Source organism: Jeotgalibacillus aurantiacus (genome assembly GCF_020595125.1).
Taxonomy (GTDB): Bacteria; Bacillota; Bacilli; order Bacillales; family Jeotgalibacillaceae; genus Jeotgalibacillus; species Jeotgalibacillus aurantiacus.
This window is the reverse complement of record NZ_JACNMS010000006.1, coordinates 1-57,671: the sequence shown is the minus strand read 5'-3', so window position 1 is coordinate 57,671 and position 57,671 is coordinate 1. Positions and strand designations below refer to the sequence as shown.

61 protein-coding genes, 2 tRNA genes, 2 rRNA genes and 3 pseudogenes (1 of these 68 running past the window's edge) are annotated in these 57,671 nt (G+C 42.6%); 25 read left to right on the top strand and 43 right to left on the bottom strand.

Annotation, left to right across the window (positions count from 1 at the left end):
- Window positions 1-101, top strand: the final stretch of a protein-coding gene (locus tag H7968_RS15700) for a VOC family protein (RefSeq protein ID WP_227397027.1). 307 nt of this gene lie to the left of the window's left edge; the window shows 101 of its 408 coding nt (coding positions 308-408); the start codon falls outside the window, past its left edge; it ends in the stop codon at window positions 99-101.
- 285 nt (window positions 102-386) lie between these two features.
- Window positions 387-872: a hypothetical protein gene (locus H7968_RS15695; RefSeq protein WP_227397026.1), complete on the top strand. Its 486-nt coding sequence runs from the start codon at window positions 387-389 to the stop codon at window positions 870-872.
- A gap of 64 nt (window positions 873-936) precedes the next feature.
- Here the strand turns inward: H7968_RS15695 and H7968_RS15690 are convergent, their stop codons facing one another.
- Window positions 937-1,923, bottom strand: a complete 987-nt coding sequence (locus H7968_RS15690) for an aldo/keto reductase (protein WP_227397025.1) — start codon at window positions 1,921-1,923, stop codon at window positions 937-939.
- 167 nt (window positions 1,924-2,090) lie between these two features.
- The gene (locus tag H7968_RS15685) at window positions 2,091-2,999 is read right to left on the bottom strand and encodes a PPK2 family polyphosphate kinase (RefSeq protein ID WP_227397024.1); all 909 of its coding nucleotides are present in this window, start codon (window positions 2,997-2,999) and stop codon (window positions 2,091-2,093) included.
- 237 nt (window positions 3,000-3,236) lie between these two features.
- On the opposite strand from H7968_RS15685, the gene H7968_RS15680 reads away from it, so the two are divergent.
- The 7 genes from H7968_RS15680 to H7968_RS15650 all read left to right on the top strand — a co-directional run bounded on the left by H7968_RS15680 (window position 3,237) and on the right by H7968_RS15650 (window position 9,001).
- Window positions 3,237-4,022, top strand: a complete 786-nt coding sequence (locus H7968_RS15680; RefSeq protein WP_227397106.1) for an ABC transporter ATP-binding protein — start codon at window positions 3,237-3,239, stop codon at window positions 4,020-4,022.
- Window positions 4,006-4,764 (top strand): ABC transporter permease, encoded by a 759-nt coding sequence (locus tag H7968_RS15675; RefSeq protein WP_227397023.1) that lies wholly within the window; start codon window positions 4,006-4,008, stop codon window positions 4,762-4,764. The genes H7968_RS15680 and H7968_RS15675 overlap by 17 nt, the downstream gene beginning before the upstream one ends.
- A 20-nt stretch (window positions 4,765-4,784) precedes the next feature.
- Window positions 4,785-5,792, top strand: a complete 1,008-nt coding sequence (locus H7968_RS15670) for an ABC transporter substrate-binding protein (protein ID WP_227397022.1) — start codon at window positions 4,785-4,787, stop codon at window positions 5,790-5,792.
- Window positions 5,792-6,370 carry an SCO family protein gene (locus H7968_RS15665; RefSeq protein WP_227397021.1) on the top strand — a complete coding sequence of 193 codons (579 nt, stop codon included), beginning with the start codon at window positions 5,792-5,794 and terminating at the stop codon, window positions 6,368-6,370. The genes H7968_RS15670 and H7968_RS15665 overlap by 1 nt, the downstream gene beginning before the upstream one ends.
- Window positions 6,371-6,571: 201 nt before the next feature.
- Window positions 6,572-6,973: a hypothetical protein gene (locus H7968_RS15660; RefSeq protein WP_227397020.1), complete on the top strand. Its 402-nt coding sequence runs from the start codon at window positions 6,572-6,574 to the stop codon at window positions 6,971-6,973.
- A gap of 234 nt (window positions 6,974-7,207) precedes the next feature.
- A complete protein-coding gene (arr, locus tag H7968_RS15655; RefSeq protein ID WP_227397019.1) occupies window positions 7,208-7,624 on the top strand; it encodes an NAD(+)--rifampin ADP-ribosyltransferase in 417 nt (138 codons plus the stop codon).
- Window positions 7,625-7,786: 162 nt separating this feature from the next.
- Window positions 7,787-9,001 (top strand): CapA family protein, encoded by a 1,215-nt coding sequence (locus H7968_RS15650; protein WP_227397018.1) that lies wholly within the window; start codon window positions 7,787-7,789, stop codon window positions 8,999-9,001.
- A gap of 104 nt (window positions 9,002-9,105) precedes the next feature.
- On the opposite strand, the gene H7968_RS15645 is transcribed toward H7968_RS15650, so the two are convergent.
- A complete protein-coding gene (locus tag H7968_RS15645; protein WP_227397017.1) occupies window positions 9,106-9,765 on the bottom strand; it encodes a FusB/FusC family EF-G-binding protein in 660 nt (219 codons plus the stop codon).
- A 242-nt stretch (window positions 9,766-10,007) separates the two neighbouring features.
- The gene (locus tag H7968_RS15640) at window positions 10,008-10,721 is read right to left on the bottom strand and encodes a hypothetical protein (protein WP_227397016.1); all 714 of its coding nucleotides are present in this window, start codon (window positions 10,719-10,721) and stop codon (window positions 10,008-10,010) included.
- A gap of 118 nt (window positions 10,722-10,839) precedes the next feature.
- Between H7968_RS15640 and H7968_RS15635 the strand changes: the two genes are divergently transcribed.
- From H7968_RS15635 to H7968_RS18195, 3 genes and pseudogenes are all read left to right on the top strand, one after another.
- Complete coding sequence (locus tag H7968_RS15635; protein WP_227397015.1) at window positions 10,840-11,868, top strand: serine hydrolase domain-containing protein; 1,029 nt, start codon at window positions 10,840-10,842, stop codon at window positions 11,866-11,868.
- A 246-nt stretch (window positions 11,869-12,114) separates the two neighbouring features.
- Entirely contained in the window at window positions 12,115-12,561 is a 447-nt protein-coding gene (locus H7968_RS15630) for a YndM family protein (RefSeq protein WP_227397014.1), read from the top strand.
- Between the two features lie 9 nt (window positions 12,562-12,570).
- A pseudogene (locus tag H7968_RS18195) lies at window positions 12,571-12,770 on the top strand (manganese catalase family protein); the annotation flags it as partial.
- Between the two features lie 94 nt (window positions 12,771-12,864).
- On the opposite strand, the gene H7968_RS15620 reads toward H7968_RS18195, so the two are convergent.
- From H7968_RS15620 to H7968_RS15610, 3 genes are read right to left on the bottom strand one after another with little or no spacing between them, the layout of a single operon-like run.
- Window positions 12,865-13,629, bottom strand: a complete 765-nt coding sequence (locus tag H7968_RS15620; RefSeq protein ID WP_227397013.1) for an AAA family ATPase — start codon at window positions 13,627-13,629, stop codon at window positions 12,865-12,867.
- A 51-nt stretch (window positions 13,630-13,680) separates the two neighbouring features.
- Complete coding sequence (locus H7968_RS15615; RefSeq protein ID WP_227397012.1) at window positions 13,681-14,148, bottom strand: hypothetical protein; 468 nt, start codon at window positions 14,146-14,148, stop codon at window positions 13,681-13,683.
- A 26-nt stretch (window positions 14,149-14,174) separates the two neighbouring features.
- Entirely contained in the window at window positions 14,175-14,705 is a 531-nt protein-coding gene (locus H7968_RS15610; protein ID WP_227397011.1) for a DUF1572 family protein, read from the bottom strand.
- Between the two features lie 285 nt (window positions 14,706-14,990).
- On the opposite strand from H7968_RS15610, the pseudogene H7968_RS15605 reads away from it, so the two are divergent.
- From H7968_RS15605 to H7968_RS15590, 4 genes and pseudogenes are all read left to right on the top strand, one after another.
- Window positions 14,991-15,328: pseudogene (locus H7968_RS15605) on the top strand (YciI family protein).
- Window positions 15,329-15,481: 153 nt separating this feature from the next.
- Window positions 15,482-15,769, top strand: a complete 288-nt coding sequence (locus tag H7968_RS15600) for a hypothetical protein (RefSeq protein ID WP_227397010.1) — start codon at window positions 15,482-15,484, stop codon at window positions 15,767-15,769.
- Window positions 15,770-15,917: 148 nt separating this feature from the next.
- Entirely contained in the window at window positions 15,918-16,622 is a 705-nt protein-coding gene (locus tag H7968_RS15595; protein ID WP_227397009.1) for a DUF5694 domain-containing protein, read from the top strand.
- A 165-nt stretch (window positions 16,623-16,787) separates the two neighbouring features.
- Window positions 16,788-17,627 carry a PHP domain-containing protein gene (locus H7968_RS15590; protein WP_227397008.1) on the top strand — a complete coding sequence of 280 codons (840 nt, stop codon included), beginning with the start codon at window positions 16,788-16,790 and terminating at the stop codon, window positions 17,625-17,627.
- A 198-nt stretch (window positions 17,628-17,825) separates the two neighbouring features.
- On the opposite strand, the gene H7968_RS15585 is transcribed toward H7968_RS15590, so the two are convergent.
- The 10 genes from H7968_RS15585 to H7968_RS15540 all read right to left on the bottom strand — a co-directional run bounded on the left by H7968_RS15585 (window position 17,826) and on the right by H7968_RS15540 (window position 29,002).
- Window positions 17,826-19,604, bottom strand: coding sequence for an acyl-CoA dehydrogenase family protein (locus H7968_RS15585; protein ID WP_227397007.1), 1,779 nt, complete (start codon window positions 19,602-19,604; stop codon window positions 17,826-17,828).
- A 27-nt stretch (window positions 19,605-19,631) separates the two neighbouring features.
- Entirely contained in the window at window positions 19,632-20,690 is a 1,059-nt protein-coding gene (locus H7968_RS15580; protein WP_227397006.1) for a phosphotransferase family protein, read from the bottom strand.
- On the bottom strand, window positions 20,687-21,100 hold the full coding sequence (locus H7968_RS15575; RefSeq protein WP_227397005.1) for an acyl-CoA thioesterase: 414 nt from the start codon (window positions 21,098-21,100) through the stop codon (window positions 20,687-20,689). Before H7968_RS15575 ends, H7968_RS15580 begins: the two co-directional genes overlap by 4 nt.
- 13 nt (window positions 21,101-21,113) lie before the next feature.
- Window positions 21,114-21,995: a 3-hydroxyacyl-CoA dehydrogenase family protein gene (locus tag H7968_RS15570; RefSeq protein WP_227397004.1), complete on the bottom strand. Its 882-nt coding sequence runs from the start codon at window positions 21,993-21,995 to the stop codon at window positions 21,114-21,116.
- A gap of 66 nt (window positions 21,996-22,061) precedes the next feature.
- On the bottom strand, window positions 22,062-22,625 hold the full coding sequence (locus tag H7968_RS15565) for a TetR/AcrR family transcriptional regulator (RefSeq protein WP_134376362.1): 564 nt from the start codon (window positions 22,623-22,625) through the stop codon (window positions 22,062-22,064).
- A gap of 56 nt (window positions 22,626-22,681) precedes the next feature.
- A complete protein-coding gene (locus H7968_RS15560) occupies window positions 22,682-23,455 on the bottom strand; it encodes an SDR family oxidoreductase (protein WP_227397003.1) in 774 nt (257 codons plus the stop codon).
- Window positions 23,452-24,681: an acyl-CoA dehydrogenase gene (locus tag H7968_RS15555; RefSeq protein ID WP_227397002.1), complete on the bottom strand. Its 1,230-nt coding sequence runs from the start codon at window positions 24,679-24,681 to the stop codon at window positions 23,452-23,454. The genes H7968_RS15560 and H7968_RS15555 overlap by 4 nt, the downstream gene beginning before the upstream one ends.
- Window positions 24,682-25,754: 1,073 nt before the next feature.
- Entirely contained in the window at window positions 25,755-26,984 is a 1,230-nt protein-coding gene (locus H7968_RS15550; protein ID WP_227397001.1) for a DUF418 domain-containing protein, read from the bottom strand.
- Window positions 26,985-27,028: 44 nt separating this feature from the next.
- The gene (locus tag H7968_RS15545; RefSeq protein WP_227397000.1) at window positions 27,029-27,664 is read right to left on the bottom strand and encodes a stage II sporulation protein M; all 636 of its coding nucleotides are present in this window, start codon (window positions 27,662-27,664) and stop codon (window positions 27,029-27,031) included.
- A gap of 270 nt (window positions 27,665-27,934) precedes the next feature.
- Window positions 27,935-29,002, bottom strand: coding sequence for a PQQ-dependent sugar dehydrogenase (locus H7968_RS15540; protein ID WP_406566422.1), 1,068 nt, complete (start codon window positions 29,000-29,002; stop codon window positions 27,935-27,937).
- 166 nt (window positions 29,003-29,168) lie between these two features.
- Between H7968_RS15540 and H7968_RS15535 the strand changes: the two genes are divergently transcribed.
- Window positions 29,169-29,933 (top strand): SDR family NAD(P)-dependent oxidoreductase, encoded by a 765-nt coding sequence (locus H7968_RS15535; protein ID WP_227396999.1) that lies wholly within the window; start codon window positions 29,169-29,171, stop codon window positions 29,931-29,933.
- 71 nt (window positions 29,934-30,004) lie between these two features.
- Here H7968_RS15535 and H7968_RS15530 read toward each other — a convergent pair whose 3' ends face one another.
- The 11 genes and pseudogenes from H7968_RS15530 to H7968_RS15485 form a co-directional block, all read right to left on the bottom strand.
- Window positions 30,005-30,547: a DUF6143 family protein gene (locus tag H7968_RS15530; protein ID WP_227396998.1), complete on the bottom strand. Its 543-nt coding sequence runs from the start codon at window positions 30,545-30,547 to the stop codon at window positions 30,005-30,007.
- 269 nt (window positions 30,548-30,816) lie between these two features.
- Complete coding sequence (locus H7968_RS18115; protein WP_319799509.1) at window positions 30,817-31,029, bottom strand: hypothetical protein; 213 nt, start codon at window positions 31,027-31,029, stop codon at window positions 30,817-30,819.
- Window positions 31,030-31,728, bottom strand: a complete 699-nt coding sequence (locus H7968_RS15525; RefSeq protein WP_319799508.1) for a terminase small subunit — start codon at window positions 31,726-31,728, stop codon at window positions 31,030-31,032. It abuts the gene before it with no gap.
- Window positions 31,729-31,762: 34 nt separating this feature from the next.
- Window positions 31,763-32,401: a hypothetical protein gene (locus tag H7968_RS15520; protein ID WP_227396997.1), complete on the bottom strand. Its 639-nt coding sequence runs from the start codon at window positions 32,399-32,401 to the stop codon at window positions 31,763-31,765.
- A gap of 312 nt (window positions 32,402-32,713) precedes the next feature.
- On the bottom strand, window positions 32,714-32,890 hold the full coding sequence (locus tag H7968_RS15515) for a hypothetical protein (RefSeq protein ID WP_227396996.1): 177 nt from the start codon (window positions 32,888-32,890) through the stop codon (window positions 32,714-32,716).
- A gap of 169 nt (window positions 32,891-33,059) precedes the next feature.
- A complete protein-coding gene (locus H7968_RS15510) occupies window positions 33,060-33,527 on the bottom strand; it encodes a sigma-70 family RNA polymerase sigma factor (protein WP_227396995.1) in 468 nt (155 codons plus the stop codon).
- 23 nt (window positions 33,528-33,550) lie between these two features.
- Window positions 33,551-33,724: a hypothetical protein gene (locus H7968_RS15505; protein ID WP_227396994.1), complete on the bottom strand. Its 174-nt coding sequence runs from the start codon at window positions 33,722-33,724 to the stop codon at window positions 33,551-33,553.
- Window positions 33,725-33,820: 96 nt separating this feature from the next.
- Complete coding sequence (locus H7968_RS15500) at window positions 33,821-34,534, bottom strand: hypothetical protein (protein ID WP_227396993.1); 714 nt, start codon at window positions 34,532-34,534, stop codon at window positions 33,821-33,823.
- Window positions 34,535-34,729, bottom strand: a complete 195-nt coding sequence (locus tag H7968_RS15495) for an XtrA/YqaO family protein (RefSeq protein WP_227396992.1) — start codon at window positions 34,727-34,729, stop codon at window positions 34,535-34,537.
- A 78-nt stretch (window positions 34,730-34,807) separates the two neighbouring features.
- Window positions 34,808-36,171, bottom strand: a pseudogene (locus tag H7968_RS15490) (DNA cytosine methyltransferase).
- A 631-nt stretch (window positions 36,172-36,802) separates the two neighbouring features.
- Window positions 36,803-36,934: a DUF6143 family protein gene (locus H7968_RS15485; RefSeq protein ID WP_227396991.1), complete on the bottom strand. Its 132-nt coding sequence runs from the start codon at window positions 36,932-36,934 to the stop codon at window positions 36,803-36,805.
- A gap of 489 nt (window positions 36,935-37,423) precedes the next feature.
- Between H7968_RS15485 and H7968_RS15480 the strand changes: the two genes are divergently transcribed.
- Genes H7968_RS15480 through H7968_RS15460 form a run of 5 tightly spaced genes read left to right on the top strand, consistent with a single transcriptional unit; the run spans window position 37,424 to window position 42,782 of the window.
- A complete protein-coding gene (locus H7968_RS15480) occupies window positions 37,424-38,494 on the top strand; it encodes a DUF4236 domain-containing protein (protein WP_227396990.1) in 1,071 nt (356 codons plus the stop codon).
- Window positions 38,494-39,219 carry an excalibur calcium-binding domain-containing protein gene (locus H7968_RS15475; RefSeq protein ID WP_227396989.1) on the top strand — a complete coding sequence of 242 codons (726 nt, stop codon included), beginning with the start codon at window positions 38,494-38,496 and terminating at the stop codon, window positions 39,217-39,219. The genes H7968_RS15480 and H7968_RS15475 overlap by 1 nt, the downstream gene beginning before the upstream one ends.
- Window positions 39,220-39,246: 27 nt before the next feature.
- A complete protein-coding gene (locus H7968_RS15470; RefSeq protein ID WP_227396988.1) occupies window positions 39,247-40,119 on the top strand; it encodes a hypothetical protein in 873 nt (290 codons plus the stop codon).
- Between the two features lie 53 nt (window positions 40,120-40,172).
- Window positions 40,173-41,885, top strand: coding sequence for an AAA family ATPase (locus H7968_RS15465; RefSeq protein ID WP_227396987.1), 1,713 nt, complete (start codon window positions 40,173-40,175; stop codon window positions 41,883-41,885).
- Between the two features lie 39 nt (window positions 41,886-41,924).
- On the top strand, window positions 41,925-42,782 hold the full coding sequence (locus H7968_RS15460; RefSeq protein ID WP_227396986.1) for a DNA adenine methylase: 858 nt from the start codon (window positions 41,925-41,927) through the stop codon (window positions 42,780-42,782).
- A gap of 130 nt (window positions 42,783-42,912) precedes the next feature.
- On the opposite strand, the gene H7968_RS15455 is transcribed toward H7968_RS15460, so the two are convergent.
- The 3 genes from H7968_RS15455 to groES all read right to left on the bottom strand — a co-directional run bounded on the left by H7968_RS15455 (window position 42,913) and on the right by groES (window position 45,551).
- A complete protein-coding gene (locus H7968_RS15455; RefSeq protein ID WP_227396985.1) occupies window positions 42,913-43,380 on the bottom strand; it encodes a hypothetical protein in 468 nt (155 codons plus the stop codon).
- 172 nt (window positions 43,381-43,552) lie between these two features.
- Window positions 43,553-45,175, bottom strand: a complete 1,623-nt coding sequence (groL, locus tag H7968_RS15450) for a chaperonin GroEL (RefSeq protein ID WP_227396984.1) — start codon at window positions 45,173-45,175, stop codon at window positions 43,553-43,555.
- Between the two features lie 91 nt (window positions 45,176-45,266).
- Entirely contained in the window at window positions 45,267-45,551 is a 285-nt protein-coding gene (gene groES, locus H7968_RS15445) for a co-chaperone GroES (RefSeq protein ID WP_134376379.1), read from the bottom strand.
- 678 nt (window positions 45,552-46,229) lie between these two features.
- Here groES and H7968_RS15440 point away from each other — a divergent pair.
- Together H7968_RS15440 and H7968_RS15435 are read left to right on the top strand one after the other, a co-directional pair.
- On the top strand, window positions 46,230-46,979 hold the full coding sequence (locus H7968_RS15440; RefSeq protein ID WP_227396983.1) for a CPBP family intramembrane glutamic endopeptidase: 750 nt from the start codon (window positions 46,230-46,232) through the stop codon (window positions 46,977-46,979).
- Window positions 46,980-47,183, top strand: coding sequence for a YdiK family protein (locus H7968_RS15435; RefSeq protein ID WP_227396982.1), 204 nt, complete (start codon window positions 46,980-46,982; stop codon window positions 47,181-47,183).
- Window positions 47,184-47,984: 801 nt separating this feature from the next.
- On the opposite strand, the gene tatC is transcribed toward H7968_RS15435, so the two are convergent.
- The 3 genes from tatC to H7968_RS15420 are packed head-to-tail and all read right to left on the bottom strand — an operon-like array spanning window position 47,985 to window position 49,725.
- Window positions 47,985-48,791, bottom strand: a complete 807-nt coding sequence (gene tatC, locus H7968_RS15430; protein ID WP_227396981.1) for a twin-arginine translocase subunit TatC — start codon at window positions 48,789-48,791, stop codon at window positions 47,985-47,987.
- 21 nt (window positions 48,792-48,812) lie between these two features.
- Window positions 48,813-48,992, bottom strand: coding sequence for a twin-arginine translocase TatA/TatE family subunit (locus tag H7968_RS15425; RefSeq protein WP_134376385.1), 180 nt, complete (start codon window positions 48,990-48,992; stop codon window positions 48,813-48,815).
- Window positions 48,993-49,047: 55 nt separating this feature from the next.
- Window positions 49,048-49,725: a redox-sensing transcriptional repressor Rex gene (locus H7968_RS15420; RefSeq protein WP_134376386.1), complete on the bottom strand. Its 678-nt coding sequence runs from the start codon at window positions 49,723-49,725 to the stop codon at window positions 49,048-49,050.
- Between the two features lie 240 nt (window positions 49,726-49,965).
- Here H7968_RS15420 and H7968_RS15415 point away from each other — a divergent pair, with 240 nt between their 5' ends.
- Window positions 49,966-51,909 (top strand): ABC-F family ATP-binding cassette domain-containing protein, encoded by a 1,944-nt coding sequence (locus H7968_RS15415; protein WP_227396980.1) that lies wholly within the window; start codon window positions 49,966-49,968, stop codon window positions 51,907-51,909.
- A gap of 1,094 nt (window positions 51,910-53,003) precedes the next feature.
- On the opposite strand, the gene H7968_RS15410 is transcribed toward H7968_RS15415, so the two are convergent.
- The 9 genes from H7968_RS15410 to H7968_RS15370 all read right to left on the bottom strand — a co-directional run.
- The gene (locus H7968_RS15410; protein WP_227396979.1) at window positions 53,004-54,296 is read right to left on the bottom strand and encodes an MFS transporter; all 1,293 of its coding nucleotides are present in this window, start codon (window positions 54,294-54,296) and stop codon (window positions 53,004-53,006) included.
- 78 nt (window positions 54,297-54,374) lie between these two features.
- On the bottom strand, window positions 54,375-55,388 hold the full coding sequence (gene tsaD, locus H7968_RS15405) for a tRNA (adenosine(37)-N6)-threonylcarbamoyltransferase complex transferase subunit TsaD (protein WP_227396978.1): 1,014 nt from the start codon (window positions 55,386-55,388) through the stop codon (window positions 54,375-54,377).
- Window positions 55,378-55,833 (bottom strand): ribosomal protein S18-alanine N-acetyltransferase, encoded by a 456-nt coding sequence (rimI, locus tag H7968_RS15400; RefSeq protein ID WP_264476770.1) that lies wholly within the window; start codon window positions 55,831-55,833, stop codon window positions 55,378-55,380. The genes tsaD and rimI overlap by 11 nt, the downstream gene beginning before the upstream one ends.
- Window positions 55,826-56,524 carry a tRNA (adenosine(37)-N6)-threonylcarbamoyltransferase complex dimerization subunit type 1 TsaB gene (tsaB, locus tag H7968_RS15395; RefSeq protein WP_227396977.1) on the bottom strand — a complete coding sequence of 233 codons (699 nt, stop codon included), beginning with the start codon at window positions 56,522-56,524 and terminating at the stop codon, window positions 55,826-55,828. The genes rimI and tsaB overlap by 8 nt, the downstream gene beginning before the upstream one ends.
- Window positions 56,521-56,976, bottom strand: coding sequence for a tRNA (adenosine(37)-N6)-threonylcarbamoyltransferase complex ATPase subunit type 1 TsaE (gene tsaE, locus H7968_RS15390; protein WP_227397104.1), 456 nt, complete (start codon window positions 56,974-56,976; stop codon window positions 56,521-56,523). Before tsaE ends, tsaB begins: the two co-directional genes overlap by 4 nt.
- Before the next feature lie 163 nt (window positions 56,977-57,139).
- Window positions 57,140-57,215 (bottom strand) — tRNA-Asp (locus tag H7968_RS15385).
- Between the two features lie 8 nt (window positions 57,216-57,223).
- Window positions 57,224-57,297 (bottom strand) — tRNA-Met (locus tag H7968_RS15380).
- Between the two features lie 18 nt (window positions 57,298-57,315).
- Window positions 57,316-57,431: ribosomal RNA gene (gene rrf / locus H7968_RS15375) — 5S ribosomal RNA — on the bottom strand.
- Between the two features lie 76 nt (window positions 57,432-57,507).
- Window positions 57,508-57,671 (bottom strand): 23S ribosomal RNA (locus H7968_RS15370); the annotation flags it as partial.

Below are 57,671 nucleotides of genomic sequence, written 5' to 3'. Positions count from 1 at the left end.
AGGTCGAACCGGAGAACCCTTATTGGAAGGAAAAAGGTGTCACGATAGAAGATCCGGATAAGTGGAGGATTGTTTTGATGAATACGGAGGGGCTTAAATAACAGAAGACTCACTTGAGAAATATTTGATTAACTTCCCTCATTTCTCAAACAGCTGGAACACTTATGCCATCATATTTTCACGACGTCACCATAACCTGTCCAGAATAATGTTTTCCTACTACAATAAATTAAATTCCAATAGATAGGACTTGTGATAAAATTAGGATGAATCATTCTGCGAATCCATTGTCTTTTCAACTGATGGTCAAAATTTAGAAGCGGAATGACGCATTTATACGCGCGAATATGACGAGGATTGATCAAACATGGAGGTGTTAGCAGCCTGTGGTGAAAATGCATCCGAAATCAAGAAACATTCAGCAAAAATACAGAAAAACAATTGAACATAAAAAAGAAATGAAAAAGCATACGATCGAGGTCGTTGCGGTTATTTTTGTAGTCAGCATTTTATATATTTCGCTTAATCAAACGAATTTTCTTGAAAATAGAAGTTCGTCTATTATGTCTGCTTCAGAGAATTTCTGGTTTGTACCCACCTACGAAATTGATGAGGCCCTAAAGAGTGTCTACGACGAATATGAGGGAATGACCGTTAACTATCATCCTGAATTAACAACATTCATTTTTAAAATTTCATACGAGCCTACTCTAATCCCGGAAGACCGTCTGGTTGAAATAACTAATGTTGCTAATGAATTACTTATAAAACTAAGTTCCTTCCCAACAGACAAACCTTATATTATCGCAATAGCAGGAGAAAATGACGAACAATTGGCAAGCAAAATGTTTGGCAGCAATGAAGACAGTTAAGAAAGCAGACCCCAAACTCTACATACAGAAAAAGCCTCGAAAATGATTCCGAGGCTTTTTCTTTTTATCGCTTTGGCAATGGTGCACGCTTTGAAATCAGCTCTTTTTCTACGAGTTCATTCCAAAACGCTTCTGGAATGTTGGCGTTCATGGCTGCCAGATCTTCTTTGATGCGGTCCGGTCTGGTTGAGCCTGTGACGATGGCCTTGACAGCTGGATGCGCTGAGGAAAACTGAAGGGCTGCATCTTTCAGGCTCACATTGTGACGCAATGCCACTTCGTTAAATTGATTGACTTTTTCTTTGATCTCAGGCGTGATCTTCTGATAATCAAAATAGTCACCACCAAGTAAAGCTCCTGAATTAAAAGCCGAGCCGATGACAAGTCCGGCACCTTTTTGCTGCGTCAATGGCATCATACGTTCCAGTGCTCGTTCATGCTGAAGCAGCGTATATTGTGTCGCAGATAAACTCAGATCTGGATGTGCTTCCTCCAGCTCAAGTGCCACTTCAATCGAGATCGTTGTATTGACACCAAGTCCCCAGGCAGAAATCACGCCTTCATCTCGCAGGCGATCCAGCACTTTAAAGGCACCTTTCCGAGCCTCATCAAACTTCGTCACCCATTCATCTCCAAGAAAATCCGGTGAAATATCATGCACAAACACCATATCAAGGCGGTCTGTTTTCAAACGCTTCAGACTGTCCTCAATCGAGCGTAACGTCCCATCCTCTGTATAGTCTGTTTGAATTTTATTTTTACGTCCATACTCAAACAGGCCTTCCTTCTCCTCCTCTTCATCCAGCACGATCCGGCCAACCTTTGAACTCAGAAGATACTCGTCACGCTTATAAGATGATAAAATCTCACCCAATCTCAACTCTGCCAGACCCGCTCCGTAAAGAGGAGCAGTATCAAAATAACGGATCCCCTCATCCCAAGCCGTCTGAATCGTCTCCATCGCTTCCTTCTCCGGCACCTCCCGGAACATATTGCCGAGCGGAGCAGTTCCGAGACCTAATTTGTGCTTAATATCCAAATGATTCTTCATCACTAAACACCTCATTCATTGGATTTTCAATATGGTTCGTGTCTACCCGGACCACCCTGCCACTAAACGAATACGCAGTGTTGGGGGTCTGTCCCTGATGTCTAAAGTAGTAGAAGGGTCTGACCCCAATTCTACGCTGCACAAAAAACGCAGACCGGAGTCTACGCTTATTCGTTCTCTAATTCTTTAATCGCTTTATCCAGCTTCTCTTCATCTTCGTCAGAGAGCTCCGGAAATTGCGGATCAATCTTTTTAAGGCAGTCGATCATGACTTCAGTGATGATATAACGCGAGTACCATTCATCGTCTGCCGGCAGGATGTACCATGGGGCCTGTTCGGTTGATGTATGACTTAACATGTCTTCGAAAGCCTCATGATATTCATCCCAATGCTTTCGTTCTTTGATATCGTTAAATGAAAACTCCCAGTTTTTCTTCGGATTTTTCAGGCGCTCGAGCAGTCTGTCCTTCTGTTCTTCCTTTGACATGTAAAAGAAAAACTTTACGACGTAAAAACCATTTTCCTGCAAGTGTTTTTCAAATTCATTAATCTGACGATAGCGCATTGGCCATACGTCTTTTAAATCCATATCCTCAGGCACGCTGCCTTCTTTTAGCCTGTCCGGATGAACCCTTGGCGCAATGACTTCCTCATAATGAGAACGGTTCAGAATTCCGATCTGTCCCCTCGCCGGAAGCCCGTCCCGGATTCGCCATAAATAATCGTGATTCAGCTCTGTCTCGGATGGCTTTTGAAAAGAAGCTGTTTTCAGTCCCTGTGCAGTCAGATTTGAGAAAATATAGCTGATCGCTTCGTCTTTCCCGGCGGCATCCATCGCCTGCAGCACAACCACAATCCCCTTTTTCTCTTCTGCATGAAGCTTCCAGTGTAATTCCTTTAATTTATCAATACTCTGTGGAATCAGCTCATCCAGCAGCTCCGACTCTTCAATCCCGTGTTCCTCATGCGTCGCATAATCCTGCAGCTTAATTTTTTTATCGCTCTCCACCAAATACTTCTTCACATCCATCGTCCATCCCACACCTTCATCATAATGACTAATTATCTTCCTCACTACCCAAGATCATGACAAATCAAACGAGTGTGGTCTTGGGTCTATCACACATTTTAAAATCCTGCCATAAGATATTAAAAATCCTCACTACCTTTACTCACCTTTCCTTTTTTCACTTTATTTAGTCAACGCGTCAGTGAATTGAAAAATAGGTGTTGACTTTCCATTTTCATTCGCTATACTTTTCATATAATTCCGATTAAATACATAGGATTAAAGAGGTTAGTGGGTGATGTATTGTTTTTATCAATAAAAAATGTAAATAAGTCTTTTACGAACAATGGACACTCGGAGCTTGTGCTTTCAAATATTCAGCTGGATGTAAAAGAGGGAGAATTTGTTTCAATTCTTGGTCCTTCCGGCTGTGGTAAGTCTACGCTTTTATCGATTGTGGCTGGTTTGGCATCGGCTACAGAAGGATCCATTGAGCTGAATGGCAAAGCGATTAAAGGTCCCGGCAAGGAACGGGGCATGGTGTTTCAGCAGGCTGCGTTGTTTCCTTGGCTGACGGTGGAGGAAAATGTGATGTTCCCCCTCCTGCCGGATATGTCCAAAAAGGAGGCGCAGCAAAAAGCACTCCAGTATTTAAAAATGGTGCAGTTGAGTGCCTACACGAAGCATTCACCACATGAAATTTCAGGAGGGATGCAGCAGCGTGTGGCCATCGCGAGAGCCCTTGCGATGGACCCGGCACTGCTTCTGATGGATGAACCGTTCGGGGCACTGGATGAACAGACGCGCTCACGACTTCACGAGATTGTGGAAAACATCTTCCTTGAAACGAAGAAAACCATTCTTTTTGTGACCCACAGTATTGCTGAGGCGTTGAAGCTTTCAGACCGGATCGTTGTTATGGGAACACAGCCCGGCACGATACTGGATGTCATTGAACTGGACTTTCCAAGACCACGTTCCCAGTCAAAAGAAGAACTCATTCCATATGAAGAAAAAATTCAGGCGTTATTGAAATCTGAAATTGATAAGGTAACGGAAAAGGAGCAGAATCATGCAGCCAGCCGTTAAACGAATTATTTTTTATGTGTTACTTTTCGCAATATGGCAGGGAGCCGTTTACGTCTTCCAGGTTTCCCCTTCACTCCTCCCTGCACCAACTGATGTTTTTGCTTCACTTTATGAAGGCTTTAGTAATCGCACATTATTATATGATCTTTTAGCGAGTTTCCAGCGGCTGTTCATTGGCCTTGCGATTGCACTTGTTCTTGGACTGTTACTCGGCGTTCTTTTAGCGAAATCAAAAACGGCCGATGAAACGCTCGGTTCCCTCATCCTCGCGCTGCAGTCAGTTCCAAGTATCGTATGGCTTCCACTTGCGATCATGTGGTTCGGTTTAAATGAAATGGCCGTTATTTTTATTGTCGTACTTGGCGCAACGATTGTGATGACGATCAATGTCCGCACCGGCATCATCAATGTCCCACCGCTTTATATAAAAGCAGCACGGACGATGAATTACAAAGGTTTCCGGCTTTTCGCAAAAGTCACGATCCCCGCGTCCGTTCCATATGCTGTGACAGGGATCCGTCTTGCCTGGGCTTTTGCCTGGCGCGCACTCATGGCGGGTGAATTACTCAGCACCGGTCCCGGACTCGGCTATTCATTAAGATTCGCATCAGATTTTGGGGATATGAGCCGCGTGATTGCGATCATGCTCATCATTATGCTGATCGGTATTTTGGTCGACCTGATGTTTTTCCAGCGGGTTGAAAAGAAAGTCCTTAAAAAATGGGGACTGGCAACAGACTAACTTTTTGGAGGCGAACGCATATGAAAAAACGATTCAGTTTACTATTTTTAGCATCATTTACTGCGCTGGTTCTGGCAGCATGCGGCTCAGACAGCTCGTCAGGCGGAAGCAAGGATGAAGTTGTGATCGGCTACTTCCCCAATATTGACCACGTACCAGCCATGGTCGCAAAAGAAAAGCAGTATTTCGAGGAGTCTATTGGTGAAGATAAGAAAGTGACTTACAAAACATTCCCAGACGGCGGTGCTTTTATGACTGCACTTAAAACAGGCGATATTGACGCAGGTTTTGTAGGTCCTGGTCCAGTGATGAACAATTACGCAAATGGGGCCGATGTTAAAATTCTTGCAGGTGCATCCTCCGGCGGTACGGTCGTTGTGGCAAGTGAACAAAGCGGAATCGAAAGCATCGAGGATCTTGGCAATCATACATTTATCACGCCTGGAATCGGCTGTACACATGACGTTCAAATGGAAACATTCCTGAAGGAGCAAGGCATCACATCAGCCCGTATTGGCGGAACGCTGAAGCACGTAACAGGAAATCCTGCACAGTATCAGGCCATGTTTGAATCAGGCAAGGTTGACCTGGCAGCTGTTCCTGAACCATGGGCATCCACGCTTGTCGCAAATGGCGCGAAAGTCATTGTTGATACGGATGAAATTGCCTACGGGACAACATTACCGAATACGGTGCTTGTGACCAGCGGAAAGCTGCTCGAAGAGGAAAACGAACTTGTTAAGCAAATAGTTGAAGCTCATGAAAAGAGTATTCAGTTTATCAACGAAAATCCTGAGGAAGCCCAGACGATCGCCATTGACTCCATTGAAGAAATCACGAACCAGCGTATGGATGAATCCATCATTGCCAGCGCATGGGAGCGTGTGACGTATACAACGGAAGTTAATGCAGATGTCATTCAGGCATTCGCTGATTCCTCTCACGACCTGCAATTCCTGAAGGAAAAACCTGAATTTGATGAGCTTGTAGTATCTCAGGAAACACTGCTTGGAAGTGCACAGGAGTAATGAAAAAATGGATGACAGCATGCCTTGCCGTGCTTATTCTCCAAGGGTGTTCATCCAGGGTTGACCTGGATGAACACTTTTCTTTAAACGGAGAAGTAAGCGACCTGCAGGGAGTGAATCAGGATGGAGAAGACTTTCACACCAATGATATGGAAGGCGAAATCTGGCTCGCAGCCTTTATCTTCACGAACTGCGACACAGTGTGTATGCCAATGACCTATAACATGGCAGAGCTGCAGTCACAGCTGGATGAAAACGATCTCGACTACCAATTCGTCTCCTTTTCAATCGACCCGGAACACGACACGCCCGACGTACTGAAGGAATACGGCTCGCAGCAGGATGCCGACTTTTCCAACTGGGATTTTGTCACAGGCTATGAGCAGGAAGATATCGAACTGTTTGCTAACCGGGGTTTTATCGCACCTGCTGCAAAGCTCGAAGGCTCTGATCAATTTGTACACAGCACCTCCCTTTACCTGATGATCGGCGACCGGATTCTTGAAAAATATGAGATGTCTATGGATGTGCCTTACGAGGAAATTGTGGAGGCTGTGGAGCTGGTGCAGGGATATTAAGATGTTTGCCCGGACAGAGTTAAGGAAACTTTGTCCGGGCTTTTTTATGCAGGTTGAAGCTTTTAAAACGATTAATTAACCATCAATATTTTATATATTGAATGTAGACTTCATTGCCAGCATTCAGCTATTCCAGATACAATGACAATAAGTTCAAATTCGTTTTCAGGACAAAAATTCTCTGAATGAAAAGGAGCTTGCATGAACATCTACCTGTACTGGCTCATTCAATTATCTTGGGGATTACTGATTAATTTAGTAGGGCTCCTGATCGCAGCCGTATTAATCTGCCGGGGCATAAAACCAAAGCGGTTTCATCATGCTGTTTATTTCGAATTCGGGGAAAAATGGGGCGGCGTGAACTTTGGCGGCTTTTTCTTCGTTCAAAAAAATGCACCTCACCGACTTAAATCACACGAATACGGCCACAGCTTTCAAAACCTGTTCCTCGGACCCATCATGCCATTCGCCGTCAACATCCCATCAGCAGTCCGTTATCATTACAGAAAATATCAGCTGAGCAAAGGACACAAACTGAAACCGTACGATGATTTCTGGTGTGAAGGCTGGGCGACGAGGCTCGGGCAGAAGCATTGCGGTTAGTGTAGAGAAGGAGTCTGTCCCTGAGGTCTTCTGGGACAGACTCCTTCTCTACTAGATCAATCACAAAAAGCGCCAATCTCTCAGATCAGCGCTTTTTTGGATAACTTATGTATAAAAGTACTTCCTTCTACTTCTATTATAATCTCTATCCTGCATAAATAATAGACTACTCTTTTCTACATTACTCCCCTATACTGTTCATACAATTCCAAATTCTCAGAGGAGTGTTAATGTATGCAGGATAAAAAAGCGGTACTGGATCAGGGTCCATTCTTCCATGGTACGAAGGCAAAATTAAAAATTGGTGATTTGCTCGAGCCACATCATTTATCCAATTATCAGAACAAAAAATCCAATCATATTTACTTCACTGCGACGCTTGAAGCAGCGAAATGGGGAGCAGAACTCGCAAAAGGCGATTTGCAGGAACGGATTTATATCGTCGAGCCTGCAGGGAATTTCGAAAATGACCCAAATCTCACTGATAAAAGGTTTCCGGGGAATCCAACACGTTCCTACAGATCACAATCCCCTTTAAAAATCATCGCAGAATTAGGCGTCTGGGAAAGGCATTCTGATGAACAAATTAATCAGATGCTCGCATCGTTAAAGAAATTACGAGAGGAAGGGAAAGACGTCATGCTGGATTAGGGAGAAAAGGGACAGTTTATTTTCCGATCTTTTATCCCCTGGTCATCTGTCACTATTTTTCCAAAAACAAACCAATTCTTTCTACCATTTCATTATTTTTTCATGTTAAGATAATAGAATCATGATAAAAGTACTCTATTAATTAACAGGGAGTTTTGCTTTTTGTATCGTCGAATGCTGTTTATTTTAAGTCTGTTTTTGTTGCTAAGTGCCTGTGCCGCAGGAACCATTTATTATAATGCTGCTGCCCCTGACAGCCTGAAAAACAATAAAAATGATAGTGTCGATCATGCTGATAAGGTAGAGGGATCAGCAGAAAATACAAGTTCGACTGAATCTGCTCATTTTACTGCAGTGGGCGATTTACTGGTCGAGCGCCCTATTTTATATGATGCCATGCAAAAGGATGGCTCTTTCCATTTTGATCCCCTTCTATCCAATGTCAAGCATTTGATTGAGGCAGGAGACTTCGCATACGCTAATCAGGAAACACCGATCACAGGTTCTGAATACGGCCTTGGTGATGGGAATTTTGTATTTAATAATCCGTATGAGCTCGGCCATTATTATTATGAAACCGGGTTTAATATGCTTCAACTGACAAATAACCACACGCTCGATATGGGATATAGCGGACTCGAGCGGAATATCGCCTTTTGGGAAGAGCACTATCCAGATGTTCTACTCAGTGGTGCCCATCTATCTTCTGAGGAACGTCAGACGATCCCGATCATTGAAAAAGAAGGCATATCCATTGCCCTTGTTTCGAGCACTTACAGCTCCAATCTTCCAGTTGAACATCCATACTCAGTCAATATATTTACAGATAATGAAGAGCAGCTTTTAAATGATGTAGCCCGTGCTGATAAGATGGCCGACCTCGTTGTCGTGGGAATGCACTGGGGCCAGGAGTATCAGCAGCCTGTAGAAGCACAGGAAGAACTCGCACACAGCCTTGTCCAAAATGGAGCAGATATCATTCTCGGTCATCATCCGCATGTGCTTCAGCCTATCGAATGGATTGAAGGACCTGATCAACAGCGTGCACTTGTTGCCTATTCACTCGGGAATTTCATCTCCGGTCCTTTTGACGATCGTGTACCCCACCTTGACTGCGAACGTCTAACAGGCACCATGATCGGATTTGATCTGACTAAAGAAAACGAACAGGTTGAAATTGATTCTGTCTATGCTGTCCCTACATTCACTTCCTTTTCAGAAGACTATACAGACTATCAAGTTCTTCCATTAAGCGATTTTGACCATGATGATTTCAGATGGTGCAACCTGGACACCCATAAAAAGAATGTGATCGAAACACTTTCTGAAAAAATGAGTGATATTGAGATCAGAATGGGTGAAATGGAGAACAAATAAGCTGACTCATGACGGTTTCAGAATACACAAAAACCACTGCTAATTGAACAGTGGTTTTTTGCTTTTAGAAGTTCTTGATGATAGACAGTTGAAAAATCTCAGTATTATTGATAAAGGTGGTCGAGAAAAGTCTCAAGTTTAGTCAGGTCAGTCAAATGTTCATTGCATAACTGACTATCCTTGCAAATATAATTCCCTCTGCTCACATACGTCTCTTTCCCGCTTTTCACCTTTGTCACAAACAAGGCGACTTCTCCAAGCTGGTTACATATACTGCAGATTCCTTTATTGTTGCTATTGTTAAAGTGGCCTGAGATACCCTTTAACTTTCCCTGATACTCAACGATTAAATGCTGCTTATGGGCGCGAGTATCGAACCATCCTAAATAAGAATGCCTTTGGAAATCAAACTCATCCAGATCAGGCACCTGCAGCTTCTTCGCTTTTGGGAACAGTTTCTCGACTGTTTTCTTCGTCACTTGTCGAAACGGAATCACATAATCACGCTTCAACTCACTCAGAAAAGCCCTGGCCTCTGCCTCATCATTCAAGTCAACGATCCGGTTCAACAGCTTTTCCTGCTCTTCTGTCAGATCAGGAACCATCTCTTTTACTTTCGCCATCGCATGAAGCTTTACTCCAGCCCGGGTATCCTGATGATTCACAGTGCGTTGAGTATGAACAATGAAATAGACTTGCCGTGCAATAAAATTATATTGGTCATTTCGAATAAACATATTTTCAGTTTTTTTAATTGTATCCATTTTCTATTCGCTCCTTATCTTTTAATTCATGATAGATAAGTGCAAAACCTGAATAGAAAGATACATTGATTGGCGATTAACAACCTTAACCCCACGCAAAGTATCGCCCCTTATTCAGGCTTTGCATGAGCTGGTACCAACGCTGACGCATGATTTTTCATCACAACTATCACCTGATATCACCTCCAACTACAGCGTATACACAATCGTAAATTATCGCAAGACCTAAAAAGGAAGATCTCTTACAGATTCTCTTTTACCTGCTGATCCCCATCATCATCCACCCTCGTATCCTCATCTGTCTCCATGCACTCCAGCCAGTCATCAGCTTTCAGTTTGTCAACAAACGCACGGCTGCCACCGATTATGGTGAAGTCCAAATCAACGTCACTGTAAAAACACCAGCTGCGATCCTCAGGCCAGATATAACTCGGGGTAAACTTAACCTCATCCATCATGAGAAACTGCTTTACCTCTTCAATCCGACCACGATATAACTTGCTGTAGTAATCCGACGTCTTTAATACATGATAGTAAAAGTAGCAGTCGATCTCTCCCGAATGAAGCTTGATTACATTAATCACACGATTGAGTGACTTATAATCCAGTAGACCTGGGTCTCCTCCCATTAAATAACGTGGTTGCCCGCCAAGCTCCTTTGCAATCGATGGCAGTCCCAGTTCCTTTGTTTCCTTTAATCCGTATTTCACCGCAAGCTCCCGAAGCCTGATCCGTTCCCCCGGCTGCAGGTAACCATCATCAAACCCTGCTTCCATCCAGGTGATCGTGTCATTTGGCGCATTGAGTTCCCGGTGAATCGGATGGATGATTTTACAGTAAGCCTCAAAAACAGGTGGAATCAAATTGTTAAAACGACAGCCATTCCAAACTTCAGGCAGAGGAATTTTTTGACCCTCTATCCAGCTAAACTCTTTCATGTCAGCTAATTTCTCCATTACATCCTCCTTTGAATGCGTAGAATTGGGGTCTGTCCCTCGAGTCTACGCTGGACTTTGGACGATTCCAGATTTACTAATTACTGTTATAATGATTATACAATTCAGGGGGTATCGAATGAATCTATCAGAGGCATTTATTTTAAATAAAATGAAGCAATTTAATATAACCGGAGCGGGTATTGCTGTCATTAAAGATGGAAAACTTGCAGATACACATTGTTTTGGCTTGCTGGAAGCAGGAACGACTGAACTGGTAGATCGGCACTCTATTTTCAATGCATGTTCAATCAGTAAATTTGTAACAGCCATTGTTGTGATGAAGTTCGTTTCTCAGGGAGATCTTGATTTAGATGAGGATATTAATAATAAGCTTGTTTCATGGACTTTGCCTGTAAATGAATATAAGACGACGCACAAGGTGACACTGCGTCATTTACTAAGCCACCACTCCGGAATTCTGGACCCTGAGGGCAGTTTTGATGCGCTTCATTCCCAAAATGACGGGCCGAATATGGTGGACATACTGGAAGGCAAAACTCCTTACTGTCGGGAATCAATTACTGTAAAAAAGAAGCCGGGAAGTGAATTTCATTATTCTGATGCGGGTTATTGTGTGGTCCAGCAGCTGATAGAAGATATTGCGGGGGAACCTTTTGAAAAGGCTGTGAATGATCTTATATTTGAACCATTACATATGGACAACAGTACTTTCAGTCAATCGTTGCCTAACGGTAAAAACTTTACTGCCGGACACGACAAAGAGGGTAATGTCATTCCCGGAAAATATCCTATCTATCCATATGCCGCAGCATCTGGACTTTGGACAACGCCATCTGATTTAGTAAGGCTTGTCATTGAGTTAATGGATGCTTTGAATCATAACAGCAAAATCGGTCTAACCTCTGACGCCGCTAAACCCCTGCTAAGTCCTCAAGGAACAGCAGCCTGGGCAGGACTTGGATTATTTTTAGATAGCACAGACCATGAAACCGAAATTTCCTCCCTCGGCTGGGGTATCGGCTATCAAAGCATGCTCGTTGCTCAACCCTATCTAAAAAAAGGAATCATCATCATGACAAACACAGATACAGGACTTCATCAGATGAAAGGATTTATCGGGGAGATATACAGGGCATGGGTGTAGAGATCGAGTCAGTTTTTCTTTACCTATAATCGATCAAAGAGATACGCAAAAAAAAGATATGCAATCCAATAAACACTCATGATCATCTACCTGTCAAACCCTTTACCTGAATAGGCTGAGTCACCTTAATCATATTTTCTCCGAAAACGGCATGACTAAACATTAAGTATCCAATTCAAATTTCGTTAATCATTTGGTTAAAACCAGATCAAATGGAGAACCTAATACTGAATGGAGGTGTTGATCATGACACATTTAAAATTATTCGCCTTAAAGTTTGTTGCGACTCTTATCGTCTTAGGTATCATCTTAAGCGCAGGGTTTGATGTATCATTTCAAAGCGTATTTTATATTACCCTTGTCTTAACTGTAGTTGCCTATCTGGTCGGCGATTTATTAATTTTGTCTAAAACGAATAACTCTGTAGCAACTTTTGCAGATTTCATTCTTGCCTTTGCAGTTATTTATTTTATGACAGATGCTCTGACCGTTGGTGATGATGTTTTAATGGCCACCGCAATATCAACAGTCTCACTGGTTATCTTTGAATACTTTTTCCACCAATCAGTCGCCAGAAGTTTAGATCATGAAAAAAAGACGAATAGCGCAGTCAATGAAAGAACGCATGTAACAAATCAATTTCAGACAGAGACTTCTTCAGAATTGTATCCTTCTGACACGGACAAAAAATAAAGAAACACCATGTCCTTTATAAACAGCTATCAGAAGTTTTGTCATGTAAAAGAACTTTAATACAATGCCAAAACGTCAAACCTGATGCTGCTTATGCTAAGAAACGCCAGTAGATACTCGGTGGTAAGTACTGTGAGATGTCTGCCATGATGCAATATCTGTTTCAAGGTTGGAATTGTCGTACAGAAGAGAATCCAGAGTCCTTACTCTGGATTTTTTACTTATAACGCATTTTAATAAGATCAAATGCACTTACTCGAAGACACGGTAGACTTTAGGGACAGAACCTTCCTCTACACTCCCCTACTCCTCCCGAAACAAATGATGCAAAATCCGATCTTTGTCTTCAAAGAACTGTTTGGTGATGGAGTAGTGCTGTGTTTCTTCTAATGCAGGTTCTGTGATTCCTTCCGGAGTGAGCTGAATGATTTTGGCTTGTGGATATGACATGATAATCGGGGAATGGGTGGATATGATGAATTGTGATCCCTGGTGAACCAGTTCATTGATTCTGGACAGCATCGACATCTGCCTTAATGGCGACAGGGCTGCTTCCGGCTCATCCATGATGTATAGACCCTTCCCTTGAAATCGCTCGATAAAAGCTGCGAAAAAGGATTCTCCATGAGACTGCTTATGCAGTGACTTCCCTCCATAAGAATCAATAATCCTCGGACCAAATGACTGCTCCCGATCTAAATGTTCAATATTCGTGGCAACATTGTAAAACGTTTCAGCCCGAAAGAAAAAATGATCCTTCGCCCGGTTCACTCCTTTTTTCAAACGAAGATATTCATCCAAATTCGAGTGGGAATCATAGTTCGAAAAATTAAAGTTCAGCGTACCTCCCTCAGGATTAAATCCAAAAGCAATCGCAATCCCCTCAAGCAGCGTCGACTTCCCCATCCCGTTTTCACCAACAATATACGTCACGTTCGGGTGAAACAGTAACTCATCCAAATTCCGAATCACCGGCAAATTTAGCGGAAACTCATCAAAAGAAGGAATCTCATCACGCTTTAAGTAAACGGATCTTATGTATTGAGAATCATAACTTAACTTTGGCAAAAAGATCCCTCCCAGAATAATAGGTTAAGGCATTGTATTCTTTTACTTACCTCAAGCCCCATCCTCAAAATCATTATTCTCTTCAACGTATTCTCTGGCATCCTTCACTTCTTCAAATGCCTCAAGTAATCGTTCGTGAATGTCCAGTGCTTCTTCCTGTGTTTGTGCCTGCAAGAAGGACTGGTTAATCACCTGAAGATCGATGTTCACTTCTGAATAAGTTTGATCAAAATTTTCAATTGACTTAAACATATAGGTAGCTACGTTTGACACATTTAAATACTCAGTTCCTACTACATTGTATCTTGCCAATGCCTCTTCGAAATTTTCAGCTTCCAAAACCCGCTCCTGCTCGGCAATATCTGCTTCAATCCCTTCGACTACAAACATCATCGTGTTTGATAAGTTATAAATGTCAATCTCACGCTCTTGATGCTGGTTATACTTCTCAACGCCAAGTACGATGAGCAGCAACACAATGATCATACTTGAAATAATTAATTTTCCTTTTGATTTCATAAGATTTTAAGACCTGGTTTCCCGGCCTAATCCCCCTTCACTTTTTTAATAAATGCTTCTAATCCGTTTTTCGGTATACTCAATATCGTCCAAGCGTCATCCTTGATCTGCTTTCCTAAAAACAATATCTGGCCCACATGATAACTGATATGAGACAGCTCCGTCTGGATTGCCTGTAAAACCGTGATGGGCTGCCCTCTTAAAGTGACGGTTTTCTCCAGGTCATCCGCTTCAAGACACTCGATTGTTTCAAAAAGCAAACGCCAGCCGCTTTCCCACCTTTCTATCAAGATACCGGCCCGATCACCTTCAATCACAAACTCCATATCCCGATTTCTACATTCCTTTTCACCATCACTCGTCAGAAAATCGAGCCAGCGCGAATGCATATTACCACTTAAATGCTTCATTAAAATAGCAATACTATTCAATTCCTCACCCGGTTTCCAGAACCATTCCTCTTCAGATAATTGGTCAATACCCTGATCTGCACGGGTTTTCAGATGTTTATACTGCACCAATATGTACTTAAGATATTTCTCTTCTAAATGACTCATGGACGTCCTCCGATTTTATCATATTGGAAATTAAAATAGACCTTGTGATTCAAATTACTGCATTTAGTTTTGTATCCTCACACAATTACGATTCTAAACTTACGTATTCAATTTTCATTCGAGACATCATCATGATGACAAAGTTCACAATAGAGAATCCTTAATGTTGTTTGTTCTCTATAGATTTCACTTATGATAAACTAATATTAACATATATTTCTAAATGGAAATTGCGATCTTCTGTCATATATCATGGCTGAAAAAACGGTTTTGAAGGAGGACAACATGCTTTTCATGTTAATCGTCAAAGCTTCAAAAAATTCCGAGGCCGGTCACCTTCCAAGTCAGGAGCTGATGGATGCCATGGATCAATTTAATCAGGAACTCGTCTATGCTGGCGTACGCGTTATGGCGAAAGGCCTTCACCCAAGCTCGAATGGTATGCGCCTATCTTATCCGGTTCCAGATGAAAAACCAGTTGTGACTCACGGACCTTTTGCAGATACTGAAAATGTAGTGGCGGGGTTTATCTTAATTGATGTTCAATCGAATGGGCAATGAAAATGCCGGATCCTCAAGGATTTGGTGAAGGGCAGATTGAGCTGCGGCAGGTTTTTGAATGATTGATACTTGCTTGCCTAAAGTATTTTTTGAATCTGTTTTTTATAAAATGACAGGTTATTAGAAAACCAATTTTTAAGATATATCAATACATTTACTTGTTTATGAAACCTCATAAACATTTGTCTGCATACTTTGTAAAGGGGTTGATTGCTTTGAAAAAAATAAAGATCACATATGTTCTAAACACGATTTTCAGCGGCTTAATCGCTATACTAATCTCTACTTTTTTTGCAGGAGGTACGATAGCAGAGAACTACACGGATGAGACTTGGGTGGCCCCTGAATTTTTTGTGATTTTACCTCTTTGGGCTTTAGGATTTTTACTGGGGTTATTTATTTTTAGAAGCAAGAAGCCTAAGGTATTTTTGTTATTCTCCATTTTTATTACGTGGTTTTCTATTCCGTTTGGCGTTCAGTTGGGGTTTAATCTAGCTTTATAGGATACCCGTGTTTTGAATAGAAAGGAAACCCCTGGTCTGTTAATAGAAAGTTGTCTGTAAGATAAGATACCAATATCCAATGATTGGTGTTGGAGAGGGTTGGGAGTTAGTCTATGAGGAACGGGTAGTTATTTAAGGAGGTATTTAATTGAAACCGGAAAAAGCAAAAGTTCTTATACTTGGAAGTTTTCATATGTCTGAATTTGAGGGGCTAAACTCAGACATAAGACAAAGGGAAATAGAGGAATTAGTATCTAAACTAGAGAAGTTCAAACCGACGAAGATTGCAGTTGAAATGGTCCCAGAAGGCAGTAAAAAATGTAATGAAAAATATAAAAATTATAAACTGGGTACGTATGAACTACAAATGAATGAAATATATCAAGTAGGCTTTCGGTTAGGTTTACAGCTGGGCCACGAGCAGATTTATCCGATTGATTGGATGGGTAAATCAGATATGGATTATGGAGAAGTTGAGAGTTGGGCAAAGGACAATCAGCCAGAACTTTTAAGTGAAATATACCAAGGCTTTGAATACCCTGAATTATTAGAGGGAAAAAGTATAATAGACTTTTACAAAGAGTTAAACGCTCCTACTCTACTTAACAAGTTGCATAAAATATATGTAAATATAGCACGCATTGGCGATGTTAATCATTACGTCGGTATGAACTGGTTAAGTTGGTGGTATAAAAGGAATTTAATCATGTTTGGTAACTTAACTCGTCTTATTGATTCTAATGAAGAGCGTATTCTATTTATAGTAGGTAATTCGCATTCTGCTATTGTTACAAAGTTTATTGAAGAAAGTGAAGTATGTGAGGTCGTCCAACCACTAAGTTACCTACAATAAAAAATTCTTTTCACTGGACAAACATTTCATCATTGGAAGTTAAAATTCTTTGATATATAAATATACTACTATTAAATACATAGCTTTTATGTCAAATACAACTGAATTTATTTCTACATTCGAATGATTCAAAACATACGTCTCCACGTTTGAGGTGAAATTTTAATGTATGCAGATTTACATATTCACTCACACTATTCCGATAGTACCCGTTCCCCTGAAGAAATTGTCAAGAAAGCAAAAGAGCTTGGCATTGACTTATTATGTGTAAGCGACCACAACACAACTGCAGCTTATAACGAGCTTATACCTTTGTGTAAAGCGAACCAAATCAAATTAATTCGAGGAGCTGAAATCTCTACTTCGTTTGAAGATAAAGAATTCCATATTCTCGCTTATGACTTCAATTTTGAAAATAAAGAGCTCATTGATATTTGTAAACAATGTGAGACGGTTTATGCTGACATCGATGTAGAATTGATAAAAAAGATGAGTGTTGACTATAAGGAAATAAGTATAGAGGAATTCAATTCTTACAATCGAAATCTAAAAAACGGTGGATGGAAAGGTATTGACTACCTAAAGACCAAAAACTTAGTTAAGGATGTTCCTAGTTTTTTCAAGCTCATAAGTGATAATAATATTAAAGCCAAAAATTCATTTCCATCAATTGAATATGTAATAAATGTGATACATAAGGCACATGGTAAAGCAGTTGTTGCCCATATTGGTGAGACAATGAAAAATAATCTTTTTGAAATAGAACCTCGTTTAAATACACTTAAAAGCATGGGTGCAGATGGCTTTGAATGTTATTACACAACGCATTCAGAAGAAACAACAAATGCCCTTATAGACTTTTGTCAAAAGAATAATATGTTAATAACCATTGGTAATGATGACCACGGCGGATTTAACAATAGGTCAAATATTATGTATGAAATGGGTGCAGTTAAAGTTGATTTTAGTAAGTTGAATTTGAAAGGTATTGAGATTTTGGGTTAACAACTATAATTATTATTTATGTACTCACAAAACATAGGTCCCCGTGTTTCCCAATCTTCTCATTCGCAAGTAAATGATCTTTTCAACTCAGCTCAAAACCCCCGCTTTTCATCCAGGCAGGGGTTTTAATCATTCCATATTCAAAATACGTGTACCGCTAAACCAAGATCCCCAAATTCTTTTCGCCAATCGAATGATTCAAAATATACGTCCCCACGCCTCACTCTCCACCAACCGATCCGCAATCCCCCGGTTCACTTCAACCTGCCCGCCAAGAGAATTAAAGCCGCTGCAAGCACGAATGGTCAACGTCAGCATCTCTTCACGCTTTTCACCATCACAAACATTGCAGACGAGCACACGCGAAATCCTCTCAGCATCCCATATTGCACTTTCTAAATACGATCTCGTCAAATCCATTTTCATCGTTTCTTTTTCTTCTCCGTTTTTCAATACGGCTTTTTGCGTTCTGAGCACTGCTGATTCTGCAGCAAATAGTGTTATCGCAAGGTCCGCCAGATTCATCAGCACTTCCTGCTCATTTACTAAGGTTTCACCGTACTTTTCATATACTAGTCCCGCATTAACTAAGAACAGATTTCGGATCGTTTCAACTGCCGCCCGCTCCTGTGCCAGGCTGCCTTCAACACGTGAAGGGTTACGAAGCGCTCTGAAAGCCGCCTGCACCTTACTTGCCAGGTCCACTTCCCCCTTCATTACTTTCCGGAAAAGATGAGTCGGGATGAGCAGGCGGTTGATTTCGTTTGTACCTTCGAAAATCCGGTTGATTCTTGAATCACGGTACATCTGTTCAATGCCGTATTCTTTAATGAATCCGGCACCGCCGTGCAGCTGCAGCGCTTCATCGACGACATAATCGAGCGTTTCTGAGCCAAACACTTTACAAACTGCACACTCCACCGCATATTCTCCCATCTGCTGGCCGATCAGTTTGCGGTCGGATGACGTTGCCAGATTACCGAGCGCGTCCTCGATCAGGCTGGCTGTCCGGTATTGCAGTGATTCTGCTGCGTAAATGCGGGCAGCCATCCACGCTAACTTTTGCTTTGTGGCAGGGAATTCAGCAATCGCCCGTTTAAACTGCTTGCGCTCTTTTACAAAGGAGATCGTTTTCTTTAAAGCGGTTTTTGATACCCCTGCCCCTGCAGATCCGAGATTGAAACGACCGAGGTTCAGCACGTTCAGTGCAATCACGTGTCCTCTGCCGACTTCCCCTAACAGGTTTTCAACCGGCACAAAGCAATCTTCCAAAATCACGGACCGGGTAGATGAGCCCTTTATCCCCATTTTCTGTTCCTCTGGCCCAAGTGATAAGCCCTTAAAATCTTTCTCCACAATAAACGCAGTAAAGTGCTGGCCATCCACTTTTGCATACACGATAAAGGTGTCTGAAAACACCGCGTTCGTAATATAAATTTTCGTTCCATTTAATACATAATGGGTACCTTCGTCATTCAGCACAGCAGTCGTTTGAGCAGACAGTGCATCTGAGCCTGCATTCGGTTCTGTTAAGCAATACGCGCCGATCCATTCTCCTGAAGCGAGCTTTGGCAAATACTTTTTCTTTTGCTCATCTGTCCCAAAATACGTAATAGGCAGCGTTGCGATACACGTATTGTTGGAATGCGCGACACCATAACCTCCTGCAGAACCAATCATTTCACCAACGATTCCCTTGCTGATTTTATCAAGCCCCAGCCCGCCATACTGCTCGGGAATGCTGTGAGCGAGGAGACCGAGATCCCCCGCTTTTCGCATTAGCTCCGGCACAAGTTCAAATTCCTGCTGCTCAATCCGCTCCACATAAGGCGCCACTTCTTTTTCGATAAACTGTTTGGCTGTCGCACCGATCATTCGATGCTCATCAGTAAAATCCTCCGGCGTAAAGATCTCTTCAGGATCAAGCGCTGCATACAAAAAGCTCGCTCCCCTATGTAACACAGTTCGTTTTTCCATTTCAAAAACCTCCCCTGAATGGTCAGATTAGTCTTCGATCACACTTGCTGCATGGACGAGTAACGTTTTAACAAACTGATCAAAATGAGCAAAACGCGCATCGTTTGTCTGTCCTTTTCGATAGCGGAAATAAATCTGCTGGCAAATGACCGCAAGCTTGAAGTACGCAAACGTCAAGTAAAAGTCCATATCTGATACGTCACGACCGCTTTTCGTCGCATACGCTTCAATAAATTCCTGCCGACTCATGAATCCTTCCGTAATCGTCACTGAAGGTTTTCCTAATCCGAACTTTAACAATTTCGGATCATCGTGCTGAATCCAGTAGCTCATCGCCGCTCCAAGGTCAGCCAGAGGATCTCCAACCGTTGACATCTCCCAGTCAAACAGTCCGATCATTTCCTTCAGATCCCCGCTGAACATCGCATTGTTCAATTTATAATCATAGTGAATCACCGTTGGCGGCTGGCTTTTTGGCATATTCGCCGTCATCCACACCTTCAGCCTCTCCGCTTCAGGTATGTCATCTGTTTTCGCACGCCCATACCTCCCGATCCAGCCGTGCACCTGTCTTTCCATAAAGCCGTCGGGGTTACTGATCTCAACAAGACCCGTTTTCTTATAATCAATCGCGTGCAGCTCCACCAGCCAGTCGACCATCGTCTGTGAAAGCCCGCGACAAATCTCCGGGGTCACGGCCAACCCTTCCGGAAATGACGTATCGAGCACGATACCGCGTTTACGCTCCATGATAAAAAACGGACTGCCCACAACGGATTCGTCGTCCGAAAAAAGAATCGGCTCAGGTGCAGGTGAAAAATGCGAATGTAGCGCTGATAAAATCTTAAACTCCCGGTTCATATCATGCGCTTTCGGTGCAACCGGTCCTAACGGCGGCCGTCTGAGCACCGCCTCCCAATCCCCAATCTCAAGCTGATACGTTAAATTCGAATGTCCTGCCCAAAACTGTTCGACCGTCAGATGTCCATCCGGTAAATCAGTCAGGTTACGCCTTAAAAAAGTTTCGAGGGTGCGAAGGTCGAGCCCTTCTCCTTCTTTTACCGCGATCGTATCCGCCTGCTTCATACCCGCTCACCCTCAGCGATCAAATGCTGCTCAAGCTCACGCCTCATATCATCCGGGATCGCCGCACTTCTCTGATTGGCAAAGTCAAAATACACAACGACTGCTGTTCCTTCAGCAATTAACGTCCGCGTCTGTGCGCACGTAACACGGTGTTCAAGCTGAAAGCTTTTTGTGCCAATGCGGGAAATATAGCTTTCGACTTTGAGCTTCTGGTCAAAATATCCCTGACTCTTAAACTCACATTTCGTTGAGGCAATAATAAAGCGCCAGTCCTCCACGTTCATGCTGTAGCCTAGTGAGGCGATAAACTGTACCCTGGCTTCTTCGAAATAAATAAAATAACTCGTATTGTTTACATGACCCAATGCATCTGTCTCACAAAACCGAACCGTCACTTCATTTACATACATGCCACTCAACCCCTTATCCTTTAGTCACTGTTGCTTTCGAATAGTCATACCAGCCCTTGCCTGTCTTACGGCCGAGCTCCCCTTTGTCCACTTTTTCAAGCACGCTCTGAAACGGCTTGTCCTCAGGGTCACCAGTTTCCTGATAGCGCTGCTCCATCACAAACTTTGCGACATCAAGCCCTGATAAATCCATCAGCTCGAACGGACCAATCGGGTGATTTAAGGCTTTTTTACAAATGAGATCGATGTCTTTAAAATCCGCGATCCCCTGTTCATACAGCGACATCGCTTCTTTTTGCAGTGCGCCAAGAAGACGGTTAGCAACAAATCCTGAAATCTCTTTTGTTAAAAGTATGGCGGTCCTGTTAATGACACGGCATACCTCCATCGCAAGGGCAGCCGTTTCATCACTCGTCGCCTCACTTTTCACAACCTCCACACAGTCCATCACAAGTGGCGGGAAAAAGAAATGCATGTTAACGACTTTATCCGGACGCTTTGTCACATCTGCAATCAGGCTGTTGACGATGGTTGAGCTGTTCGTTGCAAATACGGTATGAGCCGGCGCACATGCTTCAAGATGCCTGAATACTTCTCTTTTCACATCGAGCTTTTCTGTCACGGCTTCAATCACCAGGTCTGCCTGCTGCACCGCTTCTTCAAGATCATTTGAAAAACGCAAAAGGTGAAACGCTTTCATTTTATCGTTCTCTGGAATCTTCCCTTTTGTCACCCAGCGATCCATAATGGTGTGAAGCTTGAATTCCGCCTCCTGTAATGCCTGCTCATTAATATCCTGAATCACTGTTTCGTATCCCCCGAGTGCACACAGCATGCCAATCTGATGCCCCATACTGCCTGAACCAATCACCGTCACCTGTTTCACTTCGTTCATTCCTTTTCCTCCTTCGTACTAACCGGTTGGTATGTTGATTGTCGTAAAAAAGGAGAGATGCCTCTCCTACAGCTCCATTCCTTTCAGCAGCATATCCGTAAAAATACGGGCCACTTCTTCCTCAGACAGATCACCTTCAGGATTAAACCACTGATAGCTCCAGTTCGCCATGCCAAGCACCCCAAATGTCGCAATCGGCGGATTTAAGTCCGGACGGAATTCCCCCTGATCAATGCCCTGCTGTAAAAGTGTCTCAATCGTTACGCGGAACTGATCCCGCTTTGGAATAATCTGAGCAAGCCGCTCTTCATTCAGGTTCCGCATTTCCCTGAAAAAAACCTTCGCACTGGCCCCTTGCGTCTTAATATTACTGATCAGCATATGCACCATGTCATACAGCTTCGTTTTACAATTTTTCGATTCATCCTTCATAATACGCTCCTGCTGCGCCAGCAGATCATCAATATAGCGCAGCTGAATATCCATCAGCAGCTCTTCTTTACTCGAAAAATAATAATAAAACGTCCCCTTCGTCACACCATTGGCTTCCACAATATCCTGAATCGACGTTTCACTAAAACCCTTCTTCTCAAATAATCGTATGCTTTGTTCCGTAATTTTTTCCTTCACTGTCTTCACGCCTCTGTTTTTAAAAGTATGGCTAAAATTATACCATATCGCCCTTCCTACATCGCATGCGTGCCGCCATCGACAATCAGCACATCCCCTGTTACATAAGCAGATGCTTTCGAAGCAAGAAACAGCGCAGCACCTTTTAAATCATGATCCGAACCAAAGCGCTTCAAAGGCGTCACCTCTAAAATCGGGTCCTTCCCCTGATCAATAATCGCCTTTGACATTTTCGTCGGGAAAAAGCCCGGTGCGATCGCATTGACATTAATATTATGCTGTCCCCATTTAACCGCCATGTCCTTCGTCATCGTAATAACAGCACCTTTACTTGTGTTGTAGCCGATCGTATCCATCACCCTCGGATCCGTCCCGCCAAGTCCCGCGACTGAAGCAATGTTAATAATCTTCCCGGACTTCTGCTCGATCATTTTTCTCCCTGCCGCCTGGCTCATTAAAAACGTTCCCGTCACATTGACATCCATCACCTTCTGCCACGCTTCAAGCGGCATCTCTTCTGCACGGGCGCCCCACGTTGCCCCGCTGTTATTCACCAAAATATCAATCGAACCAAACGTCTGAACCGTTTCCTCAATGACACGCTCCACATCAGCCGGATTCGAAATATCGCATTGCAGCGCAAGCGTCCGTACCCCGAGCTGCGCCAGGCGATCCGCTACTTCCTGGCAAGCTTCAAGCTTTCTTGAACAAATCACCACATTCGCTCCGGCCTCCGCAAACCCTTCAGCGATCTGCTCCCCAAGTCCGCGTCCACCACCTGTCACAAGCGCTGTCTTTCCTGTCAGATCAAATAATTCAAGCACCTTCATTTGTCATTCCTCCCATTCCCCTCATATTTTTGCAGCTCAAGTCTGCCAATCTGCGCGCGGTGCACCTCATCCGGCCCATCCGCGAGCCGAAGCGTCCTAGCACTCGCCCAATGTGCAGCCAGCGGAAAATCCTCTGATACCCCCCCTGCACCGAACGCCTGGATCGCCCGGTCAATGACTTTCAGCGCCATCGAAGGTGCAACGACCTTTATCATCGCAATTTCTGCTTTCGCCACTTTGTTTCCGACTGTATCCATCATATAGGCAGCCTTCAGCGTCAGAAGTCTCGCCTGCTCAATCTCAATCCGCGAATCCGCAATCCATTCCCGGATCACACCCTGACTGGCAAGCGGTTTGCCAAATGCCTGACGATCCAGCACGCGTTCACACAATTCCTCAAGTGCTCGCTCCGCTGCCCCGATCAGCCTCATACAGTGATGAATTCTGCCAGGACCAAGCCGCCCCTGGGCAATCGCAAACCCTTTTCCCTCACCTAAAATCATATTGCCTGCAGGTACCCGGACATGATCAAAGGTGATTTCTCCGTGACCATGCGGTGCATGATCATATCCAAACACCGGAAGCATCCGCTCAATCGTCACACCCGGCGTATCAAGCGGCACGAGAATCATCGACTGCTGTTCATACCGGCCTGCCTCCGGATCCGTCTTCCCCATTACAATGCCAATCTTACACCGTGGATCCCCGGCACCGGATGACCACCATTTACGCCCGTTAATCACATACTCATCGCCATCCCGCTCAATCCGCGCTTCAATATTTGTCGCATCAGAAGACGCCACATCAGGCTCCGTCATCGAAAAACACGAGCGGATCTCCCCGGCAAGGAGCGGCTTCAGCCACTTCTCCTTCTGCTCATCAGTCCCGTACCGCACCAAAACCTCCATATTCCCCGTATCCGGCGCATTACAATTAAACACCTCAGGCCCAATCATCGACCGCCCCATAATCTCACAAAGCGGCGCATACTCCACATTACTGAGCCCTGCCCCGTACTCACTCTCCGGCAAAAACAAATTCCACAACCCTTCAGCCTTTGCCTTCTCCTTCAATTCCTCCATGATCGGCGGCACGGTATCCCAACGGCTATTCCCCTCACTCACCTGCCGCTCATACACCGCTTCGTTCGGATACACATGCTCCTCCATAAATGCGGTGAGCCTCTTCTCAAGATCTACCACCTTAGCAGAATACGAAAAATCCATACGTCCATCCCCTTATCCATTTACTAACTGACCGGTCGGTATGTATGGTTTTAGTATAACGGATTTCAAGTGATAATCAACTGGATTATTGTTTTATTAACCATGCACTCGCTACATACTTAGCTGTGAACTTATACAGACACTTAAAAATTGAAAATAAATTTGCAATATTAAAATCAAAACAGCTATTGACATACAATTCTTTATCTTGTAAATTTTACTTGTGCACATTATTAAAGAATATTCTTAACCTTTATACTTTGAATAGTAAAAAACGTAGACAAAATGACACTTCCAAATGAAAATCTACATGAACAATGAGATCGCGGAGACTATCAAAATAAAAAATTAGCAGAGACTGAACTAACTAAAAAAGAAAATGCGATAATAAGAAGAAGAATAAAAATTTAACTGAGTGTCTATACCAATAATCGAAATTAAAATAGTTCAATTTATAAATTGGTGTAAGGCCTTATACCTCCATTAACTAGTGAGGAGGTAATTATCATGCATAAACATAATAATTGCGACAAGAATATAAGAGAAAATATTTCGCTTATATTTCAAGCAATGACTTTCGTCGTTGTTTTAATAAGCGCTCTGAAAGTTATTTTGTAAACTTTTTTTACAATACTTTTCGAGCAAAAAATCCTGTTACTCTTCTAGAGTGTAACAGGATTTTTTATTAAAACTAGATTCTGTTTGTAGAGTGCAATCAAAATCAATAAATTAATGTGAAGTCTAATTTTTTCGAACTGCATTTAATTTATTCTTTTTTAGCTACCTTAACCTTCTGATTAAACCTGTTAGTACATATACTTTAGCTTTCATGATTCTCGATGTTGCTTTTAGTTGAGTATCATCATTAATGGCTAGTGATAGGTTGATGTACCAAGTAGCTTACCTAACACAAGAACTTAAAGTCGCACCTCGACCTTTAGAGCTCTTCATCCCTGTTTCTCCTTCGCATTGACTGCCTCTAAGTCTTGAGATCGTCAGCAGATTCAAGGCTTGAAACCCTGATCATCCCAAAAAATCTCATACTCCTCAGAATAAGACTCTTTAAAACTCTATCAAGCCGCCTTCGAAACCTTCTCCACTCTCGAATACGTCCATTTTCTCCACACATATTCCATCGGCCCCTGGTTGTATCGCTTCAACAGCAGATGACTCAGCACAACCTGCAGGCTGTAGATGGCGATCGCAATGAGCACGCCCTGTGTTTTCGATACCTGACCAAATAATCCAAAGCCGTATCCGTTGAAGATGATCACTGCAATCACTGACTGCATTAAATAGTTGGTCAATGCCATCCGGCCGACTGACGCAAACGGCATGAGCATTTTTTCAACGGAAGCTTTTCTCGTCAATAAGACAATGACGGATACGTAAAACAGCATCATAAAAGGTCCGCCAATAGAGTTTAACCCTTCAGCAACAGATACCGTCAAGTAAGGCTCCCAGCCAAACGCATTGTAGCCAATTGCCACTGACAGCCCGACTAATGGTACCCCAATCGAAAGTCCAATCCACATGACTTTTTTCCAGCGATGCAGATTGTTTTCAATATCCGTGAACATGCCTGTCTTTCCGAAATAAAGTCCGATTAAAAAAAGCGGCAAAATCGTTGGTACGATTAATAACACCTGAAGCAAAATCGGTATGACTTCATTAGTAAACCGGAAAGCCAGAATTTCCCCAAAGCTTCCCTCTGCCATAACGGATGCAGCCAGAACAGACGTCGCATTCAGATTTTCCAGCGTGTCCATCTCCTGGCTGATCATAAATTGAATACTTACACTGCTTAAAAGCATCAGTCCCATCACTAGAAGTGGCCCAACGACAAGCAGCGAGATCACCCACACTTTAATGACTTTTGTTGAACGCTCAACAAAAAGCGGCAGCAAAAAGCCTGTAATCGCATATGTATGTAAAATATCTCCCGACCAGATAAAAATGAGATGTACGAGTCCGATCAGCAGCAAAAATACAAGTCGGCGTCTAAATAATTGCTTCGCCGGCAATCCGCGTTTCATCAGTCGGCTGTAAAAAATATAAAAGCCTAAACCAAATAACATTGAAAACATCGGGTAAAACTTCCCGTCCACAAAAAACGCCGTCAGCAGCGTCAGAGCCGCGTTCAGTCCGCCATCCGGCAGGCTGCTTCCTTCAATCATACTGCTGATCTCCGTAAAAGCAGGCGTCTTAAACGCAATCATATTCGCGATCAAAATGCCAAACAGCGCAAAGCCCCGGATGATATCCAGCGCATGGATCCGCTCTTTCATCGAAACCGAACTCATAGTGCCATCCTCCTAATTTTTTCATTTATATTAATTCATACTGGTTACAAATAAATATCCACAAGAACAGAAGTAATAAATGCTTCAACCAGAGCAGCAAGGAAAAATAAAGGAATAATAATTATGATATAACTCGTGATACTCTGCCCTAACATTTTAGTGATTTTCTCAGATTTTCTTTTTTTCAAAAATACCTTTTTTACAATATTTTTATTAATGTACGTACCAATTGCTACACTATAAAGAATAGGAATGATTTCAATGACTGCGTGAGGAATAAATGCGATCAGCATAGTTTGTAAAACATTATATTTCATAATAATCCCGTAACCGGCTATTATTCCAACAGATGCAAAAGAAAGCACCCCATAAACAAATGGAAGTCCATAGAGGGGAATAAACCCGCATAAGATTATCATCCCACCAACAAACAAATTATTTAATAAAATCGAGAAAAACGTTTGTACATTTGTCATTTCTTTATTGTTTTCATCCAACATTTGTTCAGCGATGGTATTCGTTTGCTGCACAATAAAATCTTCAAAGTAAATTGCTGAAAAAAAGAAAGCCAAGGCAGTTATTATTCCTAAAACGAATACTGTCAACATACTCCTTTGATACGATTCTTTATATAATTGATGTTCCATGATAAGTTTTTCTCCTATTTTACCTAAACTCATTACTCTCCCCCATAATCATCAATTTGAGCTTCTTAGTTTATCCATTTTAAAATAGAGGCTTTAATCTCAAGATTCCTGCTTAAACTGATACGTTTTTACTAAGTAATAAGTTTCATTTAATGGAAATAAGATCGTTTTAATTACAAGTAACATGTTTATTAGACAAAAAAATAGCACTATTAGTTTAAGTGCTATCACCAAAATATGAGTATTCAATTAGATATACTTTTCGCTTGAAGAAAGAATTCTAAAATTTCAGAGCGGATCATTTTAATCAGATGTTGAAAGCGAAACTCTATACAATTTATCATCATTCTCTCCAGTATTCCCTCTGCCATCCGTGTTATTGCTGACAAAGTAAAGTGTATCCTCATCGATAATCAAATCCCGGATCCGGCCTAAACCTGAAACAAACGTGCGCTGTTCATTCGTTGCAGGATCAAATTCCAACACGGCCGTTCCTCTCAAAGACGCAACATAGATTTTCCCGTCGTAATACGCCATCCCGGACGGTGCCCAGGTGGAATCATCTCCGGACGTAAATAGCGGTGACACCATATCATCCCGCTCTTCATCACCTTCAATGATCGGCCATCCGTAATTCTGTCCGGCTTCAATCTCATTGATTTCATCATTCGAACTGTTGCCGTGCTCACTCGCATACATCGTGCCATCCGGCGACCAGGTCAGTCCTTGCGGATTCCGGTGACCATAGCTGTAAACATAGGAGTCCGGAAATGGATTGTCATAAGGAACGGAGCCATCTAAGTTCAACCTAAGGATCTTACCTCCAAGAGAATCGACCTCCTGCGCAAGATCCACCTCAGCCGCATCCCCTGCGGTCGCGTACAGCTTATCATCCGGCCCCATTTTCAGCCTGCCGCCATGATGCACATTCCCGCTCGGAATCTCATCCAGCAAAAGATCTTCCTCCGTCCAGACACCATCATCTAAACGCAGGGTAACGATCCGGTTGAATTGTCCGTCCCCATTTTCATACGTATAGTAGGCATACGCCATTTGTGATTCCTGAAAGTCAGGCGCAAGGACAAAGCCAAGCAGACCCGCTTCAGCCGCGGTTGCCAGTTCCTCTTTAAGCTCCACAGCCTGCCGTTCTTCCTGATCCCCTTCCACTTTCACAATGCTTCCGGTTCTTTCTGTGATATAAAACGTATCATCCTGATGGTCAATCGCCCATGGAATCTCCAAATTTTCCGCAACCGTCTCAATTTCCTGTTCAGACACTGCCCCTTCTGACATGTCACCCTGTCCGCTGCCCGAAGAACAGCCGGCGATGAACAGAACCGCAGTCAATGAGGTGAAGAAAGTCTTTTTCACGTCGGTTGAGCCCTCCTCTTTAAACGTTTGCTTTGTTATAAGCATACCTCACAATGTTGCGGGCATTCACTAAATAATCGTCCTTCACCACTCATCATTTGCTTTCTGGTTAATGTTAACAGTACGATAAGGTTGAATTATAAAACATTTCATTGGAGGAATTCTTATGAAGTATACGGTGATTACAGGCGCCAGCTCAGGCATTGGCTACGAATCAGCATTAGCATTTGCTTCACGGAATCAAAACGTCATTGTCATTGCCAGACGGGAGGACCAGCTACATAAGCTAAAGCAGGAAATCCACAACATCAATCCCGACCTGGACGTCGTCATTAAACCAGCCGACCTTTCAGAAAGTGAACATGTCCACGCCTTATACGAGAGTTTAAAAGAATACGATATTGAAACCTGGGTCAACAACGCAGGCTTCGGAAACAGCGCACCTATTACAGAACAGAATGTCCATAAGATTGAAAAGATGCTCCGCGTCAACATCGAAGCACTCACAACCCTTTCCACCCTTTACGCCCATGATTATGCCGAAAAGGAAGGCGCAACATTAATCAACGTCGGCTCTGATGTCGGCTACAGACTCGTTGCAAACGGCGTCTCATATGCGGCTACTAAATTTTATGTAACTGCCTTTACAGAAGGACTCGCCCAGGAGCTGCAGGATCAGGGCGCTCCTATGAAAGTAAAACTACTCGCACCAGCCATGACCGAAACCGAATTCGTCAAAACAGCCCGTGAAATAGATGAATTCAGCTACCGCGACAACGTACAAAAATACCACACCGCCAAAGAAATGGCCGAATTTATGCTGGAGCTCTATGATAGTGAAAAAGTCGTTGGCAAAGTAAACAGCGAAAGCTACGAATTTGAATTACTCGATCCAATCTATCCGTATACGTCGAGACGGAAGGCTGATTGAGGTTTTAGATCATTGTTAAAAAAGGTCAGCCGTTGATTGGCTGACCTTTTTATATTACTGGTGTGATCTAATTAATCAAACTTACTTTTCTCAAACCAGCCGAACGCAACCTCTGCCTGGATCATGTCATGATGATCAGGCGACACCAAAAAGATAATAAACGAACCACCCGGTGGAAAAATAAACTTCCCATCCTCATCACTGACCAGCGTACTCTGTGGCTGAACAATCCGCCTGAACGCCATGATCCCCTTCTTCGGAAACCCCTTCACACACTCAGCATATTCAATCTTCACCTCAGGCTCCGGCAGCGGACAAAGCGCCGTATTCGCCGGCGTCACATTGTTCGAAACCTGTGGCTTCCCCGGCACAACCGGATTAAACCAAATCTCCGCTTCAAACGGCTGATCAGAATGATTCGTAATCGTAAACGCATTCACAAACAAATCAACATCCGATCCCTCCGGATTCACCAAACCTCCCCACGCATTCCGTCCCTTCCCAAACAACACATGCTCCGTCTGCCCAACAAAATACCGCCCCTGCAACGACTGATACAACGGGTTCGGTATATTCACAACCTTTTTCAAATGATCGTGATCAAATGACGTCATTAAAACACTTTTCCTTTCTTGATTGGATTGTAGAAATTGGTCTACTGGATAGGGTATTCAGGAGGTGTAGGTTTGGGGTGGTTGGGTTTATTAGGGGTGCCGAAAAGGGTTTTGAGATTAAGCTATAAGTCCTTTTACGTGAAAAAAACTCCGACCATCTAAATAGATGATTGGAGCTTTTTTGCGCTTTAACGCTGTACCTTTAAACAGCCTATCGACTTTCGAATAAAACAAGATCTACGTCCCCATGTTCAAAAAAGGAAAACTACTTAACTGTTTTCTTCGGCAGAGTGATCATCTGCCCACACCTCCGAAGTCGTAGCATTCAGAGCTTCTTCAAACCCGTCATCTTCATACTCGTCCGGGTCCTCGCCACCAAAAACTTTATGATGAGCAATGCGCAGCTTCTCTTCTTCGACTTGGCGCTTAAACTTATCCGGGAACAGATCAAAGTACTGTGACAGCTTATCGAGGGCCTTCATCTAATCAGCCAGCTTAACAGCAATTCCGTCCTTGCCCTGCTTAATCTCTGTAATGATCGTACCATCCACTACATCAGAAGAATTGAAGTCAACGAAGTTTTCTTCCCGGGTGATCTGCTGACCGTTATCATCAATCAACGGGCCGAACGCTCCCATGACAGGCACTTCCATTCGCCCGAACGTGGCATAATCAGTGGCATCAGAAAAAGCGATCTTAATGTACTTATCAAGTACGTTCATAGCATCGATGAAGAAGCCCTGTCGCATGCTCTCTTTTATAGCCCGTATCTCTTTCGCAACCTTAGCATTCCTTAGTAATCGCGAACCTTCCACATGAGCACTGTCTGGAGCGTACCCGGCATTGATAGCAGCATTCGTTGCATTAAAGCTTTTAACGAAGTACAAACAAAAAAGCCTCTGCCTGTCAGTGAGATTGTCACCTTCAGGAGGGGCTTTTGGTTCTGTCTTAATTTCATGAACTGACTGCTCAATCTGTTTAGTAACGTTCCTTTTCGAATGAGTAACGTTCCCTTTAGCTACATCCAGTTGATCTTCCCATTTGTCCTGGCTTTTCCATTTCCGAATTTGTGTATCCAGAACGTCGAGTTTTACAGCAATGTCTTTTAATTTCATATCACCATTACTGTTTTTCCATAATTCAAATGCTTTATCTCTTTTTGGATTTCTCAGTCTGCCCATTTACACTTTCACCCACCTCCAATAAATAGAGACATTAATCATCAGATTTAATTAAGAAGTTATATAAACCCTCATTAGATTCTTTTGCAACTTCATCGAATATTTCTTTTACTCTCTCAGATCGAAGAGACTCGCCTTTTTCTATCTCCTCTTTGACTCTTCTCCATTCGGATTTTAATATTACATTTTGAAGAAATAGAATGTTTGATAGATCACTATTATAATGTTTGACATCATAATTTTTGTGATTAAGTTTACTTCGAACATCAAACATAAGCTCTATTAATTTTCTGGTTACCAATTCGTTCTCATTTAAGTAAAGTTGAGAAAATCTAATTTCTTTAAGAATGCTCCAACCTAGTCCCTCTAGATCAGGTGTTTTGTCAATTCGATATAAGTTACTATAATCAAAATGAGCTTTTGCTGTTTGTGAATTAAATTCTACGAAATGCTTCCGTATTGTGTTTATCCACTCGATTCTTTGAGCTGCGATGTGTTCTATAATTCTTTGTTTATCATTAGATTCAATATTCAGTTCCGCTATTTTTTCCGATAGTTGTAAGTTGTTTTTATCAGATTTCTTTTTTAAATTATTTGTCATAAAAGTGTTTAATATTGCAATAAGTGCTGCTAACGTTGCAACTCCTATTGATACCCATTCAGTCGCTCCCACGTAATTCCCCCTTTAACATCTAATTCGACGTAAAAGAAGAAAATCCTACATTTAAACAAAAGAACACCTATATTTCTGATTCAATCCTGTATATGCAAACAACTCACCATTCTGGTCCTCTATCTCTTCAAAGTCATACCGTAGCAACCACCGATAAGCTCGCATTCTCTTATCATCTTCCCACTCAACCAGCAGGATCTCATTTTCTTTCAATCGGTCTACAAAACCTAAGATAATATCCTTCGTGATCATTAAAACGGTTAGACCACAATTACCGGTACTTTCAATTCGATTATCCTTACATTTCATATACTAATCATTCGCCCGTTTACGAGTTTCAGAAATCATAACACCCATTCTCCAGGCATTCATTTGTCTATCTTCAAAATCAAGAGGCTTCTTAGAAAAATACACATTTAAAAGCTGTTGGTTCGGCAATTCTATGCAGTGTCTAATCTCACGTTTACGCCTAGCAACTAAATCGTGCATTTCGAAACCTCCTGCCTCCTCTAAACCATACAAAAAAGAACACTCTTTTTATCGAGTGATCTCTACGGGGGGGAGGGGTTTATGTTTGGATCTAAAACCGGAGGTTGCTCTTTACGATCGCACTCATAAGCATAAGCGCGACCTAACAGCCGTCCGACCTACCCACATTTTAAATTAGTTTTTCCTCCAATTTCAAATCGTGCACGAAGTGGCATTTTTGGCATATTTGGCACAACATATCGTCCTTTAATTCTCTTATTAGGTTTCTGTTAATGCCCAGATGCATTGCGATAGAACGGTAACTCATCCCCTCCATCATGCAATCAATAATTATGGCCATACGTTCATCAGAGAAACTTTCTACTTCAGCTGCAATACGCTCTAAAGTTTCAACATGTTCATTAAACTTCATATATCTTTTGTAAAGACGTTCTTCACGTTTGTCCATTTCTTCAAGCTCTCTTGCGCTGCGGATTGAACTGCCTTTTGGCATAACAGCTTCTAATCCATATTGAGCTACTCCCCAACTTTTTTCACTTCCTCCTGTTCTACCAAAAATAAGGCTGGCCAACCTGCTCGCTTCTTTACTTTGCCAGTGGTATTTATAAATAAGATTCTCAATCTCTTTTTTAGTCATCCATTCATTCCCCCTCAGAAATCTTAGCGCTGGCGCATTGCCCCGTTATGTCTGCTGTATGTAGGTCGGTTCACTCCCATTAGTTCTCGGAGATCGCGATCAGACAGACCTTTCTTTTTCTTTGGCTTTTTTATTGCTGCCTCTTGGTTAAGTTGCTTCTTAAATTCCATCAACTGCTCTTTCGCTTTCTGGTCCATCTGATCATCTCCTTTTTAAATAAAAAGAGGACACAAACTAAGAGCGCTTGGCTCTCAATCTGTGTCCTCCAGTGGGCTGGTGGGACTAATTAATAGTTATAATTGTTCTATTTTTTGACCACCTATAAACTTTATTTTGGAAGAAGTAAGGTAAATACCAAATAACCTCTTTTTATAAGACTCATAGTAACTAAATTTTAAACGATCCAATATTTTATCTAGTTTCGGATTCCGTTTTTTGTTTTTACGAATGTATTCTTGCTGTCTATCTTTAACCTTTTTAATGATATATGAATAAAACTTTCTTCTTTTATAGGAGAACTTAATATTTTCACCTGATAATGTTCTGAATTTTATAATTAGCGCTTCATTAGTTGAATATAAATCTTTTCCAAATACAGTTTGTGGTATCAAAATCAATTGATCTTGTCTCCAAATATTTAAAGAGAAATCTTCTTGAACTTTAATTCCATCACTAAAAAACTTTGATTTTATTTTTACATTAATTATATCGTTATTCGTTAGATTCTTTAGCTCTAAAAAATTCGCTTTAGAATAATAATGTGTAGAACTATTGAATAACTTTATTCCATTTCTTCCAAAGAGTATAAAACCATTGTTTCTTTTACTCCTATCTATCGGATAATCCATTAAGTATTCTATATAAGAGAAAAATGGTCGTTTTGAATAGTTAATATCATTTCTCTCAAAGAAAAATTTTAATACTGCATTAAATAATACTGTTAAAATCGCAGTCAAAATAGGTATTATAATTACTAATTGACCGGTCAAATTTTGAATGGATTCCACTTAGAACTCTTCCCCCTCTTTATAATTTACCCTTTTAAATTTGCCTTGATGAGTAGTAATGACAGCCTCTCCATGCTCAACTAATTTGAAGTACTTCGCCTTGCCCTTGTCAATAATCACTGCACAGTTATCTAGTTCCATTATATCAATATTCAGGCAGCCGTTGTTATCAATTTTTAGTTCTTTCATCCTCATGAAATTCCCTCCCGTGCTATAATAAAAGTGTCGAGTTTTTATTTTGCGCCGGGAGAGATTCCGGCTATTTCTATGCAATCAAACACTTATTGAATACCTGGTTTTCTCAGAGCACATTTCTGGCAAGTTAGCTCTCACCAATGCATTAGCAAATGGAGGAGGCACCGAATTGCCGCACCGCGCAACTTGTGCTGACTTTGAATAATTCTTGCCCTCATAATCCTTGTCAATGATATAGTTATTCGGAAAACCTTGAGCTTTAAATAGTTCGTGCGGCTGTAACATCCTCATCCCGATATCAGTTATTTGATAATCAACACCTGCTACAGTTACTAGGCCGAATTTATGTCCACCAGAAGTGATTGTATGAAGTGGATCGTTTAATGAATGTCCGGTGCTTGTACTGTAATATTTCATCATGAATGCCGTCACTAAGCTGAAACGATCTTTGGTAGGTATTGTGTGTACTGGACTAATGAGTTCTTGACCAATCCCCTGTCCGTAATACTTTGTTCAAAATGCAGTGACAAGACCGAATCTATTAGCTGTCGGGATTGTGGCGATTGGTTTATCTACGATCTGTCCTCTCACTTCGTTCTCGAGTGTTTCAGTGTAATAAGTTGTAAGGTAAGCTGTAACAAGCAGGTGCTCTGCTTTTGTAGTGATGGTGGTCAATAGCTTGTTAATTTCATATTGAAGGCGATCACCACCAAAACCAGCTTGTCCGATTCTTACGATAAATAGATTTGGATTCTCTGCTACAAAACGCTGAAAACCTCGTGCAATTCTCCTCATTGTGTTCTCTGCTAATGGCTTTTTCCGGTGAAATATACTTGGACATTCAAGCGACCAATCAATGACTTCAACTGCAGTGCGGTATGGCTTCTTTAATCCAAGCTGCACGTTTAAGTCTTGCGGATCACCATGAGTAGCGTCCGGCCATGTGATTGGTTGCCCATCTCACCCAGCAATTAAAAATAACCTTTTTCGAGTAGTAGGAGCGCCAAAGTCACAGGCCCGAAGTTCTTTCCAGGCTATTTCATATCCGTGTTTCCGAAACTGTTTCACCAATGACTTGAATGTGTATCCTTTTCGATCTGGATCTGGCTTTCCGTCTTTCAGTGGCCCCAACGTTTTAAATTCTTCCACGTTCTCAAGAATGATGACCCGTGGCTTGACGGTTGTCGCCCATCGGAGTGCCACCCAAGCCAGCACAAACCAACCTTTCTCCCCTTAACTACCTCACGAGGATCCACATCCCAAACAGATTCGCAATAATGCTCTGTGTGCGGGTGATTTGTTTTGTGCATTGCAATAGCAACTGGATCAGGGTTAATTGCTACATCTACATTTAAACCAGTAGCCATTTCAATCCCTGTACTGGCACCACCGCCGCCGGCAAAATTATCGACTATGATTTCTCTAAATAAATCTAATTGCATACTTATTCCCACTTACCAAAATATGTTATAATACAAACAAGAATATTACTTTTCCCAGGCCCCTCTCCCTGAGCCTTCTCAGGCAGAAGTCAGAGATGATACCACATCGAAAATTGAAAGAAAGGGAGTGGTAGTTATGCGAGAACTATTTACGAGCCTTAAAGGTTCGCAGGTAATAGTCCAAGTCATTGGCGCGATACTAAGTTTTGCGATCTTTATTAACTCCATCGATGTGGTGCCCGGGAAAAGGAATATTCCATATAGTTCATCGATCAGTGAATCGTCATAGTATGAAATGATGACTTTCCCTGAAACCTTTGATAGCAGCATTGCCAGGTCCCTATGATCGCTTAATGTAAATCCGCCGGCATAAAACTCCTCCCGGCCAATGTATGGGATACACTGGGACGTAAATCGTGAATCATTCGATAATAGAAGAATCGAGCAGGAAAATGATTTTGTCTTGCTACTCATTCTTTGAGTGTTGGCAAGGTTCTTCTGTCTCTTGATCAAGATTGACTACAGCCACAGTTGCTGAACATGGGAACGGAGGGAGTGTGATATTGCCGGGCTCTGTCCCTATCATTCACAAACAAATCAACATCCTCTCCCTCCGGATTCACCAAACCTCTTACGCTTTAAGTCCCTTCTCAAACAACACATGCTCCGTCTGCCCAACAAAATACCGCCCCTGCAACGACTGATACAACGGATTCGGTATATTCACAACCTTTTTCAAATGATCGTGATCAAACGATGACATGAAGACACTTTTCCTTTCTGAATTGGATTGTAGAAATTGGTCTAGGGGATAGGGTATTTATTTTATGGAGATGTGGGATGGTTGGATTTATTAGGGGTGTGGAAAAGGGTTTTGAGATTATATGGCGTTCCTTTATATGAAAAGCTCCGACCAAATTCAATAGATGGCCGGAGCTTTTTTGGTGTTCTATCTTAATATCATAAACACCGCTTTTATCCATTTAGATCATCTTAACGATAAGATTTTGCTGCCAATGCTTAAAGAGATTCTCTTTCATGATTGTTCCCTCCTTTTGATACGATCATAAGAACGAACGTTCCTTTTATAAATATTATAAAATTTTCCTTTCAATTAGTTCAAATTACTTGTAACATTTTAACTATATATACAGGGAGATACAAAATGAAAAAGAAATTGTAAATGGTTCAAGTAATCTTGAAACAGTTATGTTTATAGAGGATATTTACACACAAATAAGGAGGAAACAGCATGGTCAAATTCAAAAAATCTTTCAAAGTCGCTCCTGGTGTAAGGATTAATGTCGGTAAAAAAAGTGTTGGTATCTCAGCAGGCGTTAAAGGTGCGAGAATAAGCACCAATAGCAGATCCGGAACTAAAGTGACAGCCGGGATACCTGGTACCGGGATTTCAAAAACAAGCAGCCTTACAAGAAAGTCCGGCGCGACTGCTCAAAGAACTCAATCCAGAGCTGTTGCTAATCAAAATAAACAGCAGATGCAGCAAAACAATCGTCAAATCGTTAATGAGTATGATAGCCAGATTGATTCCCTGACTAAAATGCACCTTAATGTATCTGATCCTATCGACTGGGAAAAACGCTTCGCCTCCCCTCCCCCATTCGCAAGTGAAGATCAGGGACCAAATTATCTTGCAGCTTTAAAAACCATTGAAGAGTATAAACCGACTCTCAGAGATAAGCTATTTAACAGGATCGATGCGCGTAAAGTCTCTTTATCTGAGTCTCTACCTGAAGCCAAAAACCAGGATAGAGAAATCTATGAAAATTGGAACAGTTCGATCGCTCAAGCCGAAAAGATACTTAATGGTGATCAGGAAGGGATGACCCGATTAATCTCTTCAAAGAATCCGTTTAAAACGTTGATGGACATTGGTGCCGATGTGGACGTTACATATCCCGGATCAAATACCGCATTTGTTGAGGTAGCTCTTCCTGATGACTATGCTCCCTCTCACGTTATCAGTCTCACTGCTACAGGCAAGCTTTCTAACAAGCAGATGGCTAAGGGGAAATACTATCAGCTTCAAAAAGAGATTGTCTCGAGCATGATGCTAAAAATAGTTGGAGAGTTGTTTAACCTCTTTCCACTTCAAAAAGTGCATATCAACATCTACGCAAATAGCTATGCGGTTGAACCTGCTGAGCATGGCTGTATTGCAGCTGTATCTGTGGATCGTAATAAGTTTCAGAGCGTCTATAATGCCACTACGCCTGCAACTGACTTAATTCTCTTCTTTAATCACGAAATGAATCATCTGAAAACCAAAGGCTTTAAATTAGTCCAGGAGGTGCAAGTCTAATGTGGTTATTGATTGTATGCTTAATAGTTTTTCTTATCCTGTTATTTAACTTCCCGCTCTTCACTATCGGGGCCGCTCTGGCCAGCTGGGGAATCTACGAATGGAATACGAATAAGAAACTGAAGGCCAAGTCACGTAAACCTGCAGCGATCTTAAGCGTAGGTCTCGTGATGGCCTTAACCGGATGTGTGATAACCGTATCAAACCCTGACGAACAAATCGCTACAGACACTCAAGAGGCTGAAAGTGCAGAGGTAGCAGCAGAAGCTGAAGAAGCTGAACGTGTTGCTGCGGAAGCAAAAGAGGCTGAAGAAAAGGCTGCGGCTGAACAGGAAGCAAAAGAAAAAGCCGATGCTGAAGCAAAGAAAAAAGCGGAGGAAGAAGCCGCAGCCAAGAAACAGGCTGAAGAAGAGGCTGTCGCAATAGCAGCAAAGGAAAAAGCTGAAGAGGAAGCAGCCAAAAAGAAAGCCGAAGAAGAATCTCTTGCAAAAAAGAAGGCTGAGGAAGAAGCCGCTGCACTAGCACTGGCTGAAGAAGAAGCTGCTGCTCAAGAGGCAGCTGAGGCTGAAGCTGCCGCTGCATCCGCGCCGCCAGCACAAGAAGCGGAGTTTTTTGATAACTGCACACACTTGAGAACTGTCTATCCAGGTGGGGTAGCTGCTGATCACCCTGCTTATCAAGATAAGATGGATCGCGATAATGATGGATGGGCTTGTGAAAATTAAAAACGTATAAATTTCTGGAGGATAGTAATGCTTCAAATCATTCAATCAATTGTAGATATTATTTTTAAATCCATACCTTTTCTTTTAGGTGTTTTCATCCCTTTTATTTTTATACTTTTGAAATCAAAAAAAGCAGAAAGAGCAATACAATCACCCTTTGTTCAATTTACTTATAACCTTTTTGCTTTTATTGGAATATTCATTATTTTCCCATTGACTTTAGTACCTTGGTCTATTGAATGGAATATTCCAACTAGAGAATTTAATGCTTATGTAGGCAATACTATCCTGGTGTTTATCATGGGCGTGATTCTGTTGCTTTTCGTTTTTATGTTAATTATTACTTATATCCAAAACACCACTCGAGTTGATTTTTGGGTAAAGAATTATACAAATAACAGAAAGATATACTTAATAATAATTTTCATTTTAAACATTTTAGGAGTTGTAATATTCTCAGTTTTCTTAGCGTCTGTCATTGACCAAATAGTCAGAATTGAAGACAAACAAATAATTATAAGTGAAAACCACTCTGAGGCGTCTGAGGCGATAGCTCAATTAATTATAATTTTGTTTGTATTTCTCCCTCTCTTCCTTTTTTATTTTAACTATTTTTTAAAGGAAATTAAAACTGATGTTATTTCAACCATCAAATTGGAGAATGGAGATATTTATGAAAACGTAGTTATCTCACATAAATCCTTTTCTAATACTATTGTTGCTACGCCATTCAACGATCCAAAAGTTTTTGAAAGTTTAATAATTCCTTTCAATAAAGTTAACTCTATTATATCTGTAGAACACAGATATGACGCTGATAAAAATGTAGGAATATGGAAGTTGAGTTCTTTGTCAAAAAAACTCTCCAGAACCAAACCTGATCAGAAAATTGGGGTATAGCAATTTTTTTAATGAATGGTTTTATAAAAATTAAAAGAATTAGGAGAAATAAAATGTTAAGAGAATTAAAGATAAAAAAGTTCAGAAAATTCATAAATCAAACTATTAATATATCGCCTGGTCTTACTTTAATTTCTGGTGGTAATGGATTAGGAAAATCAACTTTATTAGGTATAATTGCAAATGGTTCCGGGACAAAAGAGTTTAAAACGTTAAATAATAAAGATTTCCATCCCGAATTTAATAACTACTTCATTTTATCCAAAGATGAGCATAAGGATTCTAGAAAAAATGATGATTATTACGAAGTAACTTTAAAATACCACTATAAAGCACATGAAGTTTATAAAAGAGTAAGGACTTCGCATCCCAATGGTCCGAAATTAAAATTAGTACCAAGAACTGTGAACTCTGAAGGCATTCAAAATGATAAGATTGGAGAAGAAGTTTTTAAAAACACTGGAATAAAGGGATCTGAAAGAATGCCAATACCCACATATTACGTAAGCACTAGCAGGCTTTTCCCTTTTGGAGAATCTAAATCTCTGCATAATCACTTAGTTAAAATAACTGGCAGAAAATATATAAGTGATCAATTTACTATTACTAAAAAGTATATAGAAATGTATAACAAAGTGCTTCCGCGTTCAATTGATGAGGAGACTGACGAATTATACGAAACACCAAAACCGAAAATTAATTATACCGGGATATATTTAAAACCTAAATCGTCAAGTATACTCACACAATCGATTGGACAAGAAAGTTTGAGTGGGATTATTAATGCATTACTGTCGTTTCATAATATTTCTACTGAGCCCAACTATATAGGTGGCATATTATGTATAGATGAACTTGATGTTTCCTTACATCCTGACGCACAATTACGACTTTTAAAATTATTAAAAGAGCAGTCAAAAGAACTTAAACTCCAAATTATATTTACTAGCCATTCCCTAACTGTAATTCAGGAGATGCTTAGATTGAAACAAAAGGATTCGGAAAATCACATGGTATATTATTTTAGAAATAATAACAGACCTTTTTTTAGAGAAGAAGACTCTTATCAATCTATAAAAGCAGACTTATTTTCAGAAATACATTATTCCATGCCAAAAGTTAAAGTCTATCTAGAGGATGAAGAAGCAAAGTTTGCACTAGAGCAAATAATGAATATTTATTATGAGGGTAAAAATGAGAGTAATCTTTTAAATAATTGTGAATTAATTGCTTCTCAAATTAACTGTACTACATTACTTGATTTACCGAATAAAGATAGCTACTTCAAAGATACCATTATTGTTCTAGATGGAGACGCGAGATATAAGAAAAAACCATCTCTCAAAGAATTTTTAACTAATGATCCAAAGGGCTATAATTCAATTCAAAACTACCCAAGAAATGTTCTTTTTTTGCCTGGCGACTTTAGTCCTGAAGAAAATGTTTTTAGAATTCTGTATGAGTTGTTATTAAATGAAGATAAGCATCATGATTTTTGGTATTCTGTGGAACATAACACGTCTTTGGGTAATTATTATCCTCAAATGCTCTTAAATGAACTTGAAAACATGATCTCACAGCAAAAACTTGACAGAGAAAATCTAAAGAAATGGTTTCAATCTCACGAATCTTTTTTTGACCAATCAGGTATATATAAGTATTATTACAAAGCAGTTCTTGAAAATGATAATATTACCACACTTGCAGAATCATTTATAAAGCTTGTAACAAATAAACTTGCAGCCCTAAAAAGTAAAGGTTTTTAGTAAAGGAAGAAACAGATAACACTAGAAGCAGGTGATAAAATGCCGAGAGCTACATTAACCCCACTAAGATATCCTGGTGGTAAAGACAAAACTTACAACTATGTAAAACATCTCATTAGAGAAAATAATCTAACAAGCTATATAGAGCCGTTCGCAGGAGGAGCCGCAGTTGCAATAAGGTTGCTTTTAAACGAGGATGTTCAAAAAATATATATAAATGACTTTGATCGCAGTATTTATTGTTTTTGGAAAGTAATTGTTAGTCATCCAGAAAAGTTAATTGACAAAATTATTGAAACCCCTATATCTATGAAAGAATGGGATTTACAGAAAAAAATACAATCTAACAAAGAAAATGAAAGTGAATTAGATGTGGCATTTTCTACCCTTTTTCTAAACAGGACTAATAGAGCTGGAATAATTAAAGCTGGCGTTATTGGTGGCAAAGAACAAAAGGGTGCTTATAAAATGGATTGTAGATTTAATAAAGAGAAAATTATTAAAAGAATAGAGTTGATTGCGTCAAAAGCTGACAGAATTGAGGTACATAATTATGACGCGATTGAATTCATTGAGGAAGTTATTAAAAATACTCGGAACTCATTAACTTTTTTTGACCCTCCATACTACGATAAAGGTCCAGATTTATATACAAATTTCTACGATCATAATGATCACGTAGAATTAGCCAAAGTAATCAAAGGAAAAATGAGAAATCGTTATTGGATATTAACATACGATATTGCTGATAAAATTGAGAAGTTGTACTCCAGACATTATTACGAAAAATATTATTTAAATTATTCTATTGCAGAACCTACTCGAGGCCAAGAGTTTATGTTTTTTTCAAAAAAAATTAAGCCTGGTAATTTGAGAGAACATCTCCAAACAGTTTGAACTTCCATTTTTGGAAGTTTTCTTTTATCCCAAAAAGGAACATACGTTCTATAAAAAAGAGGATATTCCCTTGAAATTAGGCACTTCATGCTGCAAAACTCTTTAAACATTTAAAGGATACATTAATCGATCACGCCTCGTTATCAAAATCATTAATCGAAGCTAAATAATCTCTAATTCTTTTTATTTCTAACAGCAGACCTGTTAAAATTTCATGCTCTTCTGAAGCTACTTCCTTTGATTCAGCTGTTAAAAAACTGCTGTAGTGATAATGTAAATCAACATTAAGATCAATATAATCTTTGTCTACATCTTCTATTGCCTCAAACATATAAGACACGGTTTTTGATGTGTTTAAGTAATCATTTTTTTCCATAGCATAATTCTCTAGTTCAGTTTGAAAGGTTTTAGATTCAATGATCTTGCTTTGTTTATCTAAATCCGATTCCAGCTCATCTATAACCAATTCAATACCTAAAAGCAGATTAAATATCTCGAGCTCTCGCTTTTCAGATTGACTGTAAGCTTCAAAAGCTAAAGCTAATGAAAGCACGATTGCTAGAGAGACTGAGATTAACATTACAACGCGTTGTTTCATATCATTCACATCCCTACTGAAAAGTAAATTACAGCTTGAATTTTGAAAATCAACTTTATCCCAGTAAAATAATATCATATATTTCCATAAAAATACCTAAAACAGTTATTTTCAGCACAAAAAAAACTCCCCCTCACAAAGTGAGAGAGAGTTCTTCTGTGTATGGATGACCTTACATCATTCCACCCATACCACCCATATCAGGCATGCCACCGCCAGTGTTTTCTTCCGGGATGTCTGCGACTACGGCTTCAGTCGTCAGGAACATCGCCGCTACTGATGCAGCGTTTTGAAGGGCTGAGCGTGTTACTTTTGTTGGGTCTACGATGCCGGATTCGATCATGTTGACCCATTCGCCGTTGGCTGCGTTGAAGCCTACGCCTACTTCTTCTTTCTTGAGGCGGTCGACGATGATGGAGCCTTCTAAGCCTGCGTTGTGTGCGATTTGGCGGATTGGCTCTTCAAGTGCGCGAAGCACGATGTTGATACCTGTTGCCACGTCGCCTTCTGCTTCAACAGAGGCTACTTTGTTGTATACGTTCACGAGTGCTGTACCACCACCGGATACGATTCCTTCTTCTACGGCTGCACGCGTTGAGTTGAGGGCGTCTTCGATGCGCAGTTTGCGCTCTTTCAGTTCTGTTTCTGTTGCTGCTCCGACTTTGATGACTGCTACGCCGCCAGCAAGTTTTGCAAGGCGCTCCTGCAGTTTTTCTTTGTCGAAGTCAGATGTTGTTTCTTCGATTTGTGCACGGATCTGAGCTACGCGGCCGCCGATTTTTTCAGCGTCTCCTGCACCTTCAACAACTGTTGTGTTTTCTTTTGTAACCACAACTTTAGCAGCACGGCCAAGCTGGGAGATGTTCGCTGACTTCAGATCAAGTCCAAGATCTTCAGTGATCACTTCTCCGCCTGTTAGTACAGCTAAGTCTTCTAGCATTGCTTTACGACGGTCACCAAAGCCTGGTGCTTTTACAGCAACGGCATTGAATGTTCCGCGAAGCTTGTTCACAACAAGTGTTGCAAGTGCTTCACCTTCTACGTCTTCAGCAACGATTAGAAGTGGCTTGTTCTGCTGAACAACCTGCTCAAGAACTGGAAGAACTTCCTGGATGTTGCCGATCTTCTTGTCTGTGATCAGGATGTACGGGTTATCAAGCACCGCTTCCATTTTGTCAGAGTCTGTGACCATGTATGGAGATGCATATCCGCGGTCGAACTGCATGCCTTCTACTACATCAAGCTCTGTCGTGAAGCCTTTTGATTCTTCGATTGTGATAACGCCGTCGTTTCCAACGCGCTCCATCGCTTCAGCAATCAGCTGGCCGACTTCTTCGTCAGCAGCAGAGATTGCCGCAACCTGTGCGATCGACTCTTTGCCTTCGATTGGTTTAGAGATGGCTTTCAGTTCTTCAAGCGCTGTTTGAACCGCTTTTTCGATCCCTTTACGTACGCCAACCGGATTTGCTCCAGCAGTCACGTTTTTCAGACCTTCACGAATCATTGCCTGTGCAAGAACCGTTGCAGTTGTTGTACCGTCACCGGCGATTTCGTTTGTCTTGCTTGCTACTTCAGCGACAAGCTTTGCACCCATGTTTTCAAATGCATCTTCAAGCTCGATTTCTTTTGCGATTGTTACGCCGTCATTTGTGATTAATGGTGAACCGAATTTCTTTTCAAGAACGACGTTGCGTCCTTTTGGTCCAAGCGTTACCTTTACCGCGTTTGCAAGCTGATCCACACCACGTAGCATGGAGCGGCGTGCTTCTTCACTGAACTTAATTTCTTTAGCCATTTATAAGTACCTCCTAAAATAATTTGGTATCTTTGATGAAAATGACGTCCTGATCGAAGGACTTTGTTTTATAAAAGTAAGTAAGTTAACATTAGTTAACGACTGCTAAAATGTCGCTCTCGCGAAGGATTAAGTATTCAGTACCCTGGTATTTCACTTCTGTTCCAGCGTATTTCGAGAAGATAATGCGGTCATCAACAGAAACCTCAAGCTCTACACGCTCGCCGTTCTCAAGCACACGGCCTGTTCCGACTGCCACAACTTTCCCTTCCTGCGGCTTTTCTTTCGCACTGTCCGGGAGTACAATCCCGCTTGATGTTTTTTCCTCAGACTCTACCAACTCAATAACTACGCGATCACCTAATGGTTTTAACAAGTGAAACAACCTCCTTGAATGATGTTCTTTCGTTTATTAGCACTCTTTTTATCTGAGTGCTAACACAAGTATTAGTGTAAATAATTCTGTTTTCTTTTGCAAGAGAAAAACATGTGATTTTTATAAATTTTGTATTACATTTTGGTGCGGGCGGATTGGTGGCGGATTGTATGCAGAACAGTACAATTCCTGCCTGAAACGATACATAAACTTTTTGAAACAGGACAATTAAGTCTGCTAACGATACAATAACAGGTCGGCGGAAGTGGAACGATACAATTCCTGTTTGAAACAGTACATAAAAAATCCAGAACAATACATTTAATTTTTGAAACGATTGAATTACGACCCCGATCGATACATTTTCTCCAGCAGCTTAGTTTCCCCCAACCTTTTCTTCCATGAAGATACCCTCCTTCATGGTTGATCGGAGTGGAAGGCGGCGACTCCTGCGGCTCACCGCGCGCCACGGAAAGCGTCCGCCTGGAACGGAGATCCATCTTTCATTTGTGAAACAAGTGAATTACTTCCCCCATCAGTACAATTCCCCAGCACGCCTCCCCGCTCCCCATTTTCACAAAACGATCATGAAATCCTTCATCATAAAGCGATTAAGTTTGAAGGCACCCGCTTTTATTAGTAGAATTAACACTACAGAACGAATAAAGGAGTATGCTTGTGAATCGCACCTTTTTGATCATTTTAATTACGTATGTTGCGATGCAGCTGTCATCGTTTGTGGTGGTTCCGGTTGCGCTTCTCGTCGGGCGTTCAGTCAGCAGCGCGGAGCCGACCGTTTTGCTGAACCTTGTGTCAGGCTACTGGATTTTCCTCAGCTTCATGATTGGGCTGCTTGTGATTCTGTTTGTGCTGAACCGCAATAAAGGCGTGCTGGATCTGCCGGGCGAAAAAGCAGGTCCTGCGATGATTGCGATCTGGTCGTTCATCGGGATCTTCCTGGCCTTCTTCAGCCAGATGATCGCAGTAGGCATTGAGTATCTGATCGGGATTGAGCCGGGCTCTGATAATACAGCCCAGCTGATCGATCTGCTTTCTTATGTACCTCTTGCAGCCGTGGCGATTGCGATCTTCGGACCTATTCTTGAGGAAATCGTATTCCGCGGCGTCATCTTTGGATGGTTCTACCGCAAATACAACTTCTTCATATCAGGCTTGATCAGTGCACTGATCTTTGCGGTGATTCATTTTGACTTCACCCACATCCTAATCTATGCAGCAATGGGCTACGCATTTGCATTTTTGTATGCATTTACAAAAAAAATTATCGTGCCGATTATTGCGCATATGGCCATCAACACATTCGTCGTCATGACGCAGTTCTTCTTTGCCGATGAAATCCAGCGGATCGTGGAGCTGAATGAAGCATTTGCCTTAGTCTGGCGCGCTGTACTGGGAGGGATTTTATAAATGAGGTCTCCTCTTGGACACGGAGTCTTTTATCTGATCCTCGGATTCTTCTTCGTTTTCTTCGCCATCAACAGCGTAAACGAAAACGGCTGGGGCGTCTGGGCATACATCTTCGTCGCCTTTGCCACCTATGACATCGGCGCCGGAATCCGCCTGATCGGACTCCACCTGAAAATCAAAAAGCATATGAATGAAAAAAAGTAGCGGACTGAGGTTCGCTACTTTTTCTTATGGAGAGTGTATTAACAATTCTATCGTGCCTAACGACAAATTAAACAGGCCTATCAACAGAAACGCGGGCTCTTACAACAAACCAACAACCCCTATCAACATTTCAGCCGACGCCAGCACGCCTAATAACGTAAACTCCCTGGCTAACGACAGAAACTTTACGGCTAGTGACAGAAATGTCCACCCAATCAACATAAAACCACCGCACCAGCTCTGGCTTAATCCATCGAGATCAAAAGACAGTTACCTTCAATTCACATCCCTCAAGAAAATGTATCAACAATTCCAGCGTGCCTAACGACAAATTAAGCAGGCCTATCAACAGAAACACTCCCCATTACAACAAACCAACAAGCCCTTTTGACAATTCAACCGACACCAGCACGCCTAATAACGTAAACTCCCTGGCTAACGACAGAAACTTTACGGCTAGTGACAGAAATGTCCACCCGATCAACATAAAACCACCGCACCAGCTCTGGCTTAATGCATCCAGATAAAAAGCCAGTTACCTTCAATTCACTTCCCTCAAGAAAATGTATCAACAATTCCAGCGTGCCTATCAACAAATCAAGCAGTCCTATCAACAGAAACACGATCCCTTACAACAAACTAACAAGCCCTATCAACATTTCAGCCGACGCCAGCACCACTAACAACAGAAACGCCACGGCTAGTAACAGAAACACACCAGCTAACGACAAAAAACCAACCGCTAACAACATAACAGCTCCCCAGCCGAACCACCCCCCACAAAAAGAAAAACAGCGAAGATCATTCCCCGCTGTTTTCACGCGCTGCAAGCTCTTTGTCAATCCGCTCGCGGCGTTCTTGTTCTTCTATTTCGCGCTGGATGGCTTCTGCCTTTTGCGCTTTGTTGTAGCCGATTCTCGCAATCCACAGGCTGATTTCATACAGCAACAATAACGGTACGGTCACGAGCATATGTGAGAAAATATCCGGCGGCGTAATGAAGGCTGCAATGACGAGCAGCACGAAGTACGCGTATTTACGGATTTTTCCGAGAAACATCGGTGTGACGATGCCGAGTCTTGTGATAAATAGCATGACAACCGGCAGCTGGAACAGGAATCCGAAGGGGATTGTCATTTGGAATAGGAATTGAAAGAATTCATTGATCCCGATGACCTGTTCAATTTCAAGGTTATTCGAAAGGTTCGTCATAAAGCTGATGACGAACGGAAATAAAATAAAGTAGGCAAACGCCAGTCCTGATAAAAACAGGAAGACGGATGCGGGTATATAACTGAGTGTCACGCGCCGCTCCCGCTCGTGGAGACCGGGGCTGACAAACGACCAGAGCTGATATAAGATGACGGGCGATGTCAGGATCAACGCAGAGAACATGATGATCTGGAAGTAGATCATGACAGGGTCCGTTGGCCGGAATGCGTTAAGGGTCATTTTTTGTGCTTCATCAGAGGACTGAAGAAACTTCATCAGCGGCTCTGCGATAAAGAAGCCTCCGACCATTGCAAAGACAAAGAAAACGACTACAATGATGAGTCGTTTTCTTATTTCATTTATATGCTCATGGACGGTCATATCTTTTTCATTCATATGGCCACCATCCCAAAAAAATTATTGCTTCTTATCTTCTTTCTTTACATCATCGTCGTCATCGGCAAGACCTTTAGTTGCGTCTTTGAATTCACGAAGGGTGCTGCCCGCAGCTTTTCCGAGTTCCGGAAGCTTCTTAGGGCCAAAAATGAGCAACGCAACGATCGCGATTACGGCAAGGCTGATTCCACCTGGTAGCATGATGCATGCACCTCCTCTTTCTATCTTCCATCATAAAACAAATTGCGGCATTTGGCTATTCCAATATGTCCTCTAATTGTGACGTTTCTACGTCATCTGTGCCATAATTTTTCAGGAAATAAATGAGTGACTGAAGCTCCACCGCAAGATCAATATGGTGAATCCGTAAATCCTCCGGCACCGTCAGTCTTGCCGGGGTAAAATTCAGGATTCCCTTAATCTTCAGGTTCACCAGACGGTCGGTGATACCCTGTGCCGGACCTGCTGGCACTGTCAGAATCGCCACTTCAATGTCACTGTCCTGAACTCTTTCCTCAAGCTCGTCCATGGCATATACCGGTACTTCTCCGATTGATGTGCCCGCTTTTTTCGGGTCTGCATCAAACGCCATTTCAATCTTTGTATTATTGTTTTTCAGGAAATTATAATGTAAAAATGCCGTTCCAAGATTTCCGACACCAATCAGCACGACCTTTGTCGTCTCGTCCTGATCAAGCGTTTTACGGAAAAAGGATAACAGGTAATCGACGTTATAGCCGTACCCTTTTTTGCCGAGTGCACCGAAATACGAAAAATCTCTGCGGATTGTTGCAGAATCAACTTTGACCGCATCGCTCAATTCCTTCGATGACACACGCTGTTTTCCTGATGAATGCAGGTTTTTTAAAAACCGGTAGTATAGCGGCAGCCGTTTGGCTGTGGCCTGAGGAATCTTCATCTGTTCCTGACTCATGCCTCTTCTCCCCCTAAATCCAACGATCACCTTTTCTGGCTCTATTCAGCCTGTGAACGCTTCCAAATCATTATATTTCAACAATCCTTTTTCTGGACAAGCAAACTTCTTCCTTTGTTATCATACACCAACAGGGTACACTCTTGCAAAGTATGCAAACTTTTTCACAAATCCCCTGTATTGCTTATGCCTTCCCCGTTGCGATACACTTAAGAGGATAAAAATAGAGGTGAACCATTGATGATTTTACTGCAGGTGAACGGTCTCTCCAAGTCCTTCGGGGCTGAGGAGATTCTGTCTAATATAAAACTCGAGGTCCAGACTAAGGACCGCATCGCCCTCGTTGGCCGTAACGGCGCGGGGAAATCTACGCTTTTAAAAATGATCGCCGGACAGCTTTCGTATGATTCCGGTGATATTAATAAACCGAAGGAAGTCACGATCGGCTACCTTGAACAGCACTCAGGACTTGAATCTGAGCTTTCCATCTGGGATGAAATGCTGAGCGTATTTGACCATCTAAAGGATATGGAAAAAAAGCTTCGCAGTGCAGAACAGCAGATGGCTGATCCCGCTGTGTATGAAAACGAGGAACGCTACAGCCGTTTAATGAAGGAATACGATGAACTCCAAGTGCGATTTAAGGATTTCGGCGGCTATCAATATGAAGCGGATATCCGGACCGTACTTCACGGACTGCGTTTCCAGTCCTTCGATTACGATACACCTATTTCAACACTGAGTGGCGGGCAGAAAACCCGTCTCGCACTTGGTAAGCTTCTTTTAACGAAGCCTGACGTGATGATTCTCGATGAGCCGACCAACCATCTCGACATCGACACGCTTGCCTGGCTTGAAACGTATTTGCAGGGCTACCCGGGTGCGATTCTCATCGTATCCCACGACCGCTATTTCCTTGATAAGATCGTTAACCAGGTCGTTGAGCTGTCGCGTCACCGTTCGAAAAAATTCCACGGGAACTACAGCAAATATTTAGAACAGAAAGCACTCGACTACGAACGCGAAATGAAGGAATACGAAAAGCAGCAGGAAGAAATCGCCAAGATGGAAGACTTCATCGCGCGAAATCTCGTACGGGCCTCCACCACCAAGCAGGCACAGAGCCGCCGCAAAAAGCTTGAACGCATGGAAAAAATGGACCGTCCGCGCGGTGACGAAAAATCAGCCAGCTTCGGATTCGCCATCGACCGCCAAAGCGGCAACGACGTTCTGAAGCTGCAGGACCTGTCTGTCGGCTATGATGAAGCCGTTTCGCGCAACATCAACGCATCTGTCACCCGTGAAGACAGCATCGCTCTGATCGGTCCAAACGGTGTCGGGAAATCAACTTTACTGAAGACGATTGTGAAAAAACTGCCCGCACTAGCAGGCGCCATTCAGTACGGCTCAAACGTCAGCATCGGCTACTACGACCAGCAGCAGGCCGAGCTTCATTCCAATAAAACCGTATTAGGTGAGCTCTGGGATGACTATCCGATGAAAAATGAGAAAGACATCCGTACCGTGTTAGGCAACTTTTTATTCTCAGGAGATGACGTCCTGAAGCCGGTCGCAACCCTGAGCGGTGGAGAAAAAGCACGACTTGCACTTGCCAAGCTCATGATGCAGCGCTCAAACCTGTTAATCCTGGACGAGCCAACCAACCACCTGGATCTCGACAGCAAGGAAATTCTCGAAAACGCACTGATCGATTACCCTGGCACGATCCTGTTCGTCTCGCACGACCGCTATTTCATCAACCGCCTGGCAACCAAAGTACTTGAGCTGTCTCCTGACGGCAGCACCGAATACCTCGGCGACTACGATTACTATATCGAAAAGAAAACAGAGCAGGAAGAACTTGCAGCCTTTGAAGAACGCGAACGCGCAGCCAAACAGCCCGCTTCCGCCAACACAAAGGCATCAGACAAATCCTCCTTCGCACTCGACAAAGAAAAACAAAAAGCCGAACGCAAAAAACGCCGGCGACTCGAAGAAATCGAGCTCCTCATCACCGAGCTCGAAGGCACCATCGAAGAACACGAAAACCTCCTATGTGAGCCCGACATCTTCCAGGACCACGAACGCGTCATGGAATCCAACCAGGCCATCGAACAAGCCAAATCCGACATGGACCAGCTCCTTGAAGAATGGGCAGAATTAGAGGAAGAGTTAGCTGAATAAGGAAAAGCCGGAGTGCAAGCACTCCGGCTTTTTTAAATGGGCGTGTATCATGGTTGTCCGGAATAGGTCAAATAGAACAATTCCACGAAAGAGATCCAAAATCTTATGAAACATCAGGAATATTCCCCCAAACCAGGCCATCATTCCACGAAACAGCTGCAAAATCTCACGAACTAAAGCCAATATCCCGCGAACCAGCCTCACAGCTCCACCCGCTCATTCAGTCACCGCGCATTTGACAACTCCTCAGCCTTATTTAACAACTTTCTTTGCTTATTTGACAACTCTTACTCCAGATTAAACAACTCTAAAGACTTATTAAGCAACTTATCTCAGTTATTTAACAACCCTCATCAAAAAACCCCTGCGAATGCAGGGGCACTTAATGGTTTTGAGTAACAGTCTTTTAATATTGTTTATTCCCACAAAAATCATTAGATCTGATTACTTTACAAAGGTCCGGCGGCATTCGTAGACTCCTACGGCGGAGAAGCGACAGGTGAGACAGCGTAGTGCGGAGCACTAGCTGGCTCACCGCGCGGCCGTGGAAAGCGAAGGATGCCGCCGGACCGGTTCTTTATATCTCCCCCTTAACTCCAATAAGAGGTAAGCTCAAACAAAGGGCTGGGACCATCCGAAGACTCCTGTGGCAGAAAGGGACAGGTGAAACCATTGTGCGAAGCACAATGGGTTCACCGCCCGGCCACGGAAAGCGTAGGATGGTCCCAGCCCGGTTTTCCAAACACCATTCAACAATCCTCCCACCACATTTCCCAAATAACCCATCACTTATACTATTTCGCCCATCGAATCAAAACCCAAATTGTGTATAACTTTCCACCATATAATTATTAGAAAATTACAAACAAATATGTACGTAATATGTATATCTTGTAACAGAACCATGACAATCCCCAGAGTTATACACATTAAACACAGCATAAAACGGCTTTTCAACAGCTTTTTCCACATTATCCACAGATTAATGTTAAGAAACAAACATTATCCACAGCTCATGACACACTGAATTATAAACAGTACCTCTCGTACTTATGCACAGGTTATCCACATATTAACACCTAATGTTTACCATTTCACTTTCCCAATTCAATCCCGTGAACAGATCCTCTGTTCATCCAATAAACTGCAGGAAGCAACAGTAATGCTAATATTCCTCCAGCAATCGACAAAAACGCATAACTCGTCCCTGCGACGACCATCCCTGAAAGAATTCCTCCTGCCGCTCCGGACAACGCGACCAGTACATCTACTGCTCCCTGTGTCTTCGCTCGTACAGCAGGTTCCGTTGAATCAACAAGCATTGACGTCCCGCTGATTAAGCCAAAATTCCACCCCAGCCCAAGAAGAACCAGCGCCACAACCATCCAAAACAAGGATTCTCCAGGAGCAAGCGCACCACCAAGCCCGGCCAGCAAAAGCGTTACGCCCGCAGCGATCGCCATCTTACCTCGTCCAACCCTGTCTACAAGCACACCCGTCACAAGAGATGGTAAATACATCGCAGCAATATGAAGGCTGATCACAAGCCCCACAGCCTCTAATCCATGACCATGCGCTCCCATATGAACCGGCGTCATCGTCATCACAGCCACCATGACAATCTGGGCCGTCACCATCACCGCAGCACCAATCACCACACCTCGACGGTTATATTGAAGTACATCACCAGAATGCGCAGGATCAATAGAAGCTTTTTCAACCGCAGCTATTTTCTCCGCGACTAAAAGTGGATCCGGCTTTAAAAACAAAAACAACACGATCCCTGCAAGCACATAGGCAGCAGCAGCTAAAATAAACGGACCTGCAAGTGCTGGAACACCCACCATGACCGCGAACTCCCCCATCACGCCCACTAGATTCGGTCCCGCAACCGCACCAAACGTTGTCGAGACAAGGGCAATACTGACCGCTTTCGCGCGCTGATCCTTTCCGGCAAGATCCGTTCCGGCATACCTCGCCTGAAGGTTCGAAGCCGTTCCAGCTCCATAAATTAAGAACGATAAAAATAACAGCGGTATATTTTCAAAAGCGGCAGCAGAAATAACCCCAATCGCGCCTAATCCACCAGTCAAAAAACCACCCGATAACCCGAGACGCCTGCCAAACCGCTGCGAAGAACGCCCGACTGTATAAGCAGCCATCGCAGAGCCAAACGTTAACAGCCCGATCGGAAGGCCCGCATATCCCTCTGTTCCAAGCAGATCATTCGCGAGCAGTGCACCAACCGTAATACCCGCTGCAAGCCCCGCTCCACCAAAAATCTGAGATAACACCACAATCCAGAGCGTCTTTTTATACAAAGCCTCTTTTTTCGCCGGGTCATCTATGTAAGCCTGTATATCTGAATCACTTAAACCCTTGTTCATATCATTAGCTCCTTTAATCAGCATCCTTACTCCATTGTACTAAAAAAAGCTGCCTGAAAGTCAGACAGCTTTTTGATCTTATTTTAACTCAAGACCCGGGTTTGCATTCATTCCTAATGATGAACGTCGTCCCTGCTCGAAATGAACCGCTCCGGCTGCAGCGATCATGGCTGCGTTATCCGTACATAAAGAGAGTGGTGGAATCACAAGCTCCACGCCATCCATCTTATCAAACATCTCCGTTAAACGGCTGCGCAGTCCTTTATTGGCTGCCACACCACCGGCTAACAGCACCTGCTTCACGCCATATTCCTGCGCTGCACGTTTTGTTTTTTCCGTCAGCACGTCAATGACACTATCCTGAAAGCTTGCTGCCAGATCCTTCACATCAATTTCTTCCCCGCGCTGCTCCGCATTATGAAGCGTATTAATCACGGCAGACTTCAAACCGCTGAAGCTGAAGTCATACGAACCTTCCTCAAGCCATGCACGCGGCAGCTTAATGGATGGTGTTCCTTCATGCGCTAGCCGGTCAATATGAGGGCCACCAGGATAAGGCAGGCCAATCGTCCGCGCCACTTTATCATACGCCTCACCAGCAGCATCATCACGCGTTTCACCAATCACTTCAAACGAACCGTGATCACGCATCAGCACAAGCTCCGTATGTCCCCCTGACACAACAAGTGATAACAGAGGAAACTGCATCTCTGTCACAAGACGGTTCGCATAAATATGACCCGCAATATGATGCACCCCTACAAGCGGCTTCTGATGAGCAAAAGCCAAAGCCTTCGCAGTATTCACACCAATAATAAGCGCACCAACAAGACCTGGACCTTCTGTTACAGCAATTGCATCAATGTCATCCATTGAACACGAAGCCTGCTCAAGAGCCTCTTCCACGACAAGCGTCATCTGCTCGACATGATGCCTTGAAGCGATTTCCGGAACGACTCCGCCAAAACGTTTATGGCTCTCAATCTGAGAGGAGATCACAGAGGAGACAATCTCATTTCCCCCGCGAATCACGGCAGCAGCCGTCTCATCACAGCTCGTCTCAATGCCTAAAATCATCGTTTTATTCGTCATTTAAATTCACCCACATGACCTGTGCATCCTCTCCGTTATCAGAGTAATAATTTCTGCGGATTCCACCATTTGAAAATCCAAGCTTTCTATATAACGACTGGGCAATCTCATTACTCACCCTCACTTCAAGCGTCAGTAATGTCGCACCCGATTCCTTTAAAATATCCATGATCTGCCGCATCATCTTCTCGCCAAGCTTTTGCCCGCGAAGCTCAGGAACAACCGCCACATTCGTAATATGTGCCTCATCCATAATGAGCCACACACCACAGTAGCCAGCCACTTCCCCATCGACTTCAAGCAGCAAATACTTCGCAAACTGATTAATCGTCATTTCATTTTCAAACGCCTCACGACTCCATGGAGAGGAAAATGAAGCTTCCTCCACTTTTAACACCGCGTCAATATCAGCGGTCGTCATCCACCGAAACCCGACGTCAGCCATTATTCTTTTCCTGCTCTTTCAGCCAGTTCGCCTCAGCCTCAGCCATACGGATATAATTCGGCACAAACTCGTGCACGTCCTCATCAGCAAGCTCAGATGCATAAATCGCCATCTCAGCCATACGCGGCACTTCCTCCGATGCAGACACACGCTTCGCTCTGTCCCCTAAACGCGCCTGAATCTGCTCCCAGAATACATCCACATCTGCACCGCAGAATAACACAGCTTCTTCCCTATCCGCTAAAAGATCAAGCCATTCCTCCATCGACACATTCCGGTCCTCTTCAAGCTCCATCCACGTTTCATCAAACGTATAAAGCCCTGTATAAACACGTCCTCTTCGCGCATTCATAATCGGAGAAACAATGCCGTCAAACTGCTTACCCGGCCACGCCAGACTCAGCAGACTTGAAACGCCAACCAAAGGAATCTTCAAAGACCAGGCCAGTGTTTTAGCAAGCGTGACCCCAATTCTTACACCTGTATAAGATCCAGGACCTTTTGCCACAACAATGCGCTCAATCTGATCTGCAGAAAGATCCAATGTGGCCAGCAATGATTCTACAGCAGTCATCGCCTGAATCGAATGATTTCTTTTTATATTTAACGTCAGCTCTCCCATTACCTCGTCGTCTTTTACTACTGCAAGCGACAACGGCTGGTTTGACGTATCAATTGCCAGTACAATCATCGTAAAATCTCCTCACATAACGCCTCATACCGGCTGCCTCTTGGCACAAGCTCAAACCTTCTTGAGTCGTTCTCAACATAATAAATGGAAAGATCCAGACGCTCCTCAGGAAGCTGCTCCTGAATCAGGTGTGCCCACTCAACCACACACACACCATCTCCATTAAAATACTCATCAAAGCCAAGATCCTCAAACTCATCCTCAACACGGTACACATCCATATGATACAGAGGCAATCTGCCCTGATACTCCTTCATAATCGTAAACGTCGGGCTATTCACCGTGCGTGTAATCTCAAGCCCCTTTGCAAGGCCTTTCGTAAATGTCGTCTTACCAGCCCCAAGGTCACCCTCAAGCGTCAGCACATCCCCCTTTTGTAAAAGAGAGCCGAGCCTTTCTGCAAAAGCAGCCGTTTCCCCCGGGGAAGATGAATGCCATTCATGCTTATTCATTATAAAAGCCACCACCATTTCAATCAGTACATGTCTGATCATTTAAAAAAGACTCACCCGCATGGAGTCAGTCCGTTCATTTATCTTTATCTTCACTTAGTTTACACGAAATCCATCTGTCTTTAAACAAAAAAATAACCATGACCGCATGTCATGGAATAAATGGCGGTCCCGACCGGGATCGAACCGGCGATCTCCTGCGTGACAGGCAGGCATGTTAACCGCTACACCACGGGACCAAAGGTAATTGCGGGGGCAGGATTTGAACCTGCGACCTTCGGGTTATGAGCCCGACGAGCTACCGAGCTGCTCCACCCCGCGACGATAAAAAATGGTACAGCCTAGCGACGTCCTACTCTCACAGGGGGAAACCCCCAACTACCATCGGCGCTGAAGAGCTTAACTTCCGTGTTCGGCATGGGAACGGGTGTGACCTCTTCGCTGTCATCACTAGACTGATTTACTTGAAGACTCGCGCCTTCAAAACTGGATACAACATCAAACAACCGCAAGGTTCGAGAATCACCTAATTTGGTTAAGTCCTCGATCGATTAGTATTCGTCAGCTGCACATGTCGCCATGCTTCCACCTCGAACCTATCTACCTGATCATCTTTCAGGGATCTTACCACTTGCGTGTGGGAAATCTCATCTTGAGGGGGGCTTCATGCTTAGATGCTTTCAGCACTTATCCCG

Excerpts from the sequence above, each read along its gene's own strand:
- H7968_RS15690 (WP_227397025.1), bottom strand. The coding sequence starts at position 1,923 with ATGAAGAATCATTTGGATATTAAGCACAAATTAGGTCTCGGAACTGCT.
- H7968_RS15675 (WP_227397023.1), top strand. The coding sequence starts at position 4,006 with ATGCAGCCAGCCGTTAAACGAATTATTTTTTATGTGTTACTTTTCGCA.
- H7968_RS15670 (WP_227397022.1), top strand. The coding sequence starts at position 4,785 with ATGAAAAAACGATTCAGTTTACTATTTTTAGCATCATTTACTGCGCTG.
- H7968_RS15665 (WP_227397021.1), top strand. The coding sequence starts at position 5,792 with ATGAAAAAATGGATGACAGCATGCCTTGCCGTGCTTATTCTCCAAGGG.
- H7968_RS15660 (WP_227397020.1), top strand. The coding sequence starts at position 6,572 with ATGAACATCTACCTGTACTGGCTCATTCAATTATCTTGGGGATTACTG.
- arr (WP_227397019.1), top strand. The coding sequence starts at position 7,208 with ATGCAGGATAAAAAAGCGGTACTGGATCAGGGTCCATTCTTCCATGGT.
- H7968_RS15645 (WP_227397017.1), bottom strand. The coding sequence starts at position 9,765 with ATGGATACAATTAAAAAAACTGAAAATATGTTTATTCGAAATGACCAA.
- H7968_RS15640 (WP_227397016.1), bottom strand. The coding sequence starts at position 10,721 with ATGGAGAAATTAGCTGACATGAAAGAGTTTAGCTGGATAGAGGGTCAA.
- H7968_RS15635 (WP_227397015.1), top strand. The coding sequence starts at position 10,840 with ATGAATCTATCAGAGGCATTTATTTTAAATAAAATGAAGCAATTTAAT.
- H7968_RS15630 (WP_227397014.1), top strand. The coding sequence starts at position 12,115 with ATGACACATTTAAAATTATTCGCCTTAAAGTTTGTTGCGACTCTTATC.
- H7968_RS15615 (WP_227397012.1), bottom strand. The coding sequence starts at position 14,148 with ATGAAATCAAAAGGAAAATTAATTATTTCAAGTATGATCATTGTGTTG.
- H7968_RS15610 (WP_227397011.1), bottom strand. The coding sequence starts at position 14,705 with ATGAGTCATTTAGAAGAGAAATATCTTAAGTACATATTGGTGCAGTAT.
- H7968_RS15590 (WP_227397008.1), top strand. The coding sequence starts at position 16,788 with ATGTATGCAGATTTACATATTCACTCACACTATTCCGATAGTACCCGT.
- H7968_RS15585 (WP_227397007.1), bottom strand. The coding sequence starts at position 19,604 with ATGGAAAAACGAACTGTGTTACATAGGGGAGCGAGCTTTTTGTATGCA.
- H7968_RS15580 (WP_227397006.1), bottom strand. The coding sequence starts at position 20,690 with ATGAAGCAGGCGGATACGATCGCGGTAAAAGAAGGAGAAGGGCTCGAC.
- H7968_RS15575 (WP_227397005.1), bottom strand. The coding sequence starts at position 21,100 with ATGTATGTAAATGAAGTGACGGTTCGGTTTTGTGAGACAGATGCATTG.
- H7968_RS15570 (WP_227397004.1), bottom strand. The coding sequence starts at position 21,995 with ATGAACGAAGTGAAACAGGTGACGGTGATTGGTTCAGGCAGTATGGGG.
- H7968_RS15560 (WP_227397003.1), bottom strand. The coding sequence starts at position 23,455 with ATGAAGGTGCTTGAATTATTTGATCTGACAGGAAAGACAGCGCTTGTG.
- H7968_RS15555 (WP_227397002.1), bottom strand. The coding sequence starts at position 24,681 with ATGGATTTTTCGTATTCTGCTAAGGTGGTAGATCTTGAGAAGAGGCTC.
- H7968_RS15550 (WP_227397001.1), bottom strand. The coding sequence starts at position 26,984 with ATGAGTTCGGTTTCGATGAAAGAGCGGATCCATGCGCTGGATATCATC.
- H7968_RS15545 (WP_227397000.1), bottom strand. The coding sequence starts at position 27,664 with ATGAGTTTAGGTAAAATAGGAGAAAAACTTATCATGGAACATCAATTA.
- H7968_RS15535 (WP_227396999.1), top strand. The coding sequence starts at position 29,169 with ATGAAGTATACGGTGATTACAGGCGCCAGCTCAGGCATTGGCTACGAA.
- H7968_RS15530 (WP_227396998.1), bottom strand. The coding sequence starts at position 30,547 with ATGACGTCATTTGATCACGATCATTTGAAAAAGGTTGTGAATATACCG.
- H7968_RS18115 (WP_319799509.1), bottom strand. The coding sequence starts at position 31,029 with ATGAAGGCCCTCGATAAGCTGTCACAGTACTTTGATCTGTTCCCGGAT.
- H7968_RS15525 (WP_319799508.1), bottom strand. The coding sequence starts at position 31,728 with ATGGGCAGACTGAGAAATCCAAAAAGAGATAAAGCATTTGAATTATGG.
- H7968_RS15515 (WP_227396996.1), bottom strand. The coding sequence starts at position 32,890 with ATGCACGATTTAGTTGCTAGGCGTAAACGTGAGATTAGACACTGCATA.
- H7968_RS15510 (WP_227396995.1), bottom strand. The coding sequence starts at position 33,527 with ATGACTAAAAAAGAGATTGAGAATCTTATTTATAAATACCACTGGCAA.
- H7968_RS15505 (WP_227396994.1), bottom strand. The coding sequence starts at position 33,724 with ATGGACCAGAAAGCGAAAGAGCAGTTGATGGAATTTAAGAAGCAACTT.
- H7968_RS15495 (WP_227396992.1), bottom strand. The coding sequence starts at position 34,729 with ATGAGGATGAAAGAACTAAAAATTGATAACAACGGCTGCCTGAATATT.
- H7968_RS15485 (WP_227396991.1), bottom strand. The coding sequence starts at position 36,934 with ATGTCATCGTTTGATCACGATCATTTGAAAAAGGTTGTGAATATACCG.
- H7968_RS15480 (WP_227396990.1), top strand. The coding sequence starts at position 37,424 with ATGGTCAAATTCAAAAAATCTTTCAAAGTCGCTCCTGGTGTAAGGATT.
- H7968_RS15475 (WP_227396989.1), top strand. The coding sequence starts at position 38,494 with ATGTGGTTATTGATTGTATGCTTAATAGTTTTTCTTATCCTGTTATTT.
- H7968_RS15470 (WP_227396988.1), top strand. The coding sequence starts at position 39,247 with ATGCTTCAAATCATTCAATCAATTGTAGATATTATTTTTAAATCCATA.
- H7968_RS15465 (WP_227396987.1), top strand. The coding sequence starts at position 40,173 with ATGTTAAGAGAATTAAAGATAAAAAAGTTCAGAAAATTCATAAATCAA.
- H7968_RS15460 (WP_227396986.1), top strand. The coding sequence starts at position 41,925 with ATGCCGAGAGCTACATTAACCCCACTAAGATATCCTGGTGGTAAAGAC.
- H7968_RS15455 (WP_227396985.1), bottom strand. The coding sequence starts at position 43,380 with ATGAAACAACGCGTTGTAATGTTAATCTCAGTCTCTCTAGCAATCGTG.
- groL (WP_227396984.1), bottom strand. The coding sequence starts at position 45,175 with ATGGCTAAAGAAATTAAGTTCAGTGAAGAAGCACGCCGCTCCATGCTA.
- H7968_RS15435 (WP_227396982.1), top strand. The coding sequence starts at position 46,980 with ATGAGGTCTCCTCTTGGACACGGAGTCTTTTATCTGATCCTCGGATTC.
- tatC (WP_227396981.1), bottom strand. The coding sequence starts at position 48,791 with ATGAATGAAAAAGATATGACCGTCCATGAGCATATAAATGAAATAAGA.
- H7968_RS15425 (WP_134376385.1), bottom strand. The coding sequence starts at position 48,992 with ATGCTACCAGGTGGAATCAGCCTTGCCGTAATCGCGATCGTTGCGTTG.
- H7968_RS15420 (WP_134376386.1), bottom strand. The coding sequence starts at position 49,725 with ATGAGTCAGGAACAGATGAAGATTCCTCAGGCCACAGCCAAACGGCTG.
- H7968_RS15415 (WP_227396980.1), top strand. The coding sequence starts at position 49,966 with ATGATTTTACTGCAGGTGAACGGTCTCTCCAAGTCCTTCGGGGCTGAG.
- H7968_RS15410 (WP_227396979.1), bottom strand. The coding sequence starts at position 54,296 with ATGAACAAGGGTTTAAGTGATTCAGATATACAGGCTTACATAGATGAC.
- tsaD (WP_227396978.1), bottom strand. The coding sequence starts at position 55,388 with ATGACGAATAAAACGATGATTTTAGGCATTGAGACGAGCTGTGATGAG.
- rimI (WP_264476770.1), bottom strand. The coding sequence starts at position 55,833 with ATGGCTGACGTCGGGTTTCGGTGGATGACGACCGCTGATATTGACGCG.
- tsaB (WP_227396977.1), bottom strand. The coding sequence starts at position 56,524 with ATGATTGTACTGGCAATTGATACGTCAAACCAGCCGTTGTCGCTTGCA.
- tsaE (WP_227397104.1), bottom strand. The coding sequence starts at position 56,976 with ATGAATAAGCATGAATGGCATTCATCTTCCCCGGGGGAAACGGCTGCT.